This window comes from Pantoea sp. UBA6567 (genome assembly GCF_002434165.1).
GTDB lineage: Bacteria > Pseudomonadota > Gammaproteobacteria > Enterobacterales > Enterobacteriaceae > Pantoea > Pantoea eucrina.
The window spans coordinates 659,683-715,844 of the sequence record NZ_DJJN01000006.1 but is presented as its reverse complement, the minus strand read 5'-3'; the positions used below and the strand labels follow the sequence as shown (position 1 = coordinate 715,844).

Here is a 56,162-nt window from a genome sequence, read left to right as displayed (position 1 = left end):
TAAGCAGTAAGCGCTGGATCTTCTGCGCTCAGCTGCTGCTGCAGGAACGCGAGGAACAGCGTCAGGGCGGCGCTGCGGGGCCGCCCTGACTGCGCCTGCAGCTGGAGTGTACGCTGACTGAGCTGTTCGATATTAATGCTCCGCAGGGCGAGCTGATGCCGTCCGGTCTGGCCGCGTACGGTAAAGGCGCTGCAGATTGTCACCGCCTGCGGCGTCTGCAGCAGAAAGTTAAACAGCGCCGAGAAGTTGTCGCAGGTTAACACCGGCTCAATCAGCTGGCCGCTCATGTGGCTCGCCAGTTCAAACAGCTGGCGTACGGTCGTATTTTGCTGCGGCAGCGCCAGCGGATAGTGGCTGAGCTGCGCCAGCGTAATAGCGGACGCTGCGGCCAGCGGGTGCTGCTGCTGCATCAGGAGCAACACCGGCGCAGGCCAGGAGCCGATAACCTCCACTCCCTGTTCAGCACGCAGGCTGAACTGCAGCGCAATATCGCACGCGCCCTGACGCAGCTGCTCTGCCACACCCTGTGCGTCTGCCACCTGTACCTCAAACAGCGTGGCCGGGTGGTCAGCGCGAAACGCGGCGATCAGAGCCGGTAGCAGGCTGAACGCCAGACCATCGGTACAGGCCACGCGGATCAGCGTGCGCCGCATCGCACGTAATCCGTTGATTTCCGCCAGGGCATACTCCATATCGAGCTGCGTTTTTCGCACGTGATGCGCAAAGATTTCCCCCGCCTCCGTCAGCACCATCCCGCGCGCGTGGCGCTGAAACAGCGGCGTGCCAACCTGCGTCTCCAGCCGCTGTATCTGACGACTGATAGCGGAAACGGCTACGTAGAGCTGCGCGCTGGCCGCGCTGAGCGATCCTTCCCGGGCAACCACCAGAAAATAGCGAAGTTCAGTGCTTAACATCGACGTGCCTCATGATAGTGCATGCCTCAGAAACGGGCAGGGAAGCTTTGCTGTAAAAGCAAAGCATACTCGATAAATTGATAATTGTGGCAAAGCAGTGATTTCGTAACTATGTCAGCACAATAACGCAAACAGAGATGCAAACATGACACGAGATCGGGCGATATCAGCCGCGCTGCGCTACTTCGACAGCGGTGAGTTTCAGCAGCTGCTGGCGAGACGCGTGGCGCTGCGCACGGAGAGTCAGCGACCAGATCGTGCGCCGCAGCTGGCGCATTACCTGCGCGAGGAGATCGGCCCGCAGCTGAGCGCGCTCGGTTTTGAGCTGCACTTTATCGCCAACCCGCTGGCGGATAAGCCGCCGTTCCTGGTTGCCATCCGTATGGAAGCGGCGACGCTGCCCACGCTGCTGAGCTATGGTCACGGCGATGTGGTCTTTGGTGACGATGAAAACTGGCGCGCCGATCTGGATCCCTGGCAGCTGACGGCAGAGGGCGATCGCTGGTATGCGCGCGGCAGCGCGGATAATAAAGGCCAGCACTGCATAAATCTGGCGGCGCTGGAGCAGGTCTGGCACGCGCGGGGCGGCCGGCTCGGCTTTAACTGCAAACTGCTGTTTGAAATGGGTGAGGAGATTAGCTCGCCGGGCCTGGCGGAACTCTGCCGGGAACATGCTGCGCTGCTGAAGGCCGATCTCTTTATCGCGTCAGACGGACCGCGCGTCAGCGCACCCCGTCCGACCCTGTTTCTCGGCTCACGCGGCGCGGTAAATTTTCGTCTCACCATCAACGCGCGCGACAACGCCTGTCACTCCGGCAACTGGGGCGGCCTGTTGAGTAACCCCGGTACCCGGCTGGCCCATGCGATCGCAGCACTGATAAGCGCCCGCGGTGAGCTGCAGGTCGCCGCGCTGAAACCTGACTCTCTGACGCCCGCGGTGCGTGCGATCCTGAGCAGCATCCGCGTGGGCGGCATGCCGGGCGATCCTGCGCTTGCCTGCAACTGGGGGGAGCCGGGGCTGACGCCTGCCGAACGCCTTTATGGCTGGAACACGCTGGAAGTGCTGACCTTTATCACCGGCAATCCGGCACGCCCGATGAATGCTATCCCCGCCAGCGCCACGGCGGTATGCCAGCTGCGCTTCGTGGTGGGAACCGACTGGCAGCGGCTGGGCGAGCACGTTACGGCTCACCTTGCCGCCGCAGGCTTTACTGACGTTGAGGTTGAGGTGCTGCACGGATCGCCGGCAACGCGTTTTGATCCGACCGATCCGCTGGTGGAGTGGATCATGCATACCATGACGGCGCTGTGTGAGCAGCCTCCGGCGCTGCTGCCGAATCTGGGCGGATCGCTGCCGAACGATGTGTTTGCGGACATTCTGGGATTACCGACGCTCTGGGTGCCGCACTCCTATCCGGCCTGCGGGCAGCATGGCGTCAATGAGCATCTGCTGACGCCGGTGGCGCGCGAAGGGCTGCAGATCATGACCGCGCTGCTGTGGGATCTGGGCGAGCGGGGTGACGCGCTTATTGCACAGCATCGTGCCAGAGCAGGAGGTGCACAATGAGCAGCCTGAACCCGGCCGCCACGCTCGCGGGGAGTAAACCTGCGCTGCATAAAACGCTGTTTGCCACCTGCATCGGCAACGCCCTGGAGTGGTTTGATATTGCGGTATATGGATTTTTTGCCAGCTATATTGCCCACGCCTTTTTCCCGGTCAGCGATCCGGCGGTCTCGCTGCTGCTGACCTTTGGCAGTTTTGGCGTCTCATTTCTGATCCGTCCGCTGGGGGCAATCGTGCTGGGTAACTACGCCGATCGCCACGGACGCAAGCGGGCGCTGCTGCTCTCAATCAATCTGATGATGCTGGGCGGGGCGATCATCACTTTTATGCCGGGCTATGCGCACATCGGGCTGCTGGCGCCGCTGCTGATTCTGGTAGCGCGGCTGATTCAGGGATTTTCAGCTGGCGGCGAGTTTGGCAGCTCGACGGCCTTTCTGGTGGAGCACTATCCCGAGCGCAAAGCCTTTATTGCCAGCTGGCAGTTCGCGACCCAGGGAGCCAGTACGCTGATGGCCTCTGCGTTTGGGCTGGGGCTGACGCAGCTGCTGAGCGAAAGTGAAATGCAGGCGTGGGGCTGGCGCATTCCGTTTGCCTTTGGGCTGCTGATTGGTCCGCTGGGTCTCTATATCCGCCGCCATGTGCATGAGCCCGCAAGCTTTGCCGACCGCCCGCCGGAGCCCGCGCCGCTGAAGCGTCTGTTCGGGCGCCAGAAGCAGCTGATGCTGCTGGCGATTGGCCTGATGGTAACCTCGACGGCGGTTAACTACATGCTGAACTATGTGCCGACCTGGGCGACCAAAAATCTCCACCTTTCAGGCAGCGCGGCCTTTACCGCTACGCTGCTGGGCGGGGTGATCCTGACGCTGGTGACGCCGCTGATGGGCCTGTGGGCGGAGCGCGTTGGCCGCGCACCGCTGATGTGGGGATCGCTGATACTGTTAATGGTTACCATCTGGCCGGCGTTCCGGCTGTTAGCGAACCATACCACGCCGGTGACGCTGATTTTGCTGGTCTGCTGGATGGCGCTGCTGAAGTCGGTCTACTTCTCCGTGGTGCCTTCAGTGATGGCCGATCTCTTTCCGATGGGCACGCGCGCCAGCGGCATGGCGATCAGCTATAACGTCGCCGTTACCCTCTTTGGCGGCTTTGCGCCCCTGATTTGCACGCTGCTGATTAGCTGGACGGGAAGTAGCCTGGCACCGGGCTATTATCTGATGGCGATGTCGCTGCTGAGCGGCGCGGCGTTGCTCTTTAGCCAGAAGCATATCCGTTAAGGCGCAGACGTCGGCTGCTGCCGCCGCAGCGGTGCCGCTTTACGACCCCGGCACCGCTGCACCGCTGGCGATAAACCAGGCCAGAAACGTTACGCCGGCAACAATAATGGCAATGGGAAACAGCAAACCAATCTTCATAGCAATCCTTATTAAGCGAGCCGGAGCAGCGCGCGATGCGTTTTCATCATGCTGAACAGTTCAAACTGCGTGGCATCCGCGATCTGCCGCAGGCGATCGCCTTTATGGTAGTCAATGTGCTGAATCTGCCCGAGCTGACGCCAGACCACAATAGCGGAGGCGAGCAGCGCACAGTTCTCTTCGCTCTGCAGGCACTCAACCGTGGCGTAGCGGGTTTCATCCAGGGTATTGATAAAAACGCTCAGCGCAGCGGCTGGCACAATCGCCCGGATATCCTCAAGCATGACGTGGCTGACGGCGCGCGACAGAATCAGCGTTACTCGTTTACTGTTCATAACGGTCCCTGCGGAGAGAGTCAGTGGGATTATAAAGGGCAAAACGGACAGGATGCGAGGCGTAATACAAAAAGCGGGATCCGGCAGCGTGCATCCCTGCAGCTGCCGGTCAGTCAGTCAGCCATTAGAGCGTAACTGCGGATAGCGGCGGAAAATCGCCACGCACCAGAACAGCGAGAAAAGCCCTATCAGCGCCCCGACGTTACCCACGTCTGAGAGCTGCAGATGCTGGCTGACCTGGCTGCCGAGCAGTGCGCCGGCTCCGATACCGATATTATAAATACCGGAGAAGAGCGACATCGCCACATCGGTGGCATCCGGGGCCAGTGACAGCACGCGAACCTGCATCGCCAGTCCGATCATCATCATCGCCATGCCCCAGATAATACAGAGGGTAATAATGGCGGTCGGGCGCACCGCTGCAAAAATCAGCAGTCCCATACAGAGCGTGATCAGCGCAATAGCAGCGATTAACATCGCAGACGGGAAGCGGTTACCCAGCGTACTGAACAGAATACTGCCGAGAATGCCCGCAGAGCCGAACAGCAGCAGCAGCAGGGTGGTAAAATTGGCATCCGCGTTCGCTACCACCTGCATAAAGGGCTCAATATAGCTATAAGCGGTGTAGTGCGCCGTGACCACCAGCGTCACCAGCAGATACATCGTCACCAGCGCCGGACGGCGGAACAGCATCGGCACGCTGCTGAGTGAGCCGGTATGCTCGCTGGGCAGACGCGGTAACACACGCACCAGCAGGATCATCAGCACCAGCGCCGAGAGGCCAATCATGCCAAACGTGGTGCGCCAGCCGAGATACTGCCCGATTACGCGCCCGATAGGCACCCCCAGAACCATTGCCAGTGCGGTTCCGGTGGCAAGCATACTCAGCGCCTGCGTTTTTTTACCTGCCGGTGCCACGCGAATAGCCAGCGAGGCAGTAATCGACCAGAACACGGCGTGTGAGAGTGCAATCCCGATACGGGACACCACCAGAGAGCGGAAATCCCAGGCAAACGCTGAGAGCACGTGGCTGCCGGTAAAGAGAATAAACAGCACCGCCAGCAGCAGACGCCGCTCAACGTTGCGCGTCAGCAGCATCAGCGGCAGCGACAGCAGCGCCACCACCCAGGCATAAATGGTGAGCATGATCCCCACATCTGCCGTTTTCATCGTAAAGCTTGCTGCAATATCAGAAAGCAGGCCGACCGGGACAAATTCAGTGGTATTAAAGACAAACGCCGCAATGGCCAGCAGGACAACGCGTAGCCAGGCTGTTTTACGGGAAACGGTAGATGTTTGCATGAAGTTCAAATTAGTCAGACAGCAGGTTAACGGGAGCAGAGACGCCTCAAAGGTGATCTGCGTCACAAATTATCTCTATTGTGGCTGATGAACCGGCAGATGGAAACCTGCTAAGGCTTTTTTATTCCTCTGTTTATTACCGGCATCAGCCGCTGACGGGGAAAAGCGCGGAATTCAGGGCTGACAGAGTGGCGACGTAACCCTTATTTATAACAGTGTGACTTCAGACCAGAATTATCAGAGTCACACCATATGTTTCAGGGCCACGCTATTGCAGGGGGTCAGGTTTTTTTTTACACCCACCGGGCAGCAGTGCTCACAGCCCATGGCGCCCGGATAGAATTTACGCGCCTGCTGGATCGCCGCGTTCGGCGCATAAAAAGTGCCAAGAAAGCGCCGCGCAGGGTCGGCAGGGAGGAACGGGCAGCCTTTTGCGTGCACCACATGATTATTGTTATACCCGGCATGTTTATCAACATAGTAAAAAAGCGCCATTAACCACCTCATTGCTGTAAAAAAAACGTCTGACTATTATTGGAATAGAAAAGATTATAACGATGAATTGCAGTTTTGTTTCAGGTGGACCTGGAGAAAGGTGGCAGAAGCGGAGCCGGGGCGCTCCGCCTGGCCATAAGCGCGGGTCAGAGGCGGCGGCGCAGCAGCAGAAAACCGGTGAGCAGTGCCAGCAGCAGCAGCAGCGTAATAAATAACGTGACGCCCGGCCAGCCGTAACTATGCCAGAACAGGCCGCCCGCCGTACCGGCCAGGCTGGATCCGGCATAGTAGCTGAACAGATAGAGTGAAGAGGCCTGGCCTCGGGCGCGCCGGGCGCGGGTTCCCACCCAACCGCTGGCAACGGCGTGAGCGGCAAAAAAACCGGCGGTAAAGAGCAGCATGCCGGGAACGATCAGCCACAGGGTGGGCGCCAGCGTCAGCAGCAGTCCGGCCAGCATAATAGCGATAGCGCTCAGCATCACCGGCGCGCGCCCAAAGCGGCCGGTCAGGGCTCCTGCTTTTGGCGAACTCCATGAGCCGGTGAGATAGACCAGCGACAGTAATCCTACTACCGCCTGGCTGAGAGTCCACGGCGCACTCATCAGCCGGTAACCAATATAGTTAAACAGGGTGACAAACGCGCCCATCAGCAGAAAGGCTTCGGCAAACAGCAGCGGCAGCCCGCCGTCGCGCCAGTGCAGGCGGAAGTTGATCAGCAGATGGCGCGGGCGGAGCGAGGCGGGGCGGAAGTGACGCGATGCGGGCAGGATTTTCCAGAACATCAGCGCCGCCGCCAGCGAGCAGCAGCCGGTGACGCCAATGGCGATTCGCCAGGAAAAGAGATCGGTGATCACCCCGGTGAGCAGACGGCCGCTCATGCCGCCAATGGAGTTACCGCTGATATAGAGTCCCATCGAAAAAGCCACCACCCGGGGATGCATCTCTTCGCTCAGATAGGTCATGCCAACGGCGGCCACGCCGCTGAGCGACAGGCCGATCAGCGCACGCATCAGCAGAATGGCGTGCCAGCTCTGCATCATCGCCGACAGCAGCGTACACAGCGCCCCCAGCATCAGCGCCGTTACCATCACCGGCTTACGGCCAATAGCGTCTGAAAGCGGACCGGTAAACAGCAGCCCCAGCGCCATCAATCCGGTAGAGAGCGAGAGCGAGATGCTGCTTTGCGCCGGCGTAATGCCAAACTGCTGCGACAGCACCGGCAGAATAGGCTGGACGCAGTAGAGCAGAGCAAAAGTGGCAAGGCCGGCAGAAAACAGCGCCAGCGTCACCGGCAGGAACTGCGGTGAGTCGCGCCCGATGCGGGACGGGGTGGCGTCAGCAGTGACGTCGATAGGGTTACGCCATATCAGCGAGGTAAGGCGGCTCACAGGATATCCTTATTGAGAGAGAGTGATTTACTGTAGAAAGGCGTTAATGAGATGTACAATATATTAATCATCTCAACTGATATGTTAAAAATATGGCTATCGAGCTGCGTCACCTGCGCTATTTCATTGCTGTCGCTGAGGAGCTGCATTTTGGCCGCGCGGCGCGGCGCCTCAATATTTCTCAGCCGCCGCTCAGCCAGCAGATCCAGCAGCTGGAGCAGAGCATTCAGGCCCGACTGCTGGTGCGCACCAATCGCAGCGTACAGCTGACGCCGGCCGGTGCCGCTTTTCTGCAGGATGCGCGCGCTATTCTGCTGCAGGTAAACCAGAGCGCTGACCGGGCGGCACGCATTCATCAGGGGCAGCAGGGCGAACTGCGCATCGGTTTTACCTCATCAGCCCCGTTTACCGGACTGGTTTCCGATGCGCTGTTTCGTTTTCGCCAGCGCTGGCCGGAAGTGCATATTCATATGCAGGAGCACAACACCCGCCAGCAGCTGACGCCGCTGCTTGATGGCCAGCTCGATCTGGGTGTGATGCGCAATACGCCGCTGCCGGCAGATCTGCATTACCAGCTGCTGCTGCGGGAGCCGTTATATGCGGTGATGCACCGCGATCATCCGCTGGCGCAGCACCGCAGCCTCTCCGTTCGCGCCCTGACCGGGGAGCCGTTTATCTTCTTTGACGCGCAGAGCGGTACGGCGCTCTACGGTGACATTCTGGCCCTGCTGCATCGCTATCACGTCAGCCCGGTTATCACGCAGGAGGCGGGTGAGGCGATGACGATTCTGGGACTGGTAGCGACCGGGCTGGGGATCTCGGTATTGCCCGCTGCGTTTGCCCGGGCGCGGCTCGCCGATCTGATCTGGATCCCGCTGGAGGAGAGCGATGCGCGCTCGGAAGTGTGGCTGGTCTGGTCAGCGCTGCGGGAACCCACCGCCCAGATGCGCAACATGCAGGCGCTGATGCTGGAAAACGCTGAAATCTGACGCAATCAGGGCAGACGGAGCCGAACAATCTGTGCGACCAGTCACATTTCCAGCCAAATAGTTAACGCTCTCCGGCAAAGTGCCTCACCATAGCGAATGTTTATTTAGAAGCGCGAAAATATCCGGGAGCAGGGTGTGAATCGGGAGAGTCAGCCTGGTCATATTGACCACATCAAACAGACTAACGCAGGCGTAGTCTACCGTCTGATTGACCAGCATGGGCCGATATCACGTATTGAACTCTCCAGGCGGGCGCAGCTGGCACCCGCCAGCATTACTAAAATTGTACGCGAAATGCTGGATGCGCATCTGGTGCAGGAAACGGAGTTTCAGGAGCCGGGCAGCCGCGGTCGTCCGGCGATTGGTCTCGTGCTCGATACCCTGGCGTGGCACTATCTGGCGATACGTATTCAGCCCGGCGCAATCACGCTGACGCTGCGCGATTTAAGCAGCCGCGCACTGGAAGAGGATCGCCTGCCGCTGCCCGTGACGTCTGACGTGCCGCTGCTGCAGACGCTGCAGACGCTGGTGGATGCGTTCTTTATCCGGCATCAGCAGCGGCTGGAGCGTCTGACAGCTATCGCTATCACCACCCCGGGTCTTATCAACGCCGCCTCCGGCGTGGTTCATCGCATGCCGGGCTATGATGTAGAGGATATGCCGCTGGGCGAAACGCTGGCGCAGCGTTCCGGCCTGCCGGTGTTTGTGCAGCATGACATCTCAGCGTGGACGCTGGCAGAGGCGCAGTCTGGCGCATCGCGCGGCGCGCAGGATGTTATTCAGATTGTTATTGATGAGACCGTAGGCGCAGGGGTCATCAGTGGCGGTCAGCTGCTGCATAAAAGCGGCCGTGCGCTGGTGGAGATAGGGCATACCCAGATCGATCCCTGGGGCCAGCAGTGCTATTGCGGTAATCACGGCTGCCTGGAGACCGTGGCCAGCACTTCCAGTCTGCTGCAGCTGGCGCAGCAGCGGCTGGCGCTACAGCCTGACAGCCCGCTGCATCAGCAGCCGCTGACGCTGGAAAACCTCTGCCGCGCTGCGCAGCAGGGTGACCGGCTGGCGCACGATGCGATTGCCGGCGTGGGGCATCACGTCGGGCGTATGCTGGCGATGATGGTGAATATTTTCAACCCGCAAAAAATTCTTATCGGTTCGCCACTCAATCAGGCGGCAGACGTACTTTTCCCCGCCATAAACAGCACTATCCGGCAGCAGGCGCTGCCCGCTTACAGCCGCGATCTGGAGCTGGTGCCTGCGTTAATGAGCGATCCCGGTACGCTGGGGGCGGCAGCGCTGATCAAAGATGCCCTCTATAACGGTCATCTGCTGATTAAACTGCTGCAGGGATAACTACAGCCCACCTTAAGTTTGCGCTAACGCAAGCATCCGGCGGCGTCAATTACCTACACTGCCTTCTTCGCAGGCTATCCATGCTGCTTACTGGAAGGAGTGGAACAGGTGAAAACGCTATTTGTCACAGGTACCGATACCGGAGCAGGAAAAACAGTGGTTGCATGCGCGCTGCTGCAATTGCTGGCACAGGCAAACATCTGCGCCGCAGGTTTTAAACCTGTGGCAAAAGAGGCGCGCGCCACGCCGGAAGGATTACGCAACCGCGATGCAGAACTGCTGCAGCAGGCGTCAGGGCTGACGCTCAGCTATCCGGCGGTTAATCCGGTTATTCTGACCGATGATGCGTCCGGAACGGGGGCACGGCAGCATATCGATTACGCGCTGCTGGATCGTCATCTGGCCGATCTGCAGACGCAGGCGGGATATGTGATCGTGGAGGGCACAGGCGGCTGGCGCAGCCTGATAAACGATCGGCAGCCGCTCGCCGGCTGGGTACAGCAGCAGCAGCTGCCGGTCGTGCTGGTCGTGGGGATAAAAACGGGGTGTATTAATCATGCGCTGCTGACAGCGGAGGCGATTGCGCACGATGGCCTGACGCTGGCAGGCTGGGTCGCAAACCGCATCAATCCGGGTTTGGCTCACTATGCGGAGATTGTCAGCGTGCTGCGCGACCGGCTTGCCGCGCCGCTGCTGGGAGAGCTGCCTTATCTGCCGCGCGCTGAGCAGCGCGATCTCACGCGCTATATCGATCCGGAGGCGTTAACCGGGCCGGCGTTTTCCTTTACCAGGGCACAACCCGCAGCCGTCAGCGTGTCAGAACACGATTAACGAGCCACGCGTGCGCCGCTTCCGGCGCACGCAGCGTTCAGGGGTTCAGACGGCGGCGGGTCCGGCCAGAACTGAGATAATCCGCTATGTAATCCTGCGAAATTTCGCCGCTGTAGCGACCATCTTCATCGACAATCGGCATCCAGACGGTATTGTGCTCATACAGCTTTGACAGCACCACGCGCAGGTTCTCTTCAGCTTTACCGGTGACGCGAAAGTGGTGCAGCAGCTCTCCGCACTGGCCGGCAGCGCCGCGCGCTTCGCGCCGCTTCACAAATCCGAGCGGCCTGCCATCCTCATCGACAACCGTAACGGAACGCATATCGTTGTCATCCATGGTGGCAAAGGCCTCTGTAAGCGGCGTGCTGCGGCGTACGGTAATGGTGGGCTGCTGGTCAGTGACGTCGCCCGCCTGTACCAGCAGCAGGCGCTTAAGGGTGCGATCCTGACCAACGAAGGATCCGACAAAGTCATTAGCAGGTTTTGCCAGCAGCTCATCCGGGCTGGCGCACTGCACAATTTTTCCCTGACCAAACACCGCAATGCGATCGCCGAGCTTCAGCGCTTCATCAATATCGTGGCTGACCAGCATGACCGTTTTTTTCAGCTGTCGCTGCATCTCCAGAAACTCGTTCTGGATTACTTCGCGGTTTATCGGATCGACGGCGCCAAACGGCTCATCCATCAGCAATACCGGTGGATCGGCGGCCAGGGCGCGGATAACGCCAATACGCTGCTGCTGACCACCGGACATTTCACGCGGATAGCGATGCAAAAATTTAGTCGGGTCCAGCGCCACCATGCTCATCAGCTCCGTAGCCCGTTCGCGGCAGCGCTTTTTATCCCAGCCCAGCATACGCGGCACCACCGTAATATTCTCCTCAATCGTCATGTTCGGAAACAGGCCAATCTGCTGGATCACATAGCCGATGTTGCGGCGCAGCGTTACCGTATCCTGGCCGCTGGTATCCTCTCCGTTGATATAAATCTGGCCGCCGCTGGCCGGTATCAGCCGGTTAATCATCTTCAGCGTGGTGGTTTTGCCGCAGCCGGAAGGGCCGAGCAGCACGCACATTTCGCCTGCCGGTACATTCAGGCTGACGTTATCAACCGCATTGAAGGCCGCGCCACTCTTCTGGGTAAAGGTTTTCGTCAGGTTTTCCAGTTTAATCATTAGCGAATCCCCCTCGGGGTCAGTGCCAGCTGCAGCCGGTGCAGCAGCCAGTCAAGAAAGATAGCCAGCAGACATATCATCAGCGCGCCGGCAATAAGCATGCGTACATCGCTACCGCCGATGCCATCCAGCAGCTGCAGTCCGAGACCGCCTGCACCGATAACGGCGGCGATCGCCATAACGCCGACGTTCATCACCACCGCCGTGCGGATGCCGCCGAAAATCACCGGCAGCGCCATCGGGATCTCTACCCAGCGCAGCCGCTGCCAGAACGTCATACCGATGCCGCGTCCCGCTTCGCGCAGTCCGGAGGGCAGGTTTTCCAGCGCCGTATGGGTGTTACGCACAATAGGCAGCAGCGAATAGAGAAACACTGCCGTGATGGCGGGCAGGGCGCCGATGCCCTGGCCGATCTGCGAAAACAACGGGATCATCAGCCCGAACAGCGCAATAGTCGGAATGGTCAGTACAATAGTGGCGACGCCCAGCACCGGTGTCGCCAGCCACTTAAAGCGGACAATTAAAATGCCCAGCGGTACGCCAGCCAGGATGGCAAAACCAACCGCCACCAGCACCAGCCAGGTGTGCTGCCAGGTCAGGCCGAGCAGCATCTGCCAGTTATCAGTGATGTAATAGAGGGTATCCATGGTGTCTCCTTACAGCATGTTACGGGTCTGGAGGAAATCGCGTGCAACCTGAGCGGGTGACTGATGATCGATATCCACCCGCTTGTTCATTTCTGAAATAGCGTCATCAGTAATCAATGCTGACAGCTGATTCAGCGCTTTCTCCAGGCCAGGATGTGCAGCGAGCACCTCTTTACGCACCACTGGCGTGACGTTGTAACTGGGGAAGAAGTGCTTATCATCTTTTAATACCAGCAGGTCAAAGCCTTTGACGCGACCATCGGTGGTATAGATCAGGCCGGCGTCCACAAACCCGTCACGGACCGCGTTATAGACCAGGCCGGGATCCATCTGACGGATTTGCGGGCGATCGAGCGGCAGTTGATAAACTTTTTGCAGCGGCTTCAGGCCATCGGAGCGACCAGCGAACTCCAGGTCGAGTCCCAGCCGCCAGTTATGCTCCGGCTCGCTGGCGCGCACCTGCTCCATTTTGCTGACCAGCTGCGACAGGGTGGTAATACCCTCCTGCTCTGCGCGACGTCGCTGCATGGCAAAGGCGTAAGTGTTGTTCATCGGTGCCGGTTCAAGCCAGACCAGGCCCAGTTTCGCATCCAGCTTTTTTACTGTTTCCCACGCCTGTTCAGGAGACATAGGCTTACTGATGTGGTTAAAAATAATGAGCGAGGTGCCGGTATATTCCCATGTCATATCGATCTGTTTGTTGATCATGGCATTACGGCTGATGGTGGTCGCAATATTGGTCTTAGGGACGATCGTAAACCCGTTTTTCTGCAGCCATAAAACGGACAGGGCAGACAAAATATGCTGTTCAGTAAAGCTTTTGGTTGAGAGCGTAATAGGCGCAGCCGCCAGCGCTGACTGATTAAGCAGTAGCGCAGCGCTCAGGGCCAGCACAGCGCCGCGCAGCCGGTTGAAAAACAGCCTGGTGGGGGTCATCAAAACGTGCTCCATGAGTTAAGTTGCAGCGTGTGGCGAAAGAATGCGGCCCAGCGCGGCCAGCAGCATGTCCAGGATCAGGGCAATCAGCGCGGTAGCGGCCGCACCCAGAATCAGCGTCGGGAAATCGTTCAGATAGATCCCGGGGAAAATCAGCTCGCCGTAGCTGCTGGCGCCTATCAAAAAGGCCAGCGGCGCGGTGCCGACGTTAATCGCGGTGGCGATGCGCACGCCAGCTAATATCACCGGCAGCGCGTCCGGCAGCTCAACCTGGCGCAGCCGCTGCAGGCGGGTCATGCCAATGCCTTTAGCCGCCTCGGTCAGCGCCGGTGGAACTGCGCACAGGCCGGCATAGGTATTGCGCACAATGGGCAGCAGCGAGGCAAGAAACAGCGCAATCAGCGCCGGTCGCTCACCGATGCCCACCACGACCATAGCCAGCGCCAGCACGGCCAGAGGCGGGAGGGTATTGCCGACGTTGAAGATCTGCATAACATATTCAGCCTGACGTCGCGCAAAAGGACGGCTCAGCACAATCCCGGCAGGGATCCCCACCAGCAGGGCGCAGAGCATGGACCAGAAAACCAGCCAGAGATGCTGCTGGCCAAGATAGATCAGATCGGTCTGGCGGGCGCGCAGCGTATCCGGACCAATGCCCCAGATCAGAAGCGCAACGAGTAGCGTAAGAGTGAGAAGAGCCAATCCGGTGCGCCGGATCAGCGATGCGTGAGGCATAACCGTTTTCTCCCTGAATAAACAGAACTATCAGCTATGATTGCTCTGCTGAGCGGCAGGATAAGAGGCCGCGTTCGATAGCAAAATTTTATGGTTAAGGTGCGGGTTGCCTGCGTTAATTCGGCATAAATTCACAGATAATTAACCTGACGGCTAAAAGTCTATAGCAATCTCTGATCGGCAACGCCAGCATTTAACGCAAAAAACAGCTGACAATGAGGGGTCAAAACCGCCTGCAGCCCGCACCGGGTACGGGATGGTATGACAATAAAAAAAATTCATCGAAAAAGGTTACCCTGTCACATAAGCACGGGCTGTGTGGCGGGATAAGAGAGAGTAAAACGGGATAAGGAGCGTTATGTCAGAGCACGCTGAAGTTTTGCGCAGCCATCGTCCATGGATTTTGTTTGCCTGTATGCTGGCTATGTTTATGGCCGCAATTGAGGTGACGATTGTGGCGACGGCGATGCCTACGATTATTGCCGATCTGGGCGGCTTTGCGCAGTTTGGCTGGGTATTTTCTATTTATCTCCTGACGCAGGCGGTGAGCGTGCCGCTTTATGGCCGTTTAGCCGATATATGGGGACGTAAGCGGCTCTTTTTTGTCGGGGTATCGCTGTTTTTGTTTGGCTCAGTGCTGTGCGGCTTTGCTCATACCATGATATGGCTCATTCTGTTTCGCGCCTTTCAGGGGCTGGGAGCGGGTGCCATTATGCCGCTGACCACTACCATTGTGGCGGATATCTACTCCCCGCGTGAACGCGCCACCGTTCAGGGCTGGCTCTCCAGCGTCTGGGGCGTGGCGGCAATTATCGGACCGCTTAGCGGTGCGTGGCTGGTGCAGCACTTTAGCTGGGCGGTGATCTTTTGGGTCAACGTGCCGATAGGGCTGATCTCTATGCTGCTGCTGGCGCGTTTCCTGCCCGCCCGCCCGGTCTCCGCCGCAGGTGCGCTGAATATTACCGGCAGCTGCTGGCTGATGATCAGCGTCACTGCGCTGCTGGTGGCGCTGCTGCAGGCGGAAGCGCTCGGCTACTGGCTGCTGCCGTTTCTGCTGCTGGCAGGCGTGGCAGGCTGGCGTCTCAAACGGCACGAACAGCAGACGGCGGCACCGCTTTTCCCGCTTGCGCTGTGGCGCAGCCGTCTGATTGTGGCAGGCAACGCCGGTAATCTGATTATCGGCGCCACCATGATGGGCATCAGCGCGTTTCTGCCCACCTGGATCCAGGGGATCACCGGCGGTACGCCGCTGCAGGCGGGCAGCGCGCTGGCGATGATGTCAATTGGCTGGCCGATTGCCAGTACGCTCAGCGGTCGCCTGATGCTCGTGACCTCTTATCGCTTCACCGCTCAGCTTGGCGCACTGTTACTGATCGCCGGCAGCGCGCTGCTGCTGCTGCTCCACGCGGAAAGCTCCGTGCTGCAGGCGGGCTTTACGGCCTTTGTTATCGGCACCGGCATGGGCATGACCAGCACCACGTTTCTGGTTTCCGTGCAGAACCATGCGCAGTATGAGATCCGCGGTATCTGTACCGCCTCTATTATGTTCAGCCGGATGCTGGGTTCAGCGCTGGGAACCGCACTGATGGGGGCGGTTTTAAACATCAATCTGGCGCAGCGGCTGCCGCAGGCGGAGGATCCGATGCAAAAAATCATGTCGCCGGAAAGCCGGGAGGCGCTGCCGGTTGCAGAACTGCAGCTCTGGACGACCCAGATTGCCGCATCGCTGCACTGGGTATTTATCGTGGCCTTGCTGATCGCGCTGCTGACGGTGTGGATCGCCTGGCTGATGCCGCGTCAGCGACCGGAGATGGAATAGAAGAGAAGAAGCGGGGCAGCGGCGGCTGCCCCGGTTGCAGGTTACTGCGCTGACATATCCTGAGAGCTGCCGGCGCTGTCGGGTGCGCTACCCTCTGCATCCCGCATATTCTTTTTATAAACAATTTTTTGCGTATCATTTTCACAGTGGCCGACCACCTGACCGCCCGCCTGGTCGGCCTGATCGTTTGGCACGATATCCAGCGTAAAATCTGACTCCGCCACGCCATTACTGACAATTTTTTTACTGATATCGGCGCGAACGCTGTCGCAGGAGGCCTGAGCCATCAGCGGCAGCGTCATCACACCCAGCAGCAGTACCAGAGAACCCTTTTTCATCGCAAACTCCTTGTTGACTGTCTCTCTGAACACTATAGCAGCAGCGCCGCGTTACGGCGCGACCGGACGACCGGTGCGGCGATCGAGGCAGCGCAGGGTATTCTCTTCCCAGTAAGCGTTGACGTTATAGCTCTTGTCGCAGGCGTCGCGGGTATCAAACGCGCGGTCCGCTTTGTCGAACTCTTTCTCTGTCCGGGTATTAATCTTGCTGCGCAGATTACGAGTATCGTTCCACTGCTCTTTACTCTGGCGGGCGGCTTCATTGCTGGCCGCGCTATTGCCATCTTCCACGATCAGGCGATCGGTACGGGCAGCGGCAAAGGGAGCGCTCAGCAGCACGCTGGCCGTCAGCAGCGCCGTAAACAGAACGGAAGCATAGTTTTTCATGATGTTGTCCTTTAGTCAGACCCGGTCAGCCGTGCGAGGCTGTTGCCGTAACAGCGGCTAGTATATCATCCTGCTTTTGCTGCTCACCAGCGGTGTGCAGCGCGTTGAGGGAACAGAGAGCAGAGTTATGCTGATCAAGACCGCACTATTATTTTTCATTACGGCTGTCGCAGAGATTGCGGGCTGTTTCTTGCCCTGGCTCTGGCTGCGTAAGGGGATGAGCGCCTGGCTGCTGTTGCCGGCTGCGGCGAGTCTGGCGCTATTTGTCTGGCTGCTCACGCTGCATCCGGCGGCGAGCGGGCGGGTGTACGCGGCGTATGGTGGTGTCTATGTGTTTACGGCTCTGATCTGGCTGCGCGTGGTGGATGGGGTACGGCTGAGCGCATGGGACTGGGCGGGCGCGCTGATAGCGCTGTGCGGAATGCTGATTATTGTCACCGGCTGGGGAAAAGCGTAACAGCGTCACCCGGTGCTATCAGGTGACGTTGTCACACACGGTTATGCGTCTTTATGCACTTTCAGCCCGGCGGTGGTCTGGCTGACCGGCATAATCTCCAGCGTGTTGATATTGACGTGCGCTGGCAGCGTGGTTACCCAGTAAACGGCCTCGGTGACATCCTCTGCTGTCAGCGCCGTTGTACCTTCATACACCGCGCCGGCGCGATCGTCATCGCCTTTAAAGCGCACGTTGGAAAATTCCGTTCCGCCTACCAGACCCGGCTCGATATCGGTCACGCGCAGCGCGGTGCCGTGGAGATCGGTACGCAGATTCAGGCTGAACTGGCGCACAAACGCTTTGGTTGCGCCATAGACGTTGCCGCCCGCATAGGGCCAGCTGCCGGCAATGGAACCGATATTGACGATATGCCCGACGTTGCGCTCTACCATGGCAGGCAGCAGCGCCCGGGTCATGAAAACCAGGCCTTTGGTATTGGTGTCGATCATATTCTCCCAGTCATCGACGCTGGCTTTATGGGCTGGCTCAGTGCCCAGCGCCAGGCCGGCGTTGTTGACCAGTACATCAATGTTGCGCCACTCTGCCGGCAGCGCAGCAATGACCTCCTCGATAACGGCACGATTACGCACATCGAGCTGAACGGTATAGAGGTTTTCACCCAGCTCATCCTTCAGCGCCTGCAGCCGTTCGGCGCGCCGCCCGCTGGCGATCACTTTATGGCCTGTGGCAATGAAGCGACGGGTAATACTTTCACCAAACCCCGCAGTAGCACCGGTAACAAAAATAATCATCTCACTGTTCCTTAACTGTTTTCAGGTAGTCCGCGTTTAACCATATCACCATCATTCTTCGCCTGCTGAAAAAAAGCGGCCGGCAAACTCTCTGTCGCCGGCATGCGTTAACAGGGTGCAGGCGTGCACCGCGCTGATGCATCATGGTGCAGCGTGAGCGGTCGCCAGCAGATCTTAACGCCGGTGCAGATGCACGTAATCGTTTGCGCATCCGGTTGCCTCTCTTTTAGCCTAACCTTATGATTTAGCAGGTAAATAACCCTGAACTGGCACGGCTTTTGCACACTCATTTTATCTTACTGAGAGGATGAGTTATGAATGCTGACAACGAGACGCTGCTGCGCGCCAGTTTTTTTGATTTTACCCGCACGGTAGATCAGCCAGAGGCGCTGAGTGACGCCGCACGCTATTTCGCTGATGGTCTGCTCACGCTGCGTGCAGGAAAAATTGTCAGCCTGGAGAGCTGGAGCAGCGCGGCGCTACGGGTGGATAGCCGGCGGGTCACGGACCTGCGCGGCAAGCTGATTGTGCCGGGGTTTATCGATACCCACATTCACTATCCGCAGACGGAAATGATGGGCGCGTTTGGCGAACAGCTGCTGACCTGGCTGAATAACTATACCTTTCCGGTTGAGCAGCAGTATCACTGTGCAACCCATGCGGCAAAGATGTCCGATTTTTTCCTGCAGCAGCTGCTGGCTAACGGTACCACTACCGCACTGGTGTTTGGCACGGTGCATCCGCAGTCGGTTGACGCGCTCTTCAGCGCGGCGGAGCGGCTCAGCATGCGGCTCATTGCCGGTAAAGTGATGATGGACCGCAACGCGCCGGACTACCTGACTGAAACCCCCGAAACGAGCTATCAGCAGACGCGGGCGCTGATTGAGCGCTGGCACCGGCGCGGCCGTCTTGGTTATGCGCTGACCCCACGCTTTGCGCCGACCTCTTCGCCACAGCTGCTGGAACGGGTAGGTCAGCTGCGGAGAGAGTTTCCCGATACCTGGCTGCATACGCACCTGAGTGAAAATCCGCAGGAGGTGGCGTGGGTCAGAGAGCTTTTTCCCGAGCGCAACGGCTATCTCGATGTCTATCACCACTATCAGCTCACTGGCGCACGCAGCGTATTTGCCCACTGCCTGCATCTGCAGGACCATGAGTGGCAGTGCCTGCACGACACCGGTTCAGCCATCGCATTTTGCCCTACTTCAAATCTGTTTCTTGGCAGCGGGCTGTTTGATCTCAAACGCTGCTGGCAGGAGAACGTGCGCATGGGGATCGGCACTGACGTTGGCGCTGGTACCACCTTCAACCTGCTGCAGACACTGGGCGAGGCGTATAAAGTCGGGCAGCTGCAGCACTATAAGCTGACCGCCTGCGAAGCGCTTTATCGCGCCACGCTAGGCGGGGCGCAGGCGCTGGATCTCGACGATAAAATTGGCAACTTTGCGCCCGGCAAAGAGGCGGATTTTGTGGTGCTGGATCCGGCCGTATCGCCGCTGCAGCAGCTGCGTCATGGCAACAGTAAAGATATCTTCGAGCAGCTGTTTGTTCTGATGACGCTGGGTGACGATCGCAACATTGCGCAGACCTGGGTAAATGGCCAGCCGGTGTGGCAAAAAGAGAGGGCGGGCAGCACGCCGGGTTGTTGCCCGCACACCGGCGTGCCAGGATAAAGGCTCTCTGCCGCAGGCTATTGCGGCGTTGCTGATTATCAGGAGCGATAATGAACCGATCCGCCAATCCCTTTTTTAGCGCCAGCACGCTGCCGTATCAGGCGCCGCCGTTCGATCAGATAAGCGAAGACGATTTTCTGCCGGCGCTGGAAGCGGGCATCGAAGAGAAGCGCCGCGAAGTCGCCGCGATTATCGCAAACCCTGCGCCACCGGACTTTGCTAATACGTTTGAAGCGCTGGAGCGCAGCGGCCTCTTACTGAGCCGGGTGTGGCAGGTCTTTTCAGCCATGACGGCAGCGAATACGTCGCCACGCCTGCAGGAGGTGGAAGAGATCATTACGCCCGCCCTGGCGGCGCTGCACGATGAGATCTACCTCAATAGCGCGCTCTTCGCCCGGCTGGAGGCAGTCTGGCAGCAGCGCAGTACCGCCTGCCCGGACGCAGAGGCGGTGCGGCTGACGGAGGTTACCCGGCAGGCGTTTCAGCTGGCCGGAGCCAGCCTGAGTGATGATGAAAAACAGCGGCTGCGCGACATCAATCAGGAGCTGGCAGGCCTCAGCACCCGCTTTGGTAACCGTCTGCTGGCGGCGACGCAGTCAGCCGCTTACACCGTCAGCAGCCCGGAGGCGCTGGCGGGACTCGACGATGCAGCGCTGGAGCAGGCGCGTGCCGCTGCGGCCGCACGTGGTCTGGATAATCAGTGGCTGATCCCGCTGCAAAACACCACGCAGCAGCCAGCGCTGAGCCGGTTAACCATCCGCGCCACGCGGGAAGCGCTGTTTGAGCAGGCGCTGAAGCGCTGTGAGCGTAACGATGTTAACGATACGCGGCCGCTGGTTTCGCGTATGGCGCAGCTGCGGGCGGAGCAGGCCGCGCTGCTGGGCTATAGCAGCTATGCGGCGTGGAACCTGCAGGATCAGATGGCGAAAACGCCGGAGGCCGCGCTGGACTTTATGCGCAATATTGTGCCGGCAGCCTGCGAGCGCGCCGGGCGCGAGGCCGCAGAAATAGAACAGCTGATGGCTGAGCAGCAGCAGAGATTTGACCTGCGCGCCTGGGACTGGAATTTTTACGCAGAGCAGGTGCGCCAGGCGAAATATGACTTTGATGAAGACGCTATTCGCCCCTGGTTCGCGCTGGATAGCGTGCTGGAGCGCGGCGCGTTCTGGGCCGCCACGCAGCTGTACGGTATTCGGTTCAGCCGGCGCCACGATCTGCCGGTCTATCATCCGGATGTGTGCGTCTATGAGATTTTCGACGCCGATGAGACGCCGCTGGCGCTGTTTTATACCGACTTTTTCGCTCGTGATAATAAAAGCGGCGGGGCATGGATGGGCAACTTTGTTGACCAGTCTGCGCTGCTGGATCAGAAACCGGTGATCTACAACGTCTGCAACTATACCAAACCGCAGCCTGGCCAGCCGGCGCTGCTGAGCTGGGATGATGTTATCACGCTGTTCCACGAATTTGGTCATGCGCTGCACGGCCTGTTTGCCAGCCAGCGCTACGCCAGCCTCTCCGGTACGGCCACGCCGCGCGATTTTGTGGAGTTTCCGTCGCAGATTAACGAACACTGGGCCAGTCATGAGGCGGTGTTCGCCAGCTATGCGCGCCACTGGGAAACCGGGGAGCCGATGCCCGCTGCGCTGCGCGAAAAAATGGTACAGGCCGCTACCTTTAATAAAGGTTATGACATGACCGAACTGCTGGCCGCGGCGCTGCTGGATCTGCAGTGGCACTCCCTCTCCGCGCACGATAAGCCACAGGATGTGGAACATTTTGAACGGCAGGCGCTGCAGGCAGAAAACATTGCGCTGTCAGCAGTGCCGCCGCGCTATCGCTCCAGCTATTTTCGTCACATCTGGGGAGGAGGATATGCGGCAGGCTATTACGCCTATATCTGGACGCAGATGCTGGCTGACGATGGTTATCAGGCGTTAACTGAACAGGGTGGCCTGACGCGGGAAAACGGGCAGCGCTTCCGGGATCTGGTCTTGTCACGCGGAAACAGCAGCGATCTGCAGCACGTCTGGCTGAGCTGGCGCGGTAAAGCGCCAGCGCCAGAGCCGATGCTGCGCCATCGCGGATTAAGCGCAGAGTAGGGCAGAAGCGGTGGCGCGCTATCCCATCGGGCCACCGCAGATTGTGTCGCACATGCCAGCCAGCACCCGCTCGCCGCTTTCGGTTTTTAGCTCTTCATACCAGGCTGCCGTCAGCGCGGGCTCTTTACCGTGCGTCACGTCGCAGCGCTTGCGTGCCTTCAGCACCAGGTCGCGGGTGCGGTCCAGCCGGCGCGCCTGATAGCGCAGCAGCGCATCTTCCACCCCCAGCGAATGTGTCGCCAGCGTTTGTGCCAGCACCACGGCATCTTCCATTGCCGCGCAGCCGCCCTGACCAATATCGGGGGTGGTGCTATGGGCTGCATCGCCCAGCAGCGCCACGCGTCCGCGCACAAAGCGGGTAAGGGGTTCGGTATCGTGTATTTCGACCCGGTTAGTGGTGAGCGGATCGAGCTGCGCTATCAGCCGCTGTACCGGTTCGGCCCAGCCGGCGAAATAGCCGCTGAGATCGGCGCGCAGCGTGGTGCGATCCTGAGCGAGGCCGGCAGGTAGCGGCACATCAAAGAAGAAGTAGAAGCGGTTGCCGGCAACCGGCATCAGCGACACGCGCTTGCCGTCGCCGACAAAAGTGGTCCACTGATCGGCGGGTGCAATCGCTTCATCCACGCTAATCAGCCCGTTCCAGTTTACATAGCCCGCATAGCGACGCGCCACGCGCTCGCCCAGAACCGCCTCGCGCAGTACAGAGTGCGTGCCGTCCGCAGCGATCAGCAGGTCGCCTGTGGCTTCGCTGCCGTCGGCAAAGAAAGCGGTAACGCCCTGCGAGGTTTGTTCAGCATGCGTGACGCGCCTGCCAAAGCGAACGCGCGTCCGGCCATAAGTATCAAGCAGCATCGCCTGCAGCCCGGCGCGTGATACCGGCGCAGGATATTCACCGGTGCGCTGCACCAGCGGATCCAGGCTGAAGCGGGTCAGGGGGGCACCGCTTCGCGCATCGTGATAAGCCATCCAGGCCATATTGCCGCTCAGCGCGCGCAGCGGCTGTTTCAGACCGAGGGCATTCAGGCATTTCACGCCGTTAGGCCAGACGGAAATGGCTGCGCCAACCGGTTTCATCTCCGCAACGGCCTCATAGACTTCCGTCTCAAAGCCCGCCCGTTCCAGGGCGATAGCAGCACTCATTCCGCCGATACCGGCGCCAATAACAATCACTTTCATCATGCTCTCCTGTGCTCAGACAGGGAGATACTGCAACTTCTGTACCAGATGCGCGCCAACAGACAGCGTGTTGATAACTATGGTTTTTTATAAAAGAGACATAATGATGAAACGATTGTTGCAGTGCGTTCGCACTTTTATAGTGCAACTCTATGCGCATGAATCTTTTGTTTCATGCGGCATTCTGACCAGATTTTGCGCATACTTAAAGCTTCAGAGCGGAGGATTAATCATGAAGTGGATAATTGCGTTAATGATGGCGTGCAGCGTAAACGCGATGGCGCAGAGCAGCTGGCAGCCGTCGCCCAAATCGCCGTCTGCTATGTTTACTCCGATCGCGTCAAAATGCGATCTGTCGGCCTGTCAGCAAAACTGCTACGTACAGCAGTCACAGTGCAAAAATGATAGCGGCGGCGGATGTGGCTCGCTGGCGCAAATTTGTGTACAGAACTGCACCAGCCAGTGTCGCTGAGTATCAGCGGGTCTCGCGCCAGATGTCGCGCATCGCCAGCTCCAGTTTTTTAAACTGGTGATAGCGCGCGTCGTGGAAGCTGACCCACTCCGGCCGCGGCTGCCGCTCTTCCGGCTGCAGACGCACCGCATGCTGCACCGCATCCGTCAGATCCCGCCACACGCCCACGCCAACGCCTGCACAGAGCGCGGCGCCCAGCGCGCCGGTTTCCGTACACTCTGCCACCCTCACCGGAATATTCAAAACATCGGCAAACATCTGCGGCCAGATGACGCTGCGCGCGGCGCCGCCTGAGAGCGTGGCACGGGTAAATGGGAGGCCGGCAGCGTGCAGCCGGTCAATATGCGCCCGGTGAGCAAAGGTCACGCCCTCAAACAGGGCAAACAGCATATCTGCACGGGTATGCCAGCCGCCCAGCCCGTAAAAGCCGGCGCGGGCCGGTTCCGGTTTGCGGCCGGAGTAGAGGTAAGGGTGATAAAACGGCAGATGCGGATCCTGACGGATCTGCGCCACGCACTCGCTGCTCTGCACCGCGCCTTTTCCTCCGCGCCGGTCGTCAAATTCCCGCAGAAACCAGTTGAGGTTGGCCGCCGAGGTTGCGCTGGCCTCAATCGCCATAAAGCGATCCCGCTCTATCATTGAACTCATGGAAACCGGGCGAAGATAGTCAGGTTTATCCACCACAACCTGATTGATACTCCACGTACCCGCTACGATTGAGGCGTCACCGCAGCTGACGACCCCCGATCCCGCTGCGCTGGCCACCACATCAAACAGACCCGCCACCACCGGTATACCCGCCGGCAAACCGGTGCGTGCCGCCGCCAGCGCGGTAACATAACCGCTGACAGCGCTCGATTCACGCAGCGGCGGCAGCCAGGCTGCTGCCTCCTCAATGTCATAGAGTGCCAGCAGTTCACTGCTGTAATCGCGAACGCGATAGTCAATCAGCCCGGCACCCGCCGCATCTGAATAGTCGCTGCTGAGCGCGTCGCTGAGAAAATGGACGATAACATCTTTAGCGCTCAGTACCGCACCGATCTGCTGCCATATCTGAGGCTGGTGCTGTTTAACCCAGCTCAGCAGCACCGGCGTGGAGGCTGCCCACGGCGTCTGGCGGGAGAGGGTATAAATGGCGTGCTGTTTTTCAGCCTGCTCCAGCGCAGCGACAATATCGTCCGCCCGCCGATCGATCGACTGAATGCCAAGCTGCGGCTGCAGCGCCCGGTCCAGCGTATAGAGGCCATTGCCGTGTCCGGCGGCGCCCACTGCAATGATATCCTGTGCGTCCGTGCCCGCCTGCAGCAGGCAGTGACGGATCGCCTGTTCAGTACCGTGCCGGATGGCGGCTATCGAACGCTCGGCGTAGCCCTCCTGCGGCTGCAGCGTTTCGCCGCTATGCTCAGCCACGGCCAGTATCGTCCCGCTGAGATCAAACAGCACCGCCTTGATCATCGTATTACCGGCATCAATACCCAGGATTTTCATATCCGGCTCCGTAAAACCGCAGAGGAGAGCGCGCACAGAACGTGCGCCAGGTCAGGCGTCAGCCTGCTGATAAAGGGCCAGCGCATCCTCGCCGCTAGCACCCTGATGAATAATGGCCATCAGGGCGGCGACGACCCGGGCAGGAGAGGCGTGCTGATAAACATTGCGCCCATACACCATGCCGCTGGCACCCTGCGCCATCAGCAGCGCGCTTTTGTGCAGTACCGCACCGATCTCGCCTTTACCCCCACCGCGCACCAGCGTCGGACAGCGCGCCGCCTCTACCACGCGGTGAAAATCAGCCGGGTTATCGGTTGGATCCGCTTTAATAATATCGGCGCCCAGTTCGCGCGCCAGCCGCACCAGCGGAACAATCTGCTCTGCATCGCCCAGTGAACCGTAGGCGGCCCCCTGACCGGCGGGTGCCATCACCAGCGGCTCAATCATCAGCGGCATGCCGTAGCGGTCGCACGCATGGCGCAGCCGGCCAATATTTTCGATGCACATGCGAAAAATCGCGGGTTCATCGGGGATAAGATAAAGATTGACCACCACGGCGGCCGCATCCAGCTGCAGCGCCGCCAGAACCGGCTCATCGGGATTATGCAGCACTGCCCACATCTCGCGATGGCGCACGGCGTTATAGGCGTTGCCGACGTCGGTGCGCAGCACCAGAGCGGGTTTCACTCCTTCCGCGCACTGCAGCAGATCTGCCTGTCCGTAATTGAGCTGAATCGCATCGGGCTGCGCGGCAATCAGGTTCTGCATCACCGCGTCAATATTCTCAAGCCCCTGCAGAAAATCGGGTTCATTGGCAATACCGTGATCGACCGCTACGTCCAGACAGCGGCCGTGACGGAATAACCGCTTCATGCGTGCCTTACTGCTCGCTGACATGCTGTGCCTCCTGCTGCATCACCGTAGGGTAGAGGCCATGCAGACCGTGAAAACGCGCCAGCGACGCGCAGCAGCGCTGCAGCTGCTGTACCCGCTGACGCTCGCTCCAGCCCAGCGTCTGCGCCATCAGCAGCGAGATCTCCTGAATGAGCGGCGGGGTCAGCTCGCCGCCGATCGCCAGCGACGTGCGGCGCACCAGCAGATCTTCCAGCTGGCACACCTGCTCATGCTCTGTCAGATAGCGCAGTTCCGTGGCGCTGTAATCGGCGTGGTGATGCAGCGGACGGTCGTCATCGCGCAGCAGCGACAGCAGGGGTAAGGCGCGGCTGCCGTAACGTTTTACCAGCTGCGTGACGCGCGGCAGCGGCAGCGCATGCTGCTGCGCCAGCTGGGCGATCCAGGCGGGCTGGGCCGCCGGAGCAGGGAAGTCGCGCCCGCCGCCAATCGCTAAATCAGTGGTGGAAACATGGCGCTTTTCGCCCAGCAGCCGCAGAACGCGATCGGCCGCCTCTTCACCGAAGCGGCGAAAAGTGGTCCACTTACCACCTACCAGACAGAGCGTGCTCCAGGCGCGGGTGGGATCGGGCGGCAGCATCACCAGCGAGTGGTTACGTGATATCTGACCGCTCAGCTTTGCATCACTGGCAGGCAGCGGACGTACGCCGCAAAAGGTGTAGACCACGGCGGACTCCGGCACCACCACCTCAGGAAAGACAAAGCGCAGCGACTCAAGAATATACGCTTTCTCGGCTGCCTCGCAGACCACGTTATCGGGATCGTCAACGCGGATATCCGTTGAGCCGGCCAGGACTTTACCTCCCCACGGATAGAGGATGCAGACGCGCCCCTCCTGATTCTCGAAGTAGACCATTTCACCATCAAGCATGCGCAGCAGCTCCGGATGATCGAGGATCAGATGTGACCCTTTGGTGCCGCCAATCAGTTTCTGCCGGGCGCTTTTGGGCGCGATCTGCTGGTTAAGCCGATCAATCCATGCGCCGCCGGCATTGACCAGCACGTGTGGCTGCAGGCGAAACTGCTCTCCGCTCAGCGTATCTTTCAGCGTGACGCTCTCACCGTCGCTGCTGATTAACTGCATATAATTCAGCGCCAGCGCGTCGCTGCAGGCGCGCTCCGCATCCTCCACCAGCTCAAGCCCCAGCCGTTCAGGGGCGCTGATCCACGCATCATAGTAGCTGGCGCTATATTTCACCCACGGCGCAAAGCCCGGCCAGCGATCGCGGGTTGCCGCCTCGCTTCGTACCTGATGTTTAGGCATGGAGCCATACTGGCGCGTATAGAGGTCATACAGGCTGAGGCCGGTTTTGATCAGCAGCGCACCGCGCCGGGCAGGTTTGTCACTGAGGCGCAGAAACCGTCGCGTGGCGTTGACCATGCCGCCGCCGAAGGTTTCCACCGGCACCGTCGTCCGCAGCGGGAAAACATAGTGCGACGCGTTTTTCAGCAGCCGGTCGCGCTCGATCACAGACTCTTTAACCAGACCAAACTCACCGGTTTCAAGATAGCGCAGGCCGCCATGGATCATGCGCGACAGGGCACCACTTGCCGCCTGACACCAGTCATCGCGCTCCACCAGAATAGCCGGGATGCCCTGAAGGGCCAGTTCGCGAAAGGTACTGATGCCGTTTATGCCGCCTCCGGCAATCAGGACCGGTGTAATCTGACGCTGGCGCAGCCTGTCGAGACGCTCATTACGGGTTAACACAGTAGCCATAGCACGCTCCCTGACGGTGAAGGCTTATCCGTCAAAGGTATAGGAGTGCGCAGCCAAAACGGCAAACCCGCTTACTCAGGATGTGACTCTGTTCACTTACACCACGAATGGGCATGTGGGGTGGGCCGGGGGCGGATATACTATGCGCACCGCTTTTGGTTCTGACAGGAATAAGGATTATTCATGCGACGCCGCGTTATGGCTACATTTTTGCTGTTTATCGCCAGTTCTGCTGCTGCCCGGGCACCGGATGAGATTATTGAGCCGCTGATGGCGCGCTTTGCGATCCCTGGCATGGCGGTTGCCGTGCTGAACAAAGGCCAGACGACCTTTTATAGTTACGGTGTCACTTCAACCGATCGCGGAGAGCCGGTCACCCCCCGCACGCTGTTTGAGATCGGCTCGCTGAGCAAAACCTTCACCGCCACGCTCGCCAGCTACGCCGTACAGCAGCATAAAATGCAGCTTCGCGACAGCGCCAGCCAGTGGCTGCCTGCTCTGCAGGGCAGCGCGCTCGATCGCGTTACGCTGCTAAACCTGGCGACGCATACCAGCGGCATGCCGCTGTTTGTGCCGGAAGAGGTCACGGATAGCGCGCAGCTGATGCAATGGTATAAGGCGTGGCAGCCTGAGGCAGAGCCGGGAACAGAGCGCGTCTATTCAAACCTCGGTATTGGTATGCTCGGCATGATAGCGGCGAAGAGCCTGAATATGTCATTTATGCGCGCAATGGAGTCGATGCTGCTGCCGGCGATGGGAATGCATCGTACTTTTCTTCAGGTGCCGCCGCGCGCCATGCCGGATTACGCGCAGGGCTACGATAAACAGAACCGGCCGGTACGCGTGACGCCCGGGCCGCTGGATGCAGAAGCGTATGGGCTGAAATCAACGTCAGAAGATCTGATTCGCTGGATCGGCATTCAGATGGGAGAGGTTAACGTGGTACCTGCCTGGCGGCAGGCGGTGGCTGCCACCCATCAGGGCTATTTTCGCACGGCGGCATTTACGCAGGCGATGATGTGGGAGTACTACCCGCTGCCTGTTACTCAGCAGCAGCTGGTGGCGGGGAACAGCAGCAAAATCATACTTAACGGTATGCGGGCCACGCCGGTTTCTCCTTCTGCGCCGGTGCCGCTGCGCGCCTGGTATAACAAAACCGGCTCAACCAATGGCTTTTCAGCCTATGCGGTGTTTATCCCTTCCCAAAGGGTGGGGCTGATTATGCTGGCCAACAAATGGATACCCAATGACGATCGCGTTATTGCTGCAGATGAGATTATCCGTGCGCTGGCAAAGTGAGGAGAGACGATGAATATACGGGCATTGCGGGCTGAGGATTATGTGGCCTGGCTGCGGTTATGGCAGGGCTACCAGCAGTTTTATCAGACAGAGATTGATGAGGCGACGACCGGCGAAACGTTCCGGCGCATGCTCTCCCGTGCGGAACCGATGTATTGTCTGGTGCTGGAGCAGGGTGGCAGCATGGTGGGGCTGGTGCATTTTCTGACGCATCGCTCCACCTGGACGCGCGGTGACTACTGTTATCTGCAGGACCTGTTTGTCGCAGAAGCGGCGCGCGGTAACGGTGCGGGCGAAGCGCTGATACTGGCCGTCTATGAGCAGGCCAGAGCGCGCGGCTGTTCACGGGTCTACTGGAACACGCAGGAGGGAAACGTCGCCGCACGGGCGCTGTACGACCGGCTGGCAACGAAAACGGAATTTATTCAGTATCGCTATCTGGTAGCACCTTAGTAGTTACAACAAACAATTTTTTTTTTCCATGATAGAAAGGGTTAACCTCCTCTGCAAAAAATTGCCTGACAGAAAATATAAGCAGCGGGCAGGGCGGCCCGCAGGAGCTGAGCGCTCTGTTACCGCACACTTTCAAATGAAACCTTCTGCCAGCTGTGACCGCGTCCGGATTTCCGCCACGGCTGACTTGCTATACGCCAGCTGCATGTTATGAATGAAATTCAGTTAACTTTCATTTGAAACCAGAGCGAGAGGTGATTTCTGTGACCACTTTATTGTCTTCAGCGCAGCAGCCCGACGATTTCAGAAAAAGCATTCGTCAGATGAAGCAGCAGCTGCGCCAGCAGATCGGAGATGTGGAGGCGCTGTATAAGCAGGTGCGGGAGAGCGTGGTGACGGAGCTTGCCGCGGCCAGAAATGAAGAGGCGCAGTCTGGTTCCGCCTGGCCCCAGCTGAGCTGGCAGGCGATAGCCGCAGGTGAAATCAGTGAGGCGCAGAAAGCACATATCCGGCGGCGCGGCTGTGTTGTGGTAAAAGGTAATTTCAGCCGCGAATGCGCGCTGGGATGGGATGCATCGATGATGCGTTATCTGGACGATAACGATTTTATGACCGGCTACCGGGGACCGGGAGATGATTTCTTTGGCAATCTTGCGGCGTCGCGGCCGGAAATCTATCCGATTTACTGGAGTCAGGCGCAAATGGCCGCGCGGCAGAGTGAGGCGATGGCTGCCACCCAGCGATTCCTCAATCACCTGTGGCGGTTTGATTCTCAGGGTAAACGCTGGTTTGACCCTGATGTCAGCATTATCTATCCCGACCGCATCCGCCGGCGGCTGCCCGGCACAACCTCTAAAGGGCTCGGTGCGCATACCGATTCCGGTGCGCTGGAGCGCTGGCTGCTGCCGGCTTATCAGCAGGTATTCAGACATATCTTTAATAACCGCTTTGCACAGTACGACCCGTGGGATGCGGCATACCGCACAGAGGTAAATGAATACCAGTCCGGTACTACCACAAAATGTTCGGTATTCCGTACGTTTCAGGGCTGGACGGCGCTCTCTGATATGCAGCCGGGTCAGGGTTTGCTGCACGTTGTGCCGGTGCCGCAGGCAATGGCGTTACTGCTGCTGCGTCCTCTGCTCAGCGATGTACCGGAAGAGGAGCTATGCGGGGTTGAGCCGGGTAAAGTCCTGCCGGTATCGGAGCGCTGGCATCCTGAACTGATTGCCGGACTCTGCTCCATTCCGGCGCTGGAAGCGGGCGATTCCGTATGGTGGCATTGCGATGTAATACATTCTGTCGCGCCGGTAGAAGATCAGCAGGGCTGGGGTAATGTGATGTATATTCCGGCCGCGCCGATGTGCGACAAAAATCGCGCTTACGCGCATCAGGTGGCGCAGGCGCTGACAGAGGGTGTTTCACCCGGTGATTTCCCGCGTGAAGATTATGAGGTTAACTGGCAGGATCGCTTTACGCCCCAGCATCTGAACGCCCGCGGCCGTCAGGCGCTGGGCCTTACTGACTAACTGCAGGACACTATGAACGCACGTCATCAGTCAATTATCGAGCTGCTCAGCGCGCGCGGCAGCGTCAGCGTCAGCGAGCTGGCGCTGACCACCGGCGTCTCTGAAGTCACGATGCGCCAGGATCTTAACCAGCTGGAAAAAGAGGGGCTGTTGCGTCGGGTGCATGGCTCCGCCGTTGCTGCGGGCGGTGACGACGTCAGCGCCCGGATGCAAACCCGCCTTGCCGTAAAAAAACGGCTGGCCGATTATGCCGCCTCTCTGGTGAATGCAGGGGAAACGGTATTTATTGAGGGGGGCAGCACCAATGCGCTGCTGGCACAGGCGCTGAGCGAGCGGCATGACGTTACGCTGGTCACGGTAAGCCACTATATTGCCGGCCTGCTGCGTGAAAAGGGCGGCGACGTCATTATTCTCGGCGGTCTGTTTCAGAAAAGCAGTGAGTCGGTGGTCGGTCCGCTGACCCGGCTCTGTATTCAGCAGCTCAGCTTTCATAAAGTCTTTATCGGCATTGATGGCTGGGATCGCGCCACCGGCTTTACCGGGCGCAACATGCTGCGCTGCGATGTGGTTCATGCGCTGCTGGAAAAGCCTGCGCACACTATTGCGCTGACCGACTCCTCTAAATTTGGTCAGATCCACCCTTATGCGCTGGCGCCGCATCAGCCGTTCAGGCAGCTGATTACCGACAGCGAGCTTGATCCGGCCGCTCAGGCGCTGCTGACGGCGCAGGGAACGGAGGTCACGCAGATTTAACCTGGCGGTGCAGAGCGCTATTTTACTGACCGGTCAGCGTTATATCAGCAGCGCCTGCGCCGTGACCTCATCAGTGATCAGCCCGGAGAGCTGACCGCTGCTCAGCACGGCACGAATAGCCGCCACTTTACTCAGGCCACCCGTCAGCGCCACAATCTCACTGCGGTTCTGGCTGAGCGGCACGGAAAGTGTCCGCGCCGTCAGTGAGTTGTGGATCAGCGTGCCGTCGGCGGCAAAAAAGTGGCCCAGCAATTCTCCCACCGCGCCGGCAGCTGAGAGGGCGTTGATCTCCGCCTCTTCGAGCATGCCGGCTTCAACCAGCTGAGCCGCCGGCTCTACCGTCCCGATACCGACCAGCTTGACCTCACTGCGCGCGGCCATATCAAAAATCTCGCTGACGCCGCGCTGCGCCAGCAGAACATCGCGATCTTCTTCAGTGTTCGCAAAGAACGGCACCGGCATCATGTAAGCCTGCGCGCCGGTTTTGGCGGCGATACGGTGCATAACATCATGCGGGTTGAGCGCATAGTTGCGCGTCAGGCAGCCCAGCAGCGACACAAAACGCGCCTGTGGTGCCTCAAGGCGCGCCAGCTGATGGATCGCCGCGGAGAGGGTACGGCCATGCCCCAGCCCGAGCGTAATCGCGGGCGCGCCGAGCAGCAGCTGGCGCAGATAGTCCGCGCCAGCCATCCCCAGCGCCCGCACCGGCAGCCCGGTTTCACCCAGATCGGGCGCAACCTGACAAAACCGCAGGCCAAAGTGCTGACGCAGCTTATCCTCGAGCGCCACGCAGTCGAGAATATCGCCATCAATGGTGATTTTTACTGCGCCTTCCGCCACCATGCGCGCAATCAGGCGGTGCGTTTTTACCGAAGGCAGCCCCAGTCGTTTAGCGACTTCAGCCTGAGTCAGGCCGCCTACGTAGTGCAGCCAGGCCGCACGCAGCGCCAGAGAGTCATCACGATCGGCAGAAGCAGGTGCGGATTTCATGTCTTTGTCCATTCAGAGTAGAAGACGACGCGGGCTCCGGCCCGCGTGTTTAGCTGTGCGCTCCGGCGGGCCGGTGCGTCGCCAGATGCAGGTCCGCCACGCCGGTTTCAATATGGCTGGCCCAGAAAGCCACGCTCTCTGCGATCTCCGCCACGGCGCGACTGTCGGTGGGCTCGCGCTCTTTGAAACTCAGCTCCAGGCAGATTTCATTATCCTGCGCGCCACCACGCGCCAGCGCCTCCAGCAGCGGCTGCGGCTGAATACGGCCGCCGCTATTGTACTGCATTGTAAACGGACGATGCCCGCCTTTATCCATCATGCTCTGCTTGATATGAATGATCGGCGAGCAGCGCGGCACCGCTTCGGCCCAGGCGTAAGGATCGTAATCCTGCGGATCGGCCGAGGTCACATCACCGTGGTCAATATCCGCCATCATCCACATTGGCAGGGCAAAATCGCGCTGGCTCAGGCGCTGCTGCAGTGCCAGCGCGGCGGGAATGGTTTCGCCAAACTCGCGCGCCACACTCATCGGCTCCCAGAAAAGATATTTCAGCCCCGCCGCGCGCGCATGTTCAGCGACCTCCTGCCAGCAGTCAGTGGCGATATCGATAAGCGTTTCGCGGCGCTCTGCGTCCCGGAAGTCGCGCTGCGTAAAAATGGCAAATTGCGAGCCGATAGCCACACCGCCCAGTTCAGCGGTGATATCCGCAAAGGTTTTGAACCAGTCAATATAGTAGCGGCGCACCGCAGCATCGGGATGACCAAAGTGGTTCAGTCGCCCGTAGGGGCCGGTCATACCGGAGGTGACGCGCACGCCGGTGGCGTTCAGCGCCTGCTGCATACGACGCGTCATTGCGGTTATCGTCGCGGCAGGCCAGCCCGGATTGATAAATTCATGGGTCAGCTGCAGGTCGCGAATGCGGATCTGTTCCGCCACCGTGATAATTAAGTCGTGCGGATCGGCAAAGCGGTTAACCAGCGGATTCGTATTAAGCGAAAGAGTCAGGGCCATATCAGTTCTCCTGTCCGGCACGGGCGCGCAGCGGGATCACGCGCGCGGAAGCCGCTTCAAACCAGGTGATGAACGCATCGCGCTGCGCCGGGGTAAGGTGCAGCTGATGTTTAGTGCGCCGCCACAGAATATCCTCCGCCTGCTGCGCCCACTCGTGGTCAGCCAGATAGCGTGCTTCTGCTTCATACAGCAGTCCGCCAAAATGGCGTCCCAGATCGCTCAGCGCCGTTGCATCTGCCAGCAGCTGTGCGATGCGCGTTCCATAAAGACGGGCGTAGTGTTTACGCAGCGGCTGCGGCAGCCATGGCCAGCGCGCTTTACACTGTTCAAGAAAGGTTTCAAAGTCGGCGTCAGCCATATCGCCTCCCGGCAGCGTGGCCGCACGCGTCCAGTCAGCGCCCATCTGCGGAAAGAAGGGGGCTAGCTTCTGCAGGGCGTGCTCTGCCAGCTTGCGGAATGTAGTGATTTTCCCGCCGAAGACGTGCAGCAGCGGCGCATCCTGCTGGTTATCGAGGTCAAACACGTAGTCGCGCGTCACCGCGGAGGGGTTGCCTTTGCCGTCGTCAAACAGCGGACGCACGCCGGAGAAGCGGGTAATAACGTCAGCCGGGCGCAGCTTAACTTTGAAGTAGCGGTTAACGACGTCTAACAGATACTGTTGTTCCGTATCGTCGGCGGTCACCGCTTCCGCTTTGCCTTCCCACGGAATATCCGTCGTGCCAATCAGCGCTTTATCGCCTTCATAAGGATTGATAAAAATCACGCGCTTATCGGTGTTCTGCACCAGATACGCCTGCTGACCCTCCCAGAATTTAGGCACGATAAGGTGTGAGCCTTTCACCAGACGCACCCGGCGCTGGCTGTGGCTCTGCGTCACGTCGCTGACAATGTCCAGCACCCAGGGTCCCGCCGCGTTGACGATTGCCCGCGCAAACAGCGTGCGGCGCTCGCCGCTGCTGACATCTTCAAGGGTTATCTGCCACTTGCCGGCCAGGCGCTGTGCGGCAACGCAGCGCGTGCGCGGCAGAATGGTTGCGCCACGCTCAGCGGCATCCAGCGCGTTCAGCACCACCAGCCGCGCGTCATCGACCCAGCAGTCGGAGTACTCAAACCCTTTTTTATAGCTGTCGAGCAGCGGGGCGCCTTCGGGATCGCGCGTCAGATCGAGTGAGCGCGTACCGGGCAGTTTCTTACGGCCGCCCAGATGGTCATAGAAGAAGAGGCCGAGCCGTACCAGCCAGGCAGGGCGATCGGAGGGGCTGTGCGGCAGCACAAAGCGCATCGGCCAGATAATATGCGGGGCAGCATTCAGCAGCACTTCCCGCTCAATCAGCGCTTCGCGCACCAGCCGGAACTCATAATACTCCAGGTAGCGCAGGCCGCCGTGCACCAGCTTCCCGGAGCGGGAGGAGGTGCCCTGCGCCAGATCGTCTTTTTCACACATCGCCACCGACAGGCCGCGACCGGCGGCATCGCGGGCGATACCGGCGCCGTTAATGCCGCCGCCAATAACAAACAGATCCAGCATAGTGTCACTCATGATTGACTCCGTTACAGGTATTCAGCGCCTGCCAGCAGGCCGGCAGATCGCTGCGGATCTGCTGATAATGAGGAAACAGCGCGTCATAGCGCTGCATCAGATCGGGCTGCGGCGTTTCCGGCGCGTCAAGCAGCGGGCGGACCCAGGTTTCGGCACACGCGGCCATAGAAGAGAACGCGCCCACTGCAACCGCGGCCATCATTGCCGCGCCGGCCGCGCCCGCTTCTTCACGCTGACTGATACGCACCGGGGCACCGATAGCCGCCGCGAGGATCTGCCGCAGCGGTGCTGAACGCACCGCACCGCCGGTCAGACGGATCTCGCCGGGCCGATCCTGACCCATCGCCTGGTAGCAGTCGCGCGCCGCCATACCAATTCCCTCTACCACGCCGCGCACCAGGTCTCCAAAAGTGTGCTGATAGTGCAGGCCGGTAAAACCGGCACGCGCGCTGGCATTCACGAAGGGACCGCGTTCGCCCGCCAGTGAAATATAGGGATGAAACAGCAGCGTGCCGGGTGTGGTGTGCGTCAGCCAGCTATCAATCTGCGCCACCAGCCGGGCGTGATCGGTTTCGCAGCCAAAGCTCTGCAGCAGGTCTCCGGCGACATTCAGCAGCCAGTCCAGATTCAGCGTCGAGGCCATATTGGTCTGAACCTGCGTGACATAACCGGGCCACGGCAGCGGGATCACGTAGCCGGTCTGCGCCGGATTGAGCCAGACATCATCAACAGTAACGCTGCGCAGATGGACGCCGGTTGAACCCACAATCGAACAGGCGGTATTGGCCTCGCCGGTGTGGACGCCCGCGCCCAGCGCCGTCATCGCCATATCCACATAGCCCAGCACTATCGGGGTCCCGGCCCGCAGGCCCGTCAGCGCTGCCGCCTCGCGGGTCAGGGGATGCGTGGTCTCTGTGCCCTCAACAATCTCCGGCAGCAGATGACGCCGGTGCGTCAGCCCCAGCGCGTCAATCACGGTGTCGTCATAGCCGGCGTGACGAAAGTTGCCAAAGGTAAAACTCGCCTCAGACGGGTCGGTGGCGCGTACACCGGTCAGGTTAAGGTAGAGCCAGTCTTTGCAGTGCAGCGCGACGTCAGCCTTTGCCAGCAGTTCAGGAAAGTGCCTGTCCATGTGTGCCAGCTGCGCCCCCTGCTGGCAGGTATTGAGTCCGGTGCCGGTGGCGCTGAAGCGCGCCTGCGCCAGCGGGTGCTGATTCAGCGTGGCCACCGTGGGGGCCGCCCGGGCATCGAGCCAGATCCAGGCGTCACCCACTGGCCGATCTTCCGCATCCACCAGCCAGCTGCCGTCCCCCTGAGCCGTCACGGCTAACGCTACTACGCGGACTGCCAGGTTGTCGATATGGTCGCCGAGCTGACGCAGGGCACTGGCTGCATCCTGCCAGGTTTGTGACATCGACTGCTGCGCTGCGCCACCTGCTGCGCGATAATAGCGGTTACGTACCGACGCGCAGGCCAGCTGTTTGCCGGTCAAATCAAAGGCTACCGCCTTGACCACCGAGGTACCTGAATCCAGGCCCACAATGATATCGCCACTCTCCACCGACACCTCCACCTGGTATGTGCTGCGGGCTGCCTGCGATCCCGCCGTATGCCGTGTTAACGGCGTGTGATTATTATGCTGCTGCTAGTGATACTTCTTTTCTCACTTAGATAACATATCTTTCGTATTAAATTTCAATCCAGGTAAAATATTTCATTCCACTTAGCGAGCAGGATCACGAAATCACCGCCCGACTGAGTCACCTCCAGACAACTTATCCTCGCCAGCATCCCTGACATAAGGGAATTTAAACCTTTATCAGCGGTTGCGGTTCAAACAGCGATCCAGATCGCTCTCCTGAAAAAATCGCCGCCGGGCTGTTGACATTTTAGTCACATCAGCACAATTCTCATCACATTAGTTATCACATATATAACACAGTCTGCGTTAATTCCGGGCTGTTAACCCGATGAGGTGTCGTTATGTCTGATGTTTCAGTGCTCGCACACCAGCTTGACCGGCAGCGCAGGCGTCGCCTGCTGCTGACCGCCGTGCTGAGCTGTGCCGTCATAGCCGGCATTGCCCTGGATACCCACGTTGTCAGAACCGACGCCGCCGGGCAGACGCAGCAGGGCTTTTCACCAGACAGCTGGGCGGAACAGCACTTTCCTGAGGTGAAGCAGAGCGTGGAGCGTCGCGCCGTTGCGGCGCAAACGCTGGCCGCAGCGCTGCAGGCGAACCAGCAGGCCGCCGCCGCGCAGTATGGTGTCGGCTCGCCGCTGCCGGTGATCCCGGTCAGGCTGGAGGGCGTAGTGCAGCCGGGCGAGAAGGGGATTTTTCCGCTGCAGGTCGCCGGCGTGCCGGAGAGCCTGAAAGTACGCCTGCAGACCGGGCCGGCCCTGAGCGGTACCGATCTGCGCGACGCCAGCGGCACTATTCAGTTCGGCGATTTTACCAACCAGATTGAGTATCAGAACGCCGGGGCAGCGCTGAACCGCGCCATGAAAAAAAGCGTTCTGGAGAAGCTTGACCGCAACGCGCTGCCGGGCAAGACCGTGGAGGTCATCGGGGTGTTTCGCCTCCTTAATGCCAGTAACTGGCTGATCACACCGGTCAGCGTGGAGGTTAAATGAAACCCTTTCCTGTTAATCCGGCGCTGTTAAAAGGTGAAGTGGTGCTGCAGGCGCGTAACGTCAGCAAGGTGTACGGCTCAACGCATGCGCTAAAAGGCGTGAACTTTGAGATACGCCGCGGCGAAGTCACCACGCTGTTTGGTGAAAACGGCGCCGGCAAGTCGACCTTAATGAAGATTTTATCCGGCGTGATTACGCCAACATCCGGGGAAATTTTGCTCAATGGCGAAAGTAAGCTATTTCACTCCGCCACCGAGGCGCGCGGCTGCGGTATCTCGATTATTCATCAGGAGCTGAATCTCGCGCCCAATATGAATGTCCGTGACAACATCTTCATGGGACGCGAAATCATGGGGGCTACCGGCGTTGACTACGACGAAGAGGCACGGCTGACCCGGCACCTGATGGCGGCGCTCGAAGAGGATATCGATCCGCTGACGCCGGTCGAGAACCTGCGTCTCGGCCAGCAGCAGATTGTGGAGATTGCCCGGGCGCTGTCGGTAAATTCGCAGATCCTGATCATGGATGAACCAACCTCGGCTCTGAGCGCCGCCGAAGTCCGGGTGCTGTTTCAGGTGATCCGCGATCTCACCAGCCAGGGCGTCGCCATCGTTTATATCTCCCATCATCTGGAGGAGGCGCTGGAGATCACCGACCGCGCCGTTGTGTTGCGCGACGGCGTGATGACCGCCTGGGCAGAGCGCAGCGATATCGATCTTGAGTGGATCGTACGCAACATGGTGGGGGAGCATTTCGATCTCGGCTCGCCGCCGCAGGGTTACGCCTTTGGCCCGCCCGCGCTGACGGTTGAGAACCTGACGGTGAAGAGTAAAACCGGCATCCGGCTGGTAGACAACCTGTCGCTGACCATAAAGGCGGGCGAGATAGTCTGTATTTATGGCCTGATGGGAGCAGGGCGCACGGAGCTGCTGGAGTGCATTGCCGGACGTATCGCGCAGAGCAGCGGCGATATCCGGCTGCAGGAGACGGAGATTAGCCGCTTATCTCTGGCGCAGCGTATCGCTATCGGGCTGGCGCTGGTGCCGGAAGATCGGCAGCGCGACGGATTGGTACAGACCATGAGCGTAGGGGAGAACCTGTCGCTGGCCAGCATCGGTGAGTTTGTCCGGGGACTGATGCTCTCCGCCCGCCGTGAGAAGCAGCTGGTAAGCGATACCATTCGCAACGTCACGGTGAAAACCGCAGGCGGTGACGCGGCAATCGGCTCGCTCTCGGGCGGTAATCAGCAGAAAGTTGTGATTGGCAAGATGCTGGCGACGCGGCCCAACGTGCTGCTGCTCGATGAGCCAAGCCGCGGCATCGATATCGGTGCCAAAGCAGAAGTGTTTCGCCTGCTGGCAGAGAGTGCGAAGCAGGGGCTGGCGGTGGTTTATACCACCTCCGAGGTTGGTGAATGTCTTAGCATCGCTCACCGCATCGTGGTGATGAGCAAAGGACGTATCTCCGCCATTTTCGACGCCAGCGTGAGTAAAGAGCGCATCATGGCGGCGTCGGGTGAAGCGCTGGTGGCATAACATGAAAAACGGAGTGAAAAGTATGACCGATCAAACGCAAACGCTGGCCACCTCGCCCGCGGCGAATGCCTCCCGCACTACAAAACAGCTTAACCTGGCCCGCCTGCTGCTGGAGGGACGCGCCTTTATTGCGCTGCTGGTGATTATCGCGACGTTTTCGTTTCTGTCGCCTAACTATTTTAGCGGAGCTAACTTCCTGACGATGGCGTCACACGTGGCGATATTCGGCCTGCCCGCTATCGGTATGCTGCTGGTGATCCTGAATGGCGGCATCGATCTCTCCGTCGGCTCCACGCTGGGACTGGCTGGCGTAATGGCGGGCTTTATGATGCAGGGCATCAGCCTTGAGGCGCTCGGCGTGGTGCTCTATCTGCCGGTGTGGGCCGTGGCGATCCTGACGCTGGTCGTGGGCGCGCTGGTAGGGCTGGTGAACGGCGTACTGATTGCCATCTGCCGCGTACCCGCTTTCGTGGCCACGCTTGGCACTATGTATGTGGCGCGCGGCATTGCGCTCCTGATGACTAACGGTCTGACCTATAACAAGCTTTCCGGCAGTGAATCCCTGGGCAACACCGGCTTTGACTGGCTTGGGTTTAACCGGCTGTTCAACATTCCGGTTGGCGTGCTGGTACTCGGCGCGGTGGCGCTGGCGTGCGGTTTTCTGCTGAGCCGTACCGCGTTTGGCCGCTGGCTCTATGCGTCAGGCGGCAATGAGCGTGCCGCCGATCTCTCCGGCGTGCCGGTGAAACGCGTGAAGATTAGCGTATATGTGCTGTCAGGTATCTGTGCCGCGATGGCGGGGCTGGTGCTCTCTTCGCAGCTCACCTCTGCCGGCCCGACGGCGGGTACCACCTACGAGCTGACGGCGATTGCGGCCGTGGTCATTGGCGGGGCGGCGCTGACCGGCGGGCGCGGTAACGTGCGCGGCACGCTACTGGGAGCATTCGTGATTGGCTTTCTCTCTGATGGTCTGGTGATTATCGGCGTTTCTGCCTACTGGCAGACGGTGTTTACCGGGGCCGTGATTGTACTGGCCGTGTTACTGAATACGCTGCAGTACGGGCGACGCAGCCGCTGAATTGCGCGCGCCGCTGCGGTGCGCGTTTATCCGTAAAAAAAACCTGTACCCTGATAATAACGGAGTCACTATGTTTACCAAACGTCTTATGCTTGCCGCTACCGTCGCCATCAGCACCTTTGCTGCACCAGGCTGGGCCGATAAAGGTCTGATGACTATTATCGTCAACGATCCCTCTAACCCTTACTGGCTGACGGAGGGCCAGGTCGCGCAGAAGGCGGCTGAAAAACTTGGCTACAGCGCCAAAGTCAGTGCCCATAAAGGCGATACCAACGCGGAAAGCCAGCTGATCGATACCGCCATCACCAATAAGTCTAAAGCGATCATCCTCGATCCCGCCAACGCTGACGGCTCCATCGGCTCGGTGAAAAAAGCGATTGCCGCCAATATTCCGGTGTTTGTCATTAACGCAGAGCTGAATCAGAGCGGGCTGGCGAAAGCGCAGCTGGTTTCAAACAACGCGCAGGGCGCCGCTGCTGGTGCCATGGAGTGGGTGAAACAGGTGGGCGACAGCGGTAACTATGTTGAGCTGGTAGGACCGCCCTCGGATAACAATGCGGCAACCCGCGCCAACGGCTTTGATACCGTGCTGTCGCAATATCCCGATCTGAAAAAGGCGGGTCAGGAAGTGGCGAACTGGGATCGCACGCAGGGCTTTAACAAGATGCAGTCGCTGCTGCAGGCGAATCCGGATATCAAAGGCGTGATCAGCGGTAACGATGAGATGGCGCTGGGCGCTATTGCGGCTCTGAAACAGGCCGGCAAACTGGGGCAGATCAAGGTCGGGGGCTTTGACGGCACGCCGGACGCGGTCGATGCGGTGAAAGCCGGCACGCTGGCCTATACCGTTATGCAGCCGGTCGCGCTGTTTGCACAGAAAGCGATTGAGCAGGCAGATACTTTCCTGAAAACCGGAAAAACCGGCGCACCGGCTGAAAAACAGCTGTTTGACTGCGTGCTGATCACCAAAGAGAACGCCGGCAACTTCATTTCACCGTTTGTGCTTAAACAGTAACCGCAGCATCCCCGGCTGGCCGCAGCTGGCCGGGGTGCAGGCGATCGGTTATTTGCATTAATGGGTATAACGCGCTGTAATTACAACTAATCCTGCATTTTACTCCTCTCCGGAACTTATATGGCGCATAACCCACACGACACGCTGCCTGGTGTTTTCACGGCGGATACGCTGCCCGGCGACAGTCGCCAGGCACGCCAGCAGGCGCGCCGCCAGCTGATCGCGGAAGCGGTCATGGCCGAGGGCGCCGTACGAATCGAAGATCTGACCGCGCGGTTTGGTATCAGTCTGATGACCGCACACCGTGATATTGATGAAATGGTCGAGCGCGGCCTGCTGCATAAGTCGCGTGGGGTGGTATCGGCTACCTCAACCAGCCTGGTGGAATCGAGCGATATCTATCGCGCCACGCGCCAGCTGGAGGAGAAGCAGGCGATTGCCGAAGTTGCAGCCAGCTATCTGGAGCCAGGGCAGGCGCTGTTTCTGGATGATTCCACCACGGTATTTCAGCTGGTGCGGCAGCTTTACGCGAAAGCGCCGCTGACGGTGATCACCAACTCGCTGACCCTGATGAACGAGCTGCGTAACGGGCGGGATATTACCCTGATGGGGCTGGGCGGGCAGTATCACCCCTGGTGTAACGCGTTTATGGGGCGCATGACGCGCGAAGAGATCGCCTCGCTGCGCGCGGATATCTTTTTTGTCAGCATGTCCGCCATTGTGGATGACGCGGTGTTTCATCAGTCAGCAGAGACGGTAGAGACCAAGCGCGCCATGTTTGAGTCGGCACAGAAGCGTATTCTGCTGATGGATCACACCAAGTTTGGCCGGCGCGCGCTGCATCGCTTTGCCGATTTGCGCGAGTTTGACGTGGTGATTGTGAATCAGGGCACGCCGCTGCCGCTGCTGCGTCGCATGCAGGATAACGGGGTCAACGTGGTGGTTGCACCGATCAAGCGCGCCGCTGGCAGCCCGGAATAAACCGGGCTATTTAACATAATACTAAACCCTCTCATCTGCCAGCCAGGCGTAATCAGCGGGAAAACACCCGACGGGGAGGGATATTCAGCTCTCTGGCACAGCTGTTCAGTCAGCTTTTTTGCACAGAGAACCAGCTGTAACAGCTATCGGCCAGCTTTTTACCTGCGCGGATAGCGTAGCGTTCGACATAGCGAAACAGCAGTGCGGCCAGTGCGATACTGCCGCTTACCGACAGCGCAAAGATCAGCAGCTTTGTGCCTGCACTGGCGTCAGCCGGCAGCTGGTTGAGCAGCACGCGGCGCAGCGGATAGTGCACCAGATAAAGGGAATAAGAGATATTACCGAGAAAATTCAGCACCGGCTGCGGCGCTGACTGCCGCCCGTCGCTGAGCAGAATGACGCAAGCCATGATAATGGCGGCGAGCCAGTAGCCGCCGTGCAGACCAAATGGCTGCGGGCCTGTCAATAATGCGATACCTGCCGCGGCGGCGAGCGCCAGCCAGACAATGCGTCGTCCGCGGGTGCGCAGCGCCGGCATGTTGCCGCTGACAACCAGTTCAGCCAGCAGCATGCCGGTAATAAACTCAAATACAATGGTATTGCTGATGAGTTTGATCCACGCCTGCCACCAGGCATTTACCACCAGGTCCGGAGACGCCTGAGAGGAGAGGGTAATGCTGCCGTTATAGGCCAGCTGAAAACCGACGGAGGCAACGATAAACATCAGGCTGCAAACCAGACTGCGCTGACGATAGCTGATACACATCGCCAGCGTGAACAGCGTATAGAACAGCACTTCATAGGTCAGCGTCCACGGTGGTCCCAGCGCGCTATAACCAAATACCGGTCCGGTGCTGCTGTAATCCTGCAGGCAAAAGTAGAGCACGCAGCCCATCTGCTGGAATCCGCGTTCGTTATACACCAGCGTCCACGCCGCCAGCCAGACCAGAAAAAACACCGGCCAGATGCGAAAGAAACGCTTAATCAGAAAAGGCAGCGGACGTTCAGCGGATTGTGCCGTAATAAAGGTCATGATAAAGCCGCTGATGATAAAGAAGATATCGACGCCCAGCGCGCCCGGAATATGCGCCGCCATACCATCCGGTAACAGTAACGCGTTATGCGCAACAACAACCAGCAGCGCGGCCAGCCCGCGCAGATACTGAACAGAAAGGATCTTCATTTAACACATCCTGTGGCCGATCGGGTTGTCCGAGGTACTTTGTCAGATCAGAAAGTACCACGATAAAAGATGACGCATGAATACATGCTAATTGAATCCCGCCGGGCGGTCGCCGGATTTATGCGTGAGCCGGGGTCGGGCGCAGGTTCTTTTACCACGGGGCGGGCGCATGTTCACCAGGAGCGCATTAATACGCCCCCTACAAAATTCGCCGGAGCGCCCGGATAACACGTCATCATTCAACGCACGCCCATAAAACCCGTAGGGGCGCCATTAATGGCGCCCAGGCCCGCGCGGTTGTCGGATCCGGATCGCATACGGTTTTGTAGGGGCGCTATTAATGGTGCCCAGGTACATGCGGCCGATTCTGTATAAATGTCTATTCTGCGATAGATTACCGGCCACCACTAAAGTGCACATAATGTATATTATGTTAAATGATGGATTTCATCCGCAACGACGCAATGACCTCAGACCTCTGTCAGACCGTTTTCCCTGCTACCCGCCTCACCTCTTCCGTTGAGATCATTAGCCTTCTGCTTTTTCTGCTGCAGTCGCCGCTGCTTATCCTGGCGAATACGCTCCACATACTCTTTCATGTCCGCTGCTTTAACCGGTAACGCTTTCTGCCAGAATGCTGCCGGCACATTATAGCTTTCCGGTTCAGCTGCAAATATTGCCATCAGCTGTTCAACGATACGGTACAGTGCCATCTCATACCGCATCAAAATTCTTCAGGATAACTTTTACGCCGCTCTACGCCACTTCAGCTGACGTGTCGATCAGCGCCTGCAGGCGCTGGCGATAAGCGGTGTCGAACTGCGCCGGCACGCGACGAATATAATCAAATGCGTGTTCAGCCGCCTCACCGCTCAGGCTGGCGAGATGCGCGAGCGCCTCGTCGCAGCTGGGGATTAAGCCTTCCTGGTGCTGATAGCGCGGCGGCAGCGCGGTCCAGATCACCGCATCAAGGCAGCGATCCTGCGCCCAGTCGCTAAGCACACCCGGCGTATGCTGCGGCTGCAGCAGTATGCCGACGCCATCTTCACGCTCATCAGGGATCGCCTCGCGCAGACGCAGTGCCGCCACCGCTTCCGGCAGCGAAACGCTCGCCAGTACTGCCCAGTAAACGTTAACTGGTGCCGCGTTCATACAGAGCGCCGTAGCCAGTTCACCGCCATCGCCAATACGACAGAACTCCACCGGCAGCGCCGGACCATCCGCATGCCACTCGCCGGCCACCGGCAGTTCACCAGGTTTCCAGATCAGTGACCCCCATGCTAAACAGGCTATTTTCACCGCTGTCCCCCTATTAATGATGTTATTTAACGCGTGAGCACCCGTTATTAAAGGTAGCGCAGTTCGCGATTCCCGCTACGCTTCCTGCAAATTGCCTGCAGCTCTCACACTTTTCTCGCCGTTTCTCTCACTTTCAGGCGGCCTGTGCCACACTTGCAACACCGTCTATTGGTAAGGAAAACTGATGCGTTATTCTCTTATTGCCCTGGTCTGCACCGCGCTGTGGAGCGCCGGAGCGGGTGCGCAGCCTCTGCCGCAGCGCCCGCCTGGTACGCTGGTCCCTGAACAGTATCTCTCCGCAGTTAACACCGATGACAGCATAACCTGGCGACTCTGGGCACCCTCTGCAAAAGCGGTGGATGTGGTCACCGGCGCCACGCCTGACCGCTATGTCGCGCATCCCATGACTAAGGATGAGCGTGGTATCTGGCGCTTTACCAGTGAACCGCTCGCCCCGAGCCTGTATGAATATTTCTTTAACGTAGATGGCTTTCGCAGCATCGATACCGGCAATTCCCTGCCCAAACCACAGCGACAGGTCAATACCAGCCTGATTCTGGTGCCCGGCAGCCTGCTGGATACGCGTCAGGTCCCGCATGGCGAAATCCATACCCTGACCTGGCACTCAGAGGTGCTGAAGCGCGAGCGACAGCTGGCGGTCTGGGTGCCACCGGGCGCGGCGGACGCCGCGGATCCCCTGCCCGTGCTCTATTTCTATCACGGCTTTGGCGACACCTCGCTGTCGGCGGTAACCCAGGGACGCATCCCGCAAATCATGGATAACCTGCTGGCGGAAGGTAAAATTGTCCCGATGCTGGTGGTGATCCCGGATACGGAGACGGATATCAGCGATGCCATCCCCGAGACCTTTGCGCCCGCCTCCCGGCGTGAAACCTTCTATCCGCGTAACGCGCAGGCAGCCGATCGTGAGTTAACGCAGGAGATTATGCCGCGTATCGCTCAGCGCTACCGTGTGCGCAGCGAGGCTGGCGGCCAGGCGCTGGCGGGCCTCTCTCAGGGCGGTTACCAGGCGCTGGTCAGCGGCATGCGGCATCTGGATCGGTTTGCCTGGCTCGGCATCTTCAGCGGCGTCACCACGGAAACCGTGCCTGACTTTCGTGTTACCGCACAGCTGAAAAAGCCCGCCGCAATCAATCGTCAGCTGCGCCTGTTTGCGCTGGCGGCAGGTGACGAAGATATTATCACCGGCCGGGATATGACCGGACTGCAGGCGCTGCTGGAGCAGCAGAAAATCCGGCATGAGTGGCACAGCTATGCCGGTCTCGGGCATGAGATGGATGTCTGGCGTCCGGCTTATATAGCGTTTGTCCGGCAGCTGTTTAAACCTTCAGACGCCTCAGACGCCCGGTAGCGCCCGCCACAGCGTCAGCTGGTTCTCTGCCGGCTGACGCTGATAACTGACCCGATCCACGCTGGCGTAAATCAGCGGCCAGCCCCGGCCGCCCTCAGCCAGCAGAGCGATGTCATCAAAACCGCGCTGCGCGCGCTCCATAAGTGCCTCAGGCACCGGTTGCCCGCTATCGGACAACGTGACGGTGACGCCCTGCTCATCACAGGAAAAATGCACCCGGTAGTGCTGCTGCGCATCATCCTGATAACCGTGGCGGATAATATTGCTCGCCGCCTCGCACAGCGCCAGATCGAGCGGGTAGATCCAGCTCTCCGGCAGCTGCAGCGGCTGCAGAAAACGACGCAGCGCGTTGCCGAGACGGGTCAGGCTGTTGAGCGTAGCGGGCAGCGTCAGCATCTCTGCGGCCATTGCGTGGTGCATAAGCCCCTCCTTATTGCAGCGTACGCAGCGCCTCTTCGCGATTGGCGCACAGCGTAAAGACCCGGTCCATCCGGGTCAGCGTGAACATACTTTTGATGTTGCTGTTCAGAGCACACAGGATCAGCTGGCCGCCGTTAAGTGATTTCAGGATAGAGATCAGCGCGCCCAGACAGCTGCTGTCGATAAAATCCACGCGTGAAAAGTCGAGGATGAGCGCGCGCGTGCCCTGCCGCATCTCCTCCAGCACCTGCTGCTTAAAGGGCAGCGCAACGGCGGCGTCCAGTCGTCGTACCACCGGGGTCAGAATGCGGGTGTTATCGACGGTGTCAGATTCAAACTTCATGTGCAGACTCCTGTTCGTCCGGGTTCAGATGTTCAATGACCAGCAGTGAGATATCGTCGCCTGCCGGTGCGGTACTGTCAGCGGGCAGGTCACGCCAGCGGTTAAGCTGCTGGTGCAGCGTCTGCAGCAGGCTCTCTGCCGGCTGGCAAGCCTGGCCGGCGAGCAGCGCCTGCAGCCGCGCCATGCCAAACATCTCCTGCTGTGGATTTTCACACTCTGTAATGCCATCGCTGTAGAGGCAGAGCCGCTCGCCGGGGGCCAGCGTAAAACTCACCTCCTCCCAGCTCAGATCGTTAAGCAGCCCGACCGGCGCACCGCCCTCACCGACGATGCGGATTGTGCCATCGCGCGCCACAATCAGCGGTGGCGGATGCCCGGCCTGACAGAGTCGTCCGGCACCGCTCTGACGATCAATCGCGCCATACACCATAGTGAAATAGCTGGTTACGTCGCTGCTTTGCGCCACAAAGCGCTCATTCAGTATCGCCACTACGTCGGCGGGCGGCGTAATCGTCTCGCCGCTATAGAGAAACCGCTCTACCGTACGGCCATGCAGAAACTGGCGCGCCACCGCTACCGACATCATTGCCGCCGACACGCCATGCCCGGAGACATCCACGCTGTAAAAACCGAGCGCCTGCCCGTCCAGCGGAAAAAAATGAAAAATATCGCCCGAAACCCAGGCCGAAGGTATAAACAGCCAGTCGGCAAACCAGCCGGCGTGATGAATGGCGTGCGGCGGTAATATGCTGCGCTGCAGCGCGGCGGCAGCCTGCAGGTCGGTCTCAATCTGCTGCAGCGCCTGCTGCAGGCTCTGATTGCGGCTCTCCAGCGTCGACTCCAGCTGCAGAATGCGCTCTCCGGCATGCAGGCGCGCCTGCAGCTCGACCCGGTTTACCGGTTTACGCAGAAAATCATCCGCACCGGCGGCGAAGCCGGCGCGTAGATCGTCGGTGCTTTCACGTACCGTCAGCAGGATCACATAGATATAACGCTGCCGGAACTGCTGGCGCACCTGACGGCACAGCGTCAGCCCGTCCATGACCGGCATCTCCCAGTCGCTGATCAGCAGATTAACCGGATGCTGCCGCAGCAGCGCCAGCGCCTGCTCACCCTCTTCAGCTTCCAGCACGTGATAGCCCCACTGCCGTAGCAGACCGGCCAGCAGCTTACGCCAGGTAAGCGCATCATCAACAATCAGTACCGACTGGGCGGAAACGGGCTGCATATATACCTTCCTAAAACGGCAGGAACCAGATCAGAGATACCGTGCCTTCACGAAACTTTGCATTCGCACTGCTTCTGCCGGGAAAGCGGGTACCGCTATAGTTGCTGTACTGCAACGAGAACGAGCCAGGCGTATAGCCGGCATAGCCAAAGCTGTAGCTGTAATCTCCGTTCCACGGCTGCTGCTGGCTGGCGTGCGGATACCAGAACGCGGTGGCGCGGACGAAGAAGTGCTGTTTAAAGGTGTAACCGCAGCCGCCCAGCATGACCTGCTTGTTGGCGCGCAAATCGTTATCCGCCAGCGAATAGTAGCGCGGCACCCAGCTGTAGCCGAGCTGGCAGGTCAGCGCATCCCCGTCGTTAATCAGCAGGTGACGCTCAAGGGGTTTGGGCAGCGAAAATTTATAGGCAAACGTAAATGCCCCCTGCTCAAAGTAGGTAAAGCGCTTAGTGCCGGAGGGAAACAGATGGTTATCGCCATAGTTGCTGTAGACCAGGCTAAAGGTGTTGGCATGCCAGTCGTCATAGCCGAAGCTGTAGCGAAAATCGGTGGTGTAGCGGTCAAAATCGGTGATCGGTGCGCGCAGGGTAACGTTAGCAAACCAGTAGCTGTAAGGTGAATACTGCAGGCTCAGGTTCAGCAGCTGATTGATCTTCTTTTTTTGCTGCGCAGATTCAGAGCCGTTCGGGATGGTCAGCCACTGCTCTTTCAGCCCGCTGGAAAAACTCAGCGCGCCGGAGAAGGTATCTTTGTTACCGGAAAAGAGTCGTCCCCAGCGGCTGGTAAACACGCCCGCCTGAATCGGCTCACTGCTCTCTGCTCCAGCCTCTTTATCCGAGCCGGTCTCTGCCGCTGAGGCGTTAAACGTGCCTGCCACCAGCATGAACACACCGCACGTTATCCCTGCCCGCTGCCCGAATTCCATCTGATGTCTCCGATCAATTAGGAATAAAACGCCCGCCAATCTCTTTTTTAGCCATCCACCACAGCAGGCCGAGTGCGCCCAGATGGATAGCGGTGTTGCGCAGCCACGCCTGCTGCCACAAATCAAAGGTGACGAACTGGCTGACGCCCAGCACCACGAACACGTGCAGGATAAAGGTGTATAGCGAATGCTGACCAAGCGGGATCAGAAACCAGCCCGCCACTTTATTGATGGGCCACCAGCAGCGGGTAAGGATCAGATAGACCAGCAGAATCAGGCAGAAGTCGTTGATGACCCGACACGGTCCCAGCGCGTTCTTGGCGGCGAGATGGTGATAAAACCAGTTAAAATCGGCGGGCGGGATGATGTGCAGCAGCAGCGCCGGCGGCATAAACGGATTGGTATGGTTCTGCGCAACAAACATCATCACCAGCGCATAAATCACCATCAGCGTGATCACCACATAGCCTGCCGGGGTGCGCGCCAGCGAGGTCAGCTCATCTTTAAACCAGCCGCAGCACATGCCCAGCACGTAGATCAGCTGCCACGCCAGTAAGGGAAAGGCGAATTCAAACTCGGAAACCGTCAGCCGCAGCGGCCAGCGCTGGTAAGCGAGATAGCCAAGCAGCGAAGCAGCGATAAGCCAGCCCGCGCGTCGCGTCTGCAGCAGCCAGAGGAACAGCGGGCTGACCAGCAGCAGGCAGATATAGAGACCCAGGATCTGCGTCTGATGAGGGCCTATCTGCAGGTAAAGCACAATATTAAACCAGGTCTCTTTGATCTGCGGCGTAGCGGGAAACAGCGCCCAGACCGTACCGGAATAGCGATCGACAAAGTGCGTAACCTCAAAGGTGTTAATCAGCGGCAGCGCGGAGAGCAGCAAAATCAGCAGCACAATGACGATATTCACCAGATAGATCTTCCCGGCCCGCCGCCATAGCGTCCAGCCAATCGTCAGCAGCACCTCTTTTTGCAGCCGCTGCCGGTTGAGCATGCCGAGCATAAAGCCGGAAAGGATGACAAACCCTTCAGCCCCCGTAGTCAGGCCAAACCGCTCCCAGGTAAAGATATTGATCGCAGAGAGCAGTTCAGTATGAGCCACGACCATCATCACCAGCGCAATCCCGCGCAGCATATCAATACGCAGATCGCGCCGGCCAGGCACGGCATAACGCCATGTCTGCGGCACGGTGACAGAGGTTGCAGCCGCGGCGACAGTTTCGCTCATAACGCATTAGCCCTGCTGATAAAGGATGAGTAAAAACATTAATATAATATATATTTCAGATGTAAGGAAAAGTGTAGCTCCACTGTGTAATAAATCACCTTTTAGCAAATATAGCGCTAAATAAGCTGTTAAAACCGCAGTTTGCCAGCTATATCTTTTCTTATATCGTCATGTTCTGTAAACGTCAGCAACAGAAAGCCAGACGCAAATAATAAATTTTAGTGATCTGTTTTAATATTATTCATTCATTTAGCTTGCCTTAACGCGTTCACCAGGTCAGATGCCCTTTTTTGCAGGATGTGAGACAGGATGCCATGGACCACTACTTTTCCCGTTTTGAACAGCGTCGTCCCCCTCCGGCGCTGCAGACACCGCGCTGGATCGTTATCTGCTGGCAGGTGCTGGCCGTTGCCGGACTGATTCTGGGCGCAAATTATATTCGCTGGCGCTGGATGTCTTCCCTGAACCCCGACGCGCTCTGGTATGCGGTGCCGCTGGCGCTGGCAGAGACCTGCGCCTGGTTTGGCACGCTGCTGTTCACTATCAACATCTGGCAGGAGAAAGATCCGCCCTGTCCGCCTGCGCCGGAGGAGATTAACCAGTGTCTGCTGCCGGCAGATCAGGCCGCGCCGCGTCCCATCCGGGTTGACCTGTTTATTGCGACCTACTCTGAAGATCCGGAGCTGGTCAGGCTGTCGATTCAGGATGCCTGTAAGGTGCACTATCCCGCCGCTATCGATTACAAGGTGCACGTGCTGGACGATGGTCGTCGCCCGGAGATGCGCGCGGTGTGTGAGCAGGAGGGCGTAAATTACATTACTCGCCACAACAACACCGGGTTCAAGGCGGGCAATATCCGCAACGGCATGGAGCACACTGACGGCGATTTTCTGGTGATCTGCGATGCGGATACCCGTGTTTTCCCGACGCTGCTGGTGCACACGCTGGGCTATTTCCGCGATCCGGACGTCGCCTGGGTGCAGACGCCGCAGTGGTTTTATGACCTGCCTGAAGGTGAGCGTCTGCCGGCATGGCTGCGGCGCCGGACCGGCTGGCCCGGCTGGCTGCTTGGTAGCCTGAGTGAAAAGCTGTTTGGCCCGCTTACCGTGGGCAGCGATCCCTTCTTTAACGATCCGCGTATGTTCTACGACGTGATCCTGCGCCGCCGCAATGCGGCCAACGCGGCGTTCTGCTGCGGTGCCGCCTCTGTCCACCGGCGCGAAGCCGTTATGCAGGCCGCCCTGCGCAGCTACGCGTTTAACGTGGAGGAAGAGATTGCGCGCTTTACGCAGGATATCCGCGATGAGGAGACGCGTCAGGCGCTGTCACAGGCGATGCGACCGCACATTATTGCCGACACGGAGCTAACGCCCTATAAATTCCACGTCTCTGAAGATATCTATACCTCAATCGTACTGCACGGTGACGCCGGTCGCCGCTGGCGTTCGGTGATGCATCCGGGCATTGAATCCAAAATGCTCTCGCCGCAGGATCTGCTGACGTGGATGATCCAGCGCTTTAAGTACGCTGCGGGTTCGCTGGATATTCTGTTTCATGACAAAATTTTCAGCCGCCGCCGCTTTAAGCTGAGCGCGGCACAAACGCTGATGTATGGTACAACGTTCTGGTCCTACCTGGCCTGCATCTGGAACACGGTGTTTCTTATCTCGCCGCTGATCTATCTGTTTACCGGTATTCCGCCGGTGGCCGCTTACTCAACGCCTTTTTACCTGCATTTTCTGCCGTTCTTTATCGTCTCTGAGCTCGCCTTTATGTTCGGCACCTGGGGGATCTCCGCGTGGGACGGTCGCGCCTCTTATCTGGCGTTCTTCTCTGTCAACCTGCGGGCGCTCGGTACGGTGCTGCGCGGGGAAAAAATCAAGTTTCACGTCACGCCAAAGGAGCGGCAGAGCGGGCGTTTTCTCTACCTGGTGAAGCCGCAGCTGGCGATTGTGGCGCTGACGCTGCTCGGGCTTATCTGGGGCGGTATACAGGTAGCGCGCGGCAACGTCGATGACCCTTCGGGTTACGTCATCAACATTTTCTGGGGAGCCGTCAACATTGCGGCGATGCTGCCTATGATTATGGCTGCGCTCTGGACGCCGCCGGCACAGGAGACGGCAGACCATGAGCCTTAAAGCGGGACTCTATAGCGCACGCAGCTATCTCACCATTCTGATCGGCTTTCTGATCGGCTTTGCCATTGTGCTGTGGGTTGAACATCAGATGCCCACCCGCACGGAAACCACCGATGGAATTATCCTCAGCGAAAGTTTTCCCGCGCTGCCGGAGACGCGCGAGCTGACGTTTGAGGAGGCGGTGTGGGCACGCGTGGCGTGGCAATACTTTGTCAATAACACGCAGCCCAACGGGCTGGCTAACGCGGAAGCGGATAACCCCTGGCTGAGCCTGTGGAGCAGCGGCAGCTATCTGCTGGCAACCATTGCTGCCCGCCAGCTGGAGGTGATTGACGCCGCTGAGTTTGACGACCGCATCGGCTCCGCGCTTGAGGCGCTGGGCAGGCTGCCGCTGCAGCCGGATAAACTTCCCGCCGCTTTTTATCAGGCTGAAACCCTGACCCCGCTCGACCAGGATCCGGCGCGCCCCGGCTCCGCTATCGATATGGGCCGTCTGCTGATGCCGCTGCAGATCCTGCTGTGGCGCTATCCGCAGCACGCTGCCGCCGTACAGCAGCTGCTGGCGGGCTGGCAGCTGAATGCGCTGCTGCAGAGCAGCGGTCCGCAGGGTGCCAGCCTGCCGGTCAATCGCTGGGTGATCCGCAGCGACGACCCGCGCGGCAGCTACGGCTACCGTCTCTATGCGGGCAGCGTGCTGCGGCTGATCAACAGCACCGCGGGACTGGCGGTCAGTCAGCCGCCGGACGGACTCAAGATGATTGAGATCGAGGGGCATGCGGTGCCTGATGAAGGGATCCGCACGCCGTGGGGCAAGCAGCCGTCGCTCATCAGCTCGCCCTATCTGCTGACCGGGCTGGAGCAGGGATTTGACGCGCGCAGCGGTGAGATCAGCTGGCGCATTATGCAGATCCTGCAGCAGCGCACCGGCAAACCTGACTTACGGGGGGATATCAGCGCCGACTATGCCGAACAGGCACCCGATTTCAATGCGGCGCTGCCGGGCCGACAGCCGCAGCGCGGCGCACCACAGCATACCGTCGCCCCGCTGCCCAACCAGGCGCTGCTCTCGGTCCGTACCGCCTTTGCCTGGTATGCCCTGTTCCGCAATCGCTGGAGCGACGCGCTGCGCCAGCAGATGCTGCCGCTGCTGGTGCCCGGCAAAGGCTGGCAGGCGGGATTTAACCCTGACGGCAGCGTGAACGCTGCCCTGAATGCCGATACCAACGCGATGGTGCTGGAGAGCCTCTCCTATATCGCCCACGGACAGCTGCTCTGCCTGGGCTGCCTGTCTCAGCCCCCCGCAACCGCACGCAACAAGGAGCAAGAACGATGAAAGTGCTATCGCTACAACACGCTGGCCTGGCGGGGCTGACGCTGCTGCTGACCCTGTGGATGCTGCCGCTGCAGGCGGCCGTCAGCCTGCCCGCCTCCGACTATAAAAGCCGCCACGGCGAGCTGACCGCGCGGGAGATGCAGGTGGCGCGCAACGCCTGGTCCTATTTTGTCGCCAACTATCAGCCCACTACCGGTCTGGTGAACGCGGTGAATAAATACCCCTCCACCACCATGTGGGACAGCGGCTCTTACCTCGCCGCGCTGACGGCAGCACGCGAGCTGGGGATCATTGATAAAGCGGAGTTTGATCGCCGCTTTCTGCAGTTTATCGCCACGCTGAACAAGCTGGTGCTGTTTCAGAACCAGGTGCCAAACAAAGCCTATAACACCATTACCGGGCAGAAAGTCGATTACCTGAACAAACCGGGCGAGATAGGCTTCTCCGCTATCGATATTGGCCGCATGCTGCTCTGGCTGAAGATTATCAAAGAGCGCTATCCGGAACATGGCAACAGCATTGATAACGTCGTGCTCGGCTGGGACTTTACCCACGTGGTGGATGAGTGCGGCACGCTCTATGGCGCCTATCTCGATAAGCAGAAGCAGCCTCAGTACGTACAGGAGGGCCGGCTTGGCTATGAAGAGTATGCGGCGGCGGGCTATCAGCTGTGGGGATTTACCACCTGTCAGGCGAGCCGGCCTGAGCCTTATGCGCTGGCGGATATCTACTGCGTGCTGGTGCCCTACGACTCGCGCGATCCGCGGCTGACCAATCAGCATAACTACGTGGTCACCGAATCCTATCTGCTGCATGGCCTGGAGATGGGCTGGGACAACAGCGACGATCGTGAAGCGCGCCCCAACAACCACTCTCATCCGTGGATGAAGAACTTCGCCGATCGGGTCTATCAGGCGCAGGAGAACCGCTACATGATCACCGGTACCCTGACGGCGCGCTCCGAACACCAGCTCGATAAATCCCCCTACTTTGTCTATGACACCGTCTTCAGCGACGGCTTCAACTGGAACACCATCACCGATAAAGGCCAGTATGTGCCCAATGTGGCGGCTGTTTCGCTGAAGGCCGCACTCGGCATGTGGGTGCTGTGGAACTCCCCTTATACCGATCGCCTGTTTGACGCGATTGAAAACGCCGATGAGAAAGACAAAGGCTACTACGAAGGGCTCTATGAGAATGGCGACGGCCCGATCAAAGAGTTCACCGCCAACAACAACGGCATCATGCTGGAAGCGCTGCTGTTCAAAAAACAGGGCAAGCTGCTGCGCTTTAACACTAACGATGCGCGCAGCCGCAGCTATGCGCCCTCCCTGTGGGAAAAGCGCCTGGTAGATCTGTTTGAAGAGAACAACACGCGTCGCAACCGGCCTTTCCTGGAGGTGACGCCCGGCATAAAAACCTGGTGCGATCAGAGCGGGACCGCCGTGCGCAGCGCACCGAAGTGCAGCGCCTGCAAATGCGCCCGCTGCGACAGCAGTGCGCCCGTTAAACTTCCGCCGGTAGCGACCTCATGCCTAAAACCCTAGTGCGTATCACCGGTCTGGTCGTGGCTCTGCTGCTGGCGCTCGGGGCCTGGCTGCTGCTGCGTCACGAGGGAGACGGCTGGCGCTGGCTGGTGAACGGCGGCTGGCACACCACCGCCCGCACCGGCGCGCTGACGCCTGAAGAGCAGCGCTGGGCCGCGGTGGCCTGGCGCTACTTTGAGAATAACAGCGAGGCGAACAGCGGTCTGGTTAGCGGCAGCGACCGGCGGCCGGTGGTCAGCCTGTGGCAGATGGGCGATACCCTGATTGCGCTCACGGCTGCGCGCGAACTGCAGCTTATCGACGATCGCCGTTTTGACCACCAGCTCAGTCAGCTGCTCGGCAGCCTCAATCGCCTTCCGCTCACCCAGAGCGGCGTGCCCAATCTGCTTTATAACAGCCGGACGCTGTCGATGGTGGGCTACAGCAATACGCCACAGGTGATCGGCTGGTCCTCACGCGACATGGCGCGTCTGATGATGGCGCTGCAGGTGGTCGCAACGTTTCACCCGCAGTACGGGGAATATCTGCAGCGCATTATCCTGCGCTGGAACTTCTGCCCGGTGGTGGATAAGCAGGGCCAGCTCAGTGCGGGCATGTGGCAGCAGCAGCAGATGCGCATCCAGCCAGAGGGGCGGCTGGGCGACAGCGAATACAGCGCCGCTGGTTTCGGGCTGTGGGGCTTTGCTAACCAGCAGTCGCTGCAGCCTCCGGCGCAGCACGTCATTATCGACGGGCTGGCGCTGGATATCGACAGCCGCGATCCCCGCACCACCTGGACGCCCGCCGCCCTTACCACGCTGCCCTGGGTGCTGAGCGGAATGGAGTATGGCTGGCAGCTGCCGGGCGCCGACCGCGCGCAGATCCGGCAGCAGCGCCAGCGCGCCAGCCTGGTCTATCAGGTGCAGGAGCGTCGCTGG

The 56,162-nt window shown here is 59.4% G+C and carries 54 protein-coding genes (3 of these 54 cut by a window edge); 25 read left to right on the top strand and 29 right to left on the bottom strand.

The genetic code is table 11. From position 1 onward, the window contains the following. On the top strand, positions 1 to 10 hold the final stretch of the coding sequence (locus tag B4M48_RS09345; RefSeq protein ID WP_175540471.1) for an ABC transporter substrate-binding protein. Its footprint begins 1,577 nt before the window's first position; only the last 10 of its 1,587 coding nucleotides appear in the window; its start codon lies off the left edge, out of view; its stop codon occupies positions 8 to 10. Here the strand turns inward: B4M48_RS09345 and B4M48_RS09340 are convergent. Then, positions 1 to 914, bottom strand: the 5' portion of a protein-coding gene (locus B4M48_RS09340; protein WP_071668836.1) for a LysR family transcriptional regulator. 1 nt of this gene lie to the left of the window's left edge; the window shows 914 of its 915 coding nt (coding positions 1–914); the start codon lies at positions 912 to 914; only part of the stop codon is in view: it crosses the left edge, with 2 bases visible at positions 1 to 2. The genes B4M48_RS09345 and B4M48_RS09340 overlap by 11 nt on opposite strands. Positions 915 to 1,059: 145 nt before the next feature. Here B4M48_RS09340 and B4M48_RS09335 point away from each other — a divergent pair, with 145 nt between their 5' ends. Together B4M48_RS09335 and B4M48_RS09330 are read left to right on the top strand one after the other, a co-directional pair. Beyond that, positions 1,060 to 2,481, top strand: a complete 1,422-nt coding sequence (locus tag B4M48_RS09335) for a M20 family metallopeptidase (RefSeq protein WP_071668835.1) — start codon at positions 1,060 to 1,062, stop codon at positions 2,479 to 2,481. Further along, positions 2,478 to 3,752 (top strand): MFS transporter, encoded by a 1,275-nt coding sequence (locus B4M48_RS09330; protein ID WP_250340938.1) that lies wholly within the window; start codon positions 2,478 to 2,480, stop codon positions 3,750 to 3,752. The genes B4M48_RS09335 and B4M48_RS09330 overlap by 4 nt, the downstream gene beginning before the upstream one ends. 39 nt (positions 3,753 to 3,791) lie before the next feature. On the opposite strand, the gene B4M48_RS09325 is transcribed toward B4M48_RS09330, so the two are convergent. The 5 genes from B4M48_RS09325 to B4M48_RS09305 all read right to left on the bottom strand — a co-directional run bounded on the left by B4M48_RS09325 (position 3,792) and on the right by B4M48_RS09305 (position 7,374). Continuing rightward, a complete protein-coding gene (locus B4M48_RS09325; RefSeq protein ID WP_139239671.1) occupies positions 3,792 to 3,890 on the bottom strand; it encodes a YoaK family small membrane protein in 99 nt (32 codons plus the stop codon). Positions 3,891 to 3,901: 11 nt separating this feature from the next. Then, complete coding sequence (locus tag B4M48_RS09320) at positions 3,902 to 4,225, bottom strand: hypothetical protein (RefSeq protein WP_039384405.1); 324 nt, start codon at positions 4,223 to 4,225, stop codon at positions 3,902 to 3,904. 117 nt (positions 4,226 to 4,342) lie between these two features. Further along, complete coding sequence (locus tag B4M48_RS09315) at positions 4,343 to 5,527, bottom strand: sugar transporter (protein ID WP_039385944.1); 1,185 nt, start codon at positions 5,525 to 5,527, stop codon at positions 4,343 to 4,345. A gap of 243 nt (positions 5,528 to 5,770) precedes the next feature. Next, entirely contained in the window at positions 5,771 to 6,022 is a 252-nt protein-coding gene (locus tag B4M48_RS09310; protein WP_071668833.1) for a hypothetical protein, read from the bottom strand. 146 nt (positions 6,023 to 6,168) lie between these two features. After that, positions 6,169 to 7,374 carry an MFS transporter gene (locus B4M48_RS09305; RefSeq protein ID WP_223811754.1) on the bottom strand — a complete coding sequence of 402 codons (1,206 nt, stop codon included), beginning with the start codon at positions 7,372 to 7,374 and terminating at the stop codon, positions 6,169 to 6,171. 128 nt (positions 7,375 to 7,502) lie between these two features. Here B4M48_RS09305 and B4M48_RS09300 point away from each other — a divergent pair, with 128 nt between their 5' ends. The 3 genes from B4M48_RS09300 to bioD all read left to right on the top strand — a co-directional run bounded on the left by B4M48_RS09300 (position 7,503) and on the right by bioD (position 10,583). After that, complete coding sequence (locus tag B4M48_RS09300) at positions 7,503 to 8,399, top strand: LysR family transcriptional regulator (protein ID WP_039384400.1); 897 nt, start codon at positions 7,503 to 7,505, stop codon at positions 8,397 to 8,399. A 135-nt stretch (positions 8,400 to 8,534) separates the two neighbouring features. Beyond that, the gene (gene mlc / locus B4M48_RS09295) at positions 8,535 to 9,752 is read left to right on the top strand and encodes a sugar metabolism global transcriptional regulator Mlc (RefSeq protein ID WP_094110910.1); all 1,218 of its coding nucleotides are present in this window, start codon (positions 8,535 to 8,537) and stop codon (positions 9,750 to 9,752) included. A 108-nt stretch (positions 9,753 to 9,860) separates the two neighbouring features. Continuing rightward, positions 9,861 to 10,583 (top strand): dethiobiotin synthase, encoded by a 723-nt coding sequence (bioD, locus tag B4M48_RS09290; protein WP_052246494.1) that lies wholly within the window; start codon positions 9,861 to 9,863, stop codon positions 10,581 to 10,583. Between the two features lie 37 nt (positions 10,584 to 10,620). Here bioD and osmV read toward each other — a convergent pair whose 3' ends face one another. From osmV to B4M48_RS09270, 4 genes are read right to left on the bottom strand one after another with little or no spacing between them, the layout of a single operon-like run. After that, positions 10,621 to 11,757: an osmoprotectant ABC transporter ATP-binding protein OsmV gene (osmV, locus tag B4M48_RS09285; protein ID WP_039384396.1), complete on the bottom strand. Its 1,137-nt coding sequence runs from the start codon at positions 11,755 to 11,757 to the stop codon at positions 10,621 to 10,623. Then, positions 11,757 to 12,404 carry an osmoprotectant ABC transporter permease OsmW gene (osmW, locus tag B4M48_RS09280; protein ID WP_039384394.1) on the bottom strand — a complete coding sequence of 216 codons (648 nt, stop codon included), beginning with the start codon at positions 12,402 to 12,404 and terminating at the stop codon, positions 11,757 to 11,759. Before osmW ends, osmV begins: the two co-directional genes overlap by 1 nt. A 9-nt stretch (positions 12,405 to 12,413) precedes the next feature. After that, positions 12,414 to 13,340: a glycine betaine ABC transporter substrate-binding protein gene (locus tag B4M48_RS09275; protein ID WP_039384392.1), complete on the bottom strand. Its 927-nt coding sequence runs from the start codon at positions 13,338 to 13,340 to the stop codon at positions 12,414 to 12,416. A gap of 18 nt (positions 13,341 to 13,358) precedes the next feature. Continuing rightward, the gene (locus B4M48_RS09270) at positions 13,359 to 14,075 is read right to left on the bottom strand and encodes an ABC transporter permease (protein ID WP_071668829.1); all 717 of its coding nucleotides are present in this window, start codon (positions 14,073 to 14,075) and stop codon (positions 13,359 to 13,361) included. A 358-nt stretch (positions 14,076 to 14,433) separates the two neighbouring features. Here B4M48_RS09270 and B4M48_RS09265 point away from each other — a divergent pair, with 358 nt between their 5' ends. Next, positions 14,434 to 15,894: an MDR family MFS transporter gene (locus B4M48_RS09265; protein WP_039384388.1), complete on the top strand. Its 1,461-nt coding sequence runs from the start codon at positions 14,434 to 14,436 to the stop codon at positions 15,892 to 15,894. Positions 15,895 to 15,935: 41 nt separating this feature from the next. Here B4M48_RS09265 and B4M48_RS09260 read toward each other — a convergent pair whose 3' ends face one another. Then, positions 15,936 to 16,232 carry a DUF1161 domain-containing protein gene (locus B4M48_RS09260; protein ID WP_039384385.1) on the bottom strand — a complete coding sequence of 99 codons (297 nt, stop codon included), beginning with the start codon at positions 16,230 to 16,232 and terminating at the stop codon, positions 15,936 to 15,938. Between the two features lie 51 nt (positions 16,233 to 16,283). Further along, complete coding sequence (locus B4M48_RS09255) at positions 16,284 to 16,619, bottom strand: DUF1283 family protein (protein ID WP_039384383.1); 336 nt, start codon at positions 16,617 to 16,619, stop codon at positions 16,284 to 16,286. A 130-nt stretch (positions 16,620 to 16,749) separates the two neighbouring features. Between B4M48_RS09255 and B4M48_RS09250 the strand changes: the two genes are divergently transcribed. Continuing rightward, complete coding sequence (locus tag B4M48_RS09250) at positions 16,750 to 17,076, top strand: YnfA family protein (RefSeq protein WP_039385939.1); 327 nt, start codon at positions 16,750 to 16,752, stop codon at positions 17,074 to 17,076. A 41-nt stretch (positions 17,077 to 17,117) separates the two neighbouring features. Here the strand turns inward: B4M48_RS09250 and ydfG are convergent, their stop codons facing one another. Then, complete coding sequence (gene ydfG / locus B4M48_RS09245) at positions 17,118 to 17,867, bottom strand: bifunctional NADP-dependent 3-hydroxy acid dehydrogenase/3-hydroxypropionate dehydrogenase YdfG (RefSeq protein ID WP_039384381.1); 750 nt, start codon at positions 17,865 to 17,867, stop codon at positions 17,118 to 17,120. Positions 17,868 to 18,181: 314 nt separating this feature from the next. Here ydfG and guaD point away from each other — a divergent pair, with 314 nt between their 5' ends. Together guaD and dcp are read left to right on the top strand one after the other, a co-directional pair. Next, positions 18,182 to 19,540, top strand: coding sequence for a guanine deaminase (gene guaD / locus B4M48_RS09240; protein ID WP_052246493.1), 1,359 nt, complete (start codon positions 18,182 to 18,184; stop codon positions 19,538 to 19,540). A 50-nt stretch (positions 19,541 to 19,590) separates the two neighbouring features. Then, the gene (gene dcp / locus B4M48_RS09235; protein ID WP_288656469.1) at positions 19,591 to 21,642 is read left to right on the top strand and encodes a peptidyl-dipeptidase Dcp; all 2,052 of its coding nucleotides are present in this window, start codon (positions 19,591 to 19,593) and stop codon (positions 21,640 to 21,642) included. An 18-nt stretch (positions 21,643 to 21,660) separates the two neighbouring features. Here dcp and hpxO read toward each other — a convergent pair whose 3' ends face one another. Beyond that, a complete protein-coding gene (gene hpxO, locus B4M48_RS09230; protein ID WP_039384376.1) occupies positions 21,661 to 22,818 on the bottom strand; it encodes an FAD-dependent urate hydroxylase HpxO in 1,158 nt (385 codons plus the stop codon). Between the two features lie 232 nt (positions 22,819 to 23,050). Between hpxO and B4M48_RS09225 the strand changes: the two genes are divergently transcribed. Next, positions 23,051 to 23,290 carry a hypothetical protein gene (locus tag B4M48_RS09225; RefSeq protein ID WP_039384375.1) on the top strand — a complete coding sequence of 80 codons (240 nt, stop codon included), beginning with the start codon at positions 23,051 to 23,053 and terminating at the stop codon, positions 23,288 to 23,290. A gap of 3 nt (positions 23,291 to 23,293) precedes the next feature. Here B4M48_RS09225 and B4M48_RS09220 read toward each other — a convergent pair whose 3' ends face one another. Genes B4M48_RS09220 through B4M48_RS09210 form a run of 3 tightly spaced genes read right to left on the bottom strand, consistent with a single transcriptional unit; the run spans position 23,294 to position 27,410 of the window. Further along, positions 23,294 to 24,778 (bottom strand): FGGY-family carbohydrate kinase, encoded by a 1,485-nt coding sequence (locus B4M48_RS09220; RefSeq protein ID WP_039384372.1) that lies wholly within the window; start codon positions 24,776 to 24,778, stop codon positions 23,294 to 23,296. Positions 24,779 to 24,829: 51 nt separating this feature from the next. Beyond that, positions 24,830 to 25,675 carry a class I fructose-bisphosphate aldolase gene (locus tag B4M48_RS09215; protein ID WP_039384371.1) on the bottom strand — a complete coding sequence of 282 codons (846 nt, stop codon included), beginning with the start codon at positions 25,673 to 25,675 and terminating at the stop codon, positions 24,830 to 24,832. Beyond that, complete coding sequence (locus B4M48_RS09210; RefSeq protein WP_039384369.1) at positions 25,659 to 27,410, bottom strand: glycerol-3-phosphate dehydrogenase/oxidase; 1,752 nt, start codon at positions 27,408 to 27,410, stop codon at positions 25,659 to 25,661. Before B4M48_RS09210 ends, B4M48_RS09215 begins: the two co-directional genes overlap by 17 nt. A gap of 183 nt (positions 27,411 to 27,593) precedes the next feature. Here B4M48_RS09210 and ampC point away from each other — a divergent pair, with 183 nt between their 5' ends. The 4 genes from ampC to B4M48_RS09190 all read left to right on the top strand — a co-directional run bounded on the left by ampC (position 27,594) and on the right by B4M48_RS09190 (position 31,444). Further along, positions 27,594 to 28,709 (top strand): class C beta-lactamase, encoded by a 1,116-nt coding sequence (gene ampC, locus B4M48_RS09205; RefSeq protein ID WP_250340941.1) that lies wholly within the window; start codon positions 27,594 to 27,596, stop codon positions 28,707 to 28,709. Between the two features lie 9 nt (positions 28,710 to 28,718). Beyond that, complete coding sequence (locus tag B4M48_RS09200) at positions 28,719 to 29,162, top strand: GNAT family N-acetyltransferase (protein WP_039384367.1); 444 nt, start codon at positions 28,719 to 28,721, stop codon at positions 29,160 to 29,162. A gap of 263 nt (positions 29,163 to 29,425) precedes the next feature. Beyond that, positions 29,426 to 30,691 (top strand): YbiU family protein, encoded by a 1,266-nt coding sequence (locus tag B4M48_RS09195; RefSeq protein ID WP_286876781.1) that lies wholly within the window; start codon positions 29,426 to 29,428, stop codon positions 30,689 to 30,691. A gap of 12 nt (positions 30,692 to 30,703) precedes the next feature. Beyond that, entirely contained in the window at positions 30,704 to 31,444 is a 741-nt protein-coding gene (locus B4M48_RS09190; protein WP_039384365.1) for a DNA-binding transcriptional regulator YciT, read from the top strand. A 39-nt stretch (positions 31,445 to 31,483) separates the two neighbouring features. Here B4M48_RS09190 and B4M48_RS09185 read toward each other — a convergent pair whose 3' ends face one another. The 4 genes from B4M48_RS09185 to B4M48_RS09170 are packed head-to-tail and all read right to left on the bottom strand — an operon-like array spanning position 31,484 to position 36,547. Further along, positions 31,484 to 32,434 carry a sugar-binding transcriptional regulator gene (locus B4M48_RS09185; protein ID WP_104085349.1) on the bottom strand — a complete coding sequence of 317 codons (951 nt, stop codon included), beginning with the start codon at positions 32,432 to 32,434 and terminating at the stop codon, positions 31,484 to 31,486. A 49-nt stretch (positions 32,435 to 32,483) separates the two neighbouring features. Further along, positions 32,484 to 33,446, bottom strand: coding sequence for a sugar phosphate isomerase/epimerase family protein (locus B4M48_RS09180; RefSeq protein WP_071668822.1), 963 nt, complete (start codon positions 33,444 to 33,446; stop codon positions 32,484 to 32,486). Position 33,447: 1 nt separating this feature from the next. Continuing rightward, complete coding sequence (locus B4M48_RS09175) at positions 33,448 to 34,986, bottom strand: glycerol-3-phosphate dehydrogenase (protein ID WP_071668821.1); 1,539 nt, start codon at positions 34,984 to 34,986, stop codon at positions 33,448 to 33,450. Further along, positions 34,979 to 36,547 carry an FGGY-family carbohydrate kinase gene (locus B4M48_RS09170; protein WP_288656463.1) on the bottom strand — a complete coding sequence of 523 codons (1,569 nt, stop codon included), beginning with the start codon at positions 36,545 to 36,547 and terminating at the stop codon, positions 34,979 to 34,981. The genes B4M48_RS09175 and B4M48_RS09170 overlap by 8 nt, the downstream gene beginning before the upstream one ends. Before the next feature lie 422 nt (positions 36,548 to 36,969). On the opposite strand from B4M48_RS09170, the gene B4M48_RS09165 reads away from it, so the two are divergent. The 5 genes from B4M48_RS09165 (at position 36,970) to B4M48_RS09145 (ending at position 42,229) form a co-directional block, all read left to right on the top strand. Beyond that, complete coding sequence (locus B4M48_RS09165) at positions 36,970 to 37,620, top strand: DUF2291 family protein (RefSeq protein WP_071668819.1); 651 nt, start codon at positions 36,970 to 36,972, stop codon at positions 37,618 to 37,620. Further along, positions 37,617 to 39,155, top strand: coding sequence for a sugar ABC transporter ATP-binding protein (locus tag B4M48_RS09160; RefSeq protein ID WP_052246491.1), 1,539 nt, complete (start codon positions 37,617 to 37,619; stop codon positions 39,153 to 39,155). Before B4M48_RS09165 ends, B4M48_RS09160 begins: the two co-directional genes overlap by 4 nt. 22 nt (positions 39,156 to 39,177) lie before the next feature. Further along, positions 39,178 to 40,233: an ABC transporter permease gene (locus B4M48_RS09155; protein WP_071668920.1), complete on the top strand. Its 1,056-nt coding sequence runs from the start codon at positions 39,178 to 39,180 to the stop codon at positions 40,231 to 40,233. 70 nt (positions 40,234 to 40,303) lie between these two features. Continuing rightward, positions 40,304 to 41,248 carry a D-ribose ABC transporter substrate-binding protein gene (locus B4M48_RS09150; RefSeq protein ID WP_071668919.1) on the top strand — a complete coding sequence of 315 codons (945 nt, stop codon included), beginning with the start codon at positions 40,304 to 40,306 and terminating at the stop codon, positions 41,246 to 41,248. A gap of 120 nt (positions 41,249 to 41,368) precedes the next feature. Then, the gene (locus B4M48_RS09145) at positions 41,369 to 42,229 is read left to right on the top strand and encodes a DeoR/GlpR family DNA-binding transcription regulator (protein ID WP_039384361.1); all 861 of its coding nucleotides are present in this window, start codon (positions 41,369 to 41,371) and stop codon (positions 42,227 to 42,229) included. A 109-nt stretch (positions 42,230 to 42,338) separates the two neighbouring features. Here the strand turns inward: B4M48_RS09145 and B4M48_RS09140 are convergent, their stop codons facing one another. From B4M48_RS09140 to B4M48_RS09130, 3 genes are all read right to left on the bottom strand, one after another. Further along, the gene (locus B4M48_RS09140) at positions 42,339 to 43,412 is read right to left on the bottom strand and encodes an acyltransferase family protein (RefSeq protein ID WP_250340946.1); all 1,074 of its coding nucleotides are present in this window, start codon (positions 43,410 to 43,412) and stop codon (positions 42,339 to 42,341) included. Between the two features lie 470 nt (positions 43,413 to 43,882). Further along, positions 43,883 to 44,125, bottom strand: coding sequence for a hypothetical protein (locus B4M48_RS09135; protein ID WP_139239670.1), 243 nt, complete (start codon positions 44,123 to 44,125; stop codon positions 43,883 to 43,885). 43 nt (positions 44,126 to 44,168) lie between these two features. Beyond that, a complete protein-coding gene (locus tag B4M48_RS09130; RefSeq protein WP_071668817.1) occupies positions 44,169 to 44,711 on the bottom strand; it encodes a hypothetical protein in 543 nt (180 codons plus the stop codon). Positions 44,712 to 44,895: 184 nt separating this feature from the next. Between B4M48_RS09130 and B4M48_RS09125 the strand changes: the two genes are divergently transcribed. Further along, positions 44,896 to 46,083 carry an esterase gene (locus B4M48_RS09125; RefSeq protein WP_349681451.1) on the top strand — a complete coding sequence of 396 codons (1,188 nt, stop codon included), beginning with the start codon at positions 44,896 to 44,898 and terminating at the stop codon, positions 46,081 to 46,083. Here B4M48_RS09125 and B4M48_RS09120 read toward each other — a convergent pair. Genes B4M48_RS09120 through opgC form a run of 5 tightly spaced genes read right to left on the bottom strand, consistent with a single transcriptional unit; the run spans position 46,069 to position 50,227 of the window. Further along, on the bottom strand, positions 46,069 to 46,503 hold the full coding sequence (locus B4M48_RS09120; protein ID WP_052246490.1) for an ATP-binding protein: 435 nt from the start codon (positions 46,501 to 46,503) through the stop codon (positions 46,069 to 46,071). The two genes, B4M48_RS09125 and B4M48_RS09120, sit on opposite strands and share 15 nt — an antisense overlap. Positions 46,504 to 46,513: 10 nt before the next feature. Next, complete coding sequence (locus tag B4M48_RS09115; protein ID WP_250340947.1) at positions 46,514 to 46,846, bottom strand: STAS domain-containing protein; 333 nt, start codon at positions 46,844 to 46,846, stop codon at positions 46,514 to 46,516. Then, entirely contained in the window at positions 46,836 to 48,074 is a 1,239-nt protein-coding gene (locus B4M48_RS09110) for a PP2C family protein-serine/threonine phosphatase (RefSeq protein WP_108569317.1), read from the bottom strand. The genes B4M48_RS09115 and B4M48_RS09110 overlap by 11 nt, the downstream gene beginning before the upstream one ends. 10 nt (positions 48,075 to 48,084) lie before the next feature. Next, the gene (locus B4M48_RS09105; RefSeq protein WP_071668815.1) at positions 48,085 to 48,957 is read right to left on the bottom strand and encodes a hypothetical protein; all 873 of its coding nucleotides are present in this window, start codon (positions 48,955 to 48,957) and stop codon (positions 48,085 to 48,087) included. Between the two features lie 55 nt (positions 48,958 to 49,012). Continuing rightward, a complete protein-coding gene (gene opgC, locus B4M48_RS09100; RefSeq protein WP_283341258.1) occupies positions 49,013 to 50,227 on the bottom strand; it encodes an OpgC domain-containing protein in 1,215 nt (404 codons plus the stop codon). Between the two features lie 314 nt (positions 50,228 to 50,541). On the opposite strand from opgC, the gene B4M48_RS09095 reads away from it, so the two are divergent. The 4 genes in view from B4M48_RS09095 to B4M48_RS09080 are tightly spaced (at most 59 nt apart) and all read left to right on the top strand, a layout consistent with a single transcriptional unit that may run on beyond the window. Further along, positions 50,542 to 52,365, top strand: a complete 1,824-nt coding sequence (locus tag B4M48_RS09095) for a glycosyltransferase (RefSeq protein WP_288656459.1) — start codon at positions 50,542 to 50,544, stop codon at positions 52,363 to 52,365. Further along, entirely contained in the window at positions 52,355 to 53,698 is a 1,344-nt protein-coding gene (locus tag B4M48_RS09090) for a DUF3131 domain-containing protein (protein WP_288656457.1), read from the top strand. Before B4M48_RS09095 ends, B4M48_RS09090 begins: the two co-directional genes overlap by 11 nt. Positions 53,699 to 53,757: 59 nt before the next feature. Beyond that, positions 53,758 to 55,245, top strand: coding sequence for a DUF3131 domain-containing protein (locus tag B4M48_RS09085; RefSeq protein ID WP_224144859.1), 1,488 nt, complete (start codon positions 53,758 to 53,760; stop codon positions 55,243 to 55,245). Beyond that, positions 55,230 to 56,162, top strand: partial view of a DUF3131 domain-containing protein gene (locus B4M48_RS09080; RefSeq protein ID WP_288656454.1) — the 5' portion only. The gene runs 465 nt beyond the window's last position; only the first 933 of its 1,398 coding nucleotides appear in the window; the start codon lies at positions 55,230 to 55,232; the stop codon falls past the right edge of the window. Before B4M48_RS09085 ends, B4M48_RS09080 begins: the two co-directional genes overlap by 16 nt.

Excerpts from the sequence above, each read along its gene's own strand:
- B4M48_RS09145 (WP_039384361.1), top strand. The coding sequence starts at position 41,369 with ATGGCGCATAACCCACACGACACGCTGCCTGGTGTTTTCACGGCGGAT.
- B4M48_RS09105 (WP_071668815.1), bottom strand. The coding sequence starts at position 48,957 with ATGCTGGTGGCAGGCACGTTTAACGCCTCAGCGGCAGAGACCGGCTCG.
- B4M48_RS09115 (WP_250340947.1), bottom strand. The coding sequence starts at position 46,846 with ATGAAGTTTGAATCTGACACCGTCGATAACACCCGCATTCTGACCCCG.
- B4M48_RS09120 (WP_052246490.1), bottom strand. The coding sequence starts at position 46,503 with ATGCACCACGCAATGGCCGCAGAGATGCTGACGCTGCCCGCTACGCTC.
- B4M48_RS09085 (WP_224144859.1), top strand. The coding sequence starts at position 53,758 with ATGCTGCCGCTGCAGGCGGCCGTCAGCCTGCCCGCCTCCGACTATAAA.
- B4M48_RS09200 (WP_039384367.1), top strand. The coding sequence starts at position 28,719 with ATGAATATACGGGCATTGCGGGCTGAGGATTATGTGGCCTGGCTGCGG.
- dcp (WP_288656469.1), top strand. The coding sequence starts at position 19,591 with ATGAACCGATCCGCCAATCCCTTTTTTAGCGCCAGCACGCTGCCGTAT.
- opgC (WP_283341258.1), bottom strand. The coding sequence starts at position 50,227 with ATGAGCGAAACTGTCGCCGCGGCTGCAACCTCTGTCACCGTGCCGCAG.
- hpxO (WP_039384376.1), bottom strand. The coding sequence starts at position 22,818 with ATGAAAGTGATTGTTATTGGCGCCGGTATCGGCGGAATGAGTGCTGCT.
- B4M48_RS09110 (WP_108569317.1), bottom strand. The coding sequence starts at position 48,074 with ATGCAGCCCGTTTCCGCCCAGTCGGTACTGATTGTTGATGATGCGCTT.
- B4M48_RS09260 (WP_039384385.1), bottom strand. The coding sequence starts at position 16,232 with ATGAAAAAGGGTTCTCTGGTACTGCTGCTGGGTGTGATGACGCTGCCG.
- B4M48_RS09215 (WP_039384371.1), bottom strand. The coding sequence starts at position 25,675 with ATGTCAGCGAGCAGTAAGGCACGCATGAAGCGGTTATTCCGTCACGGC.
- osmV (WP_039384396.1), bottom strand. The coding sequence starts at position 11,757 with ATGATTAAACTGGAAAACCTGACGAAAACCTTTACCCAGAAGAGTGGC.
- B4M48_RS09175 (WP_071668821.1), bottom strand. The coding sequence starts at position 34,986 with ATGAGTGACACTATGCTGGATCTGTTTGTTATTGGCGGCGGCATTAAC.
- B4M48_RS09090 (WP_288656457.1), top strand. The coding sequence starts at position 52,355 with ATGAGCCTTAAAGCGGGACTCTATAGCGCACGCAGCTATCTCACCATT.
- B4M48_RS09180 (WP_071668822.1), bottom strand. The coding sequence starts at position 33,446 with ATGGCCCTGACTCTTTCGCTTAATACGAATCCGCTGGTTAACCGCTTT.
- B4M48_RS09140 (WP_250340946.1), bottom strand. The coding sequence starts at position 43,412 with ATGAAGATCCTTTCTGTTCAGTATCTGCGCGGGCTGGCCGCGCTGCTG.
- B4M48_RS09330 (WP_250340938.1), top strand. The coding sequence starts at position 2,478 with ATGAGCAGCCTGAACCCGGCCGCCACGCTCGCGGGGAGTAAACCTGCG.
- B4M48_RS09255 (WP_039384383.1), bottom strand. The coding sequence starts at position 16,619 with ATGAAAAACTATGCTTCCGTTCTGTTTACGGCGCTGCTGACGGCCAGC.
- B4M48_RS09320 (WP_039384405.1), bottom strand. The coding sequence starts at position 4,225 with ATGAACAGTAAACGAGTAACGCTGATTCTGTCGCGCGCCGTCAGCCAC.
- B4M48_RS09300 (WP_039384400.1), top strand. The coding sequence starts at position 7,503 with ATGGCTATCGAGCTGCGTCACCTGCGCTATTTCATTGCTGTCGCTGAG.
- B4M48_RS09325 (WP_139239671.1), bottom strand. The coding sequence starts at position 3,890 with ATGAAGATTGGTTTGCTGTTTCCCATTGCCATTATTGTTGCCGGCGTA.
- B4M48_RS09135 (WP_139239670.1), bottom strand. The coding sequence starts at position 44,125 with ATGGCACTGTACCGTATCGTTGAACAGCTGATGGCAATATTTGCAGCT.
- B4M48_RS09125 (WP_349681451.1), top strand. The coding sequence starts at position 44,896 with ATGCGTTATTCTCTTATTGCCCTGGTCTGCACCGCGCTGTGGAGCGCC.
- B4M48_RS09165 (WP_071668819.1), top strand. The coding sequence starts at position 36,970 with ATGTCTGATGTTTCAGTGCTCGCACACCAGCTTGACCGGCAGCGCAGG.
- B4M48_RS09315 (WP_039385944.1), bottom strand. The coding sequence starts at position 5,527 with ATGCAAACATCTACCGTTTCCCGTAAAACAGCCTGGCTACGCGTTGTC.
- B4M48_RS09155 (WP_071668920.1), top strand. The coding sequence starts at position 39,178 with ATGACCGATCAAACGCAAACGCTGGCCACCTCGCCCGCGGCGAATGCC.
- B4M48_RS09265 (WP_039384388.1), top strand. The coding sequence starts at position 14,434 with ATGTCAGAGCACGCTGAAGTTTTGCGCAGCCATCGTCCATGGATTTTG.
- B4M48_RS09220 (WP_039384372.1), bottom strand. The coding sequence starts at position 24,778 with ATGAAAATCCTGGGTATTGATGCCGGTAATACGATGATCAAGGCGGTG.
- B4M48_RS09270 (WP_071668829.1), bottom strand. The coding sequence starts at position 14,075 with ATGCCTCACGCATCGCTGATCCGGCGCACCGGATTGGCTCTTCTCACT.
- B4M48_RS09185 (WP_104085349.1), bottom strand. The coding sequence starts at position 32,434 with ATGAAATCCGCACCTGCTTCTGCCGATCGTGATGACTCTCTGGCGCTG.
- ydfG (WP_039384381.1), bottom strand. The coding sequence starts at position 17,867 with ATGATTATTTTTGTTACCGGTGCTACTGCGGGGTTTGGTGAAAGTATT.
- B4M48_RS09095 (WP_288656459.1), top strand. The coding sequence starts at position 50,542 with ATGGACCACTACTTTTCCCGTTTTGAACAGCGTCGTCCCCCTCCGGCG.
- B4M48_RS09210 (WP_039384369.1), bottom strand. The coding sequence starts at position 27,410 with ATGGCTACTGTGTTAACCCGTAATGAGCGTCTCGACAGGCTGCGCCAG.
- B4M48_RS09310 (WP_071668833.1), bottom strand. The coding sequence starts at position 6,022 with ATGGCGCTTTTTTACTATGTTGATAAACATGCCGGGTATAACAATAAT.
- ampC (WP_250340941.1), top strand. The coding sequence starts at position 27,594 with ATGCGACGCCGCGTTATGGCTACATTTTTGCTGTTTATCGCCAGTTCT.
- B4M48_RS09190 (WP_039384365.1), top strand. The coding sequence starts at position 30,704 with ATGAACGCACGTCATCAGTCAATTATCGAGCTGCTCAGCGCGCGCGGC.
- B4M48_RS09150 (WP_071668919.1), top strand. The coding sequence starts at position 40,304 with ATGTTTACCAAACGTCTTATGCTTGCCGCTACCGTCGCCATCAGCACC.
- B4M48_RS09335 (WP_071668835.1), top strand. The coding sequence starts at position 1,060 with ATGACACGAGATCGGGCGATATCAGCCGCGCTGCGCTACTTCGACAGC.
- osmW (WP_039384394.1), bottom strand. The coding sequence starts at position 12,404 with ATGGATACCCTCTATTACATCACTGATAACTGGCAGATGCTGCTCGGC.
- B4M48_RS09225 (WP_039384375.1), top strand. The coding sequence starts at position 23,051 with ATGAAGTGGATAATTGCGTTAATGATGGCGTGCAGCGTAAACGCGATG.
- B4M48_RS09160 (WP_052246491.1), top strand. The coding sequence starts at position 37,617 with ATGAAACCCTTTCCTGTTAATCCGGCGCTGTTAAAAGGTGAAGTGGTG.
- guaD (WP_052246493.1), top strand. The coding sequence starts at position 18,182 with ATGAATGCTGACAACGAGACGCTGCTGCGCGCCAGTTTTTTTGATTTT.
- B4M48_RS09275 (WP_039384392.1), bottom strand. The coding sequence starts at position 13,340 with ATGACCCCCACCAGGCTGTTTTTCAACCGGCTGCGCGGCGCTGTGCTG.